At 61.0% G+C, this 55,579-nt stretch carries 54 protein-coding genes and 6 tRNA genes (2 of these 60 only partly in view); 12 read left to right on the top strand and 48 right to left on the bottom strand.

The window, feature by feature from the left end; genetic code table 11:
- From fdhE to ACQ4WL_RS01885, 5 genes are all read right to left on the bottom strand, one after another.
- On the bottom strand, window positions 1-962 hold the 5' portion of the coding sequence (gene fdhE, locus ACQ4WL_RS01905; protein ID WP_436507692.1) for a formate dehydrogenase accessory protein FdhE. 94 nt of this gene lie to the left of the window's left edge; the window shows 962 of its 1,056 coding nt (coding positions 1-962); its start codon is at window positions 960-962; the stop codon falls past the left edge of the window.
- A 161-nt stretch (window positions 963-1,123) separates the two neighbouring features.
- Window positions 1,124-1,795, bottom strand: a complete 672-nt coding sequence (locus ACQ4WL_RS01900) for a formate dehydrogenase subunit gamma (protein WP_436507691.1) — start codon at window positions 1,793-1,795, stop codon at window positions 1,124-1,126.
- Complete coding sequence (fdxH, locus tag ACQ4WL_RS01895) at window positions 1,785-2,705, bottom strand: formate dehydrogenase subunit beta (RefSeq protein ID WP_436507689.1); 921 nt, start codon at window positions 2,703-2,705, stop codon at window positions 1,785-1,787. The genes ACQ4WL_RS01900 and fdxH overlap by 11 nt, the downstream gene beginning before the upstream one ends.
- A gap of 13 nt (window positions 2,706-2,718) precedes the next feature.
- Window positions 2,719-5,790 carry a formate dehydrogenase-N subunit alpha gene (gene fdnG, locus ACQ4WL_RS01890; RefSeq protein ID WP_436507688.1) on the bottom strand — a complete coding sequence of 1,024 codons (3,072 nt, stop codon included), beginning with the start codon at window positions 5,788-5,790 and terminating at the stop codon, window positions 2,719-2,721.
- Window positions 5,791-6,075: 285 nt separating this feature from the next.
- Window positions 6,076-8,220 carry a TonB-dependent receptor gene (locus ACQ4WL_RS01885; protein WP_436507687.1) on the bottom strand — a complete coding sequence of 715 codons (2,145 nt, stop codon included), beginning with the start codon at window positions 8,218-8,220 and terminating at the stop codon, window positions 6,076-6,078.
- 380 nt (window positions 8,221-8,600) lie between these two features.
- Between ACQ4WL_RS01885 and ACQ4WL_RS01880 the strand changes: the two genes are divergently transcribed.
- Window positions 8,601-10,316 (top strand): methyl-accepting chemotaxis protein, encoded by a 1,716-nt coding sequence (locus ACQ4WL_RS01880; protein WP_436507686.1) that lies wholly within the window; start codon window positions 8,601-8,603, stop codon window positions 10,314-10,316.
- A gap of 54 nt (window positions 10,317-10,370) precedes the next feature.
- On the opposite strand, the gene ACQ4WL_RS01875 is transcribed toward ACQ4WL_RS01880, so the two are convergent.
- From ACQ4WL_RS01875 to lepA, 17 genes are all read right to left on the bottom strand, one after another.
- Complete coding sequence (locus tag ACQ4WL_RS01875) at window positions 10,371-10,823, bottom strand: hypothetical protein (RefSeq protein WP_436507685.1); 453 nt, start codon at window positions 10,821-10,823, stop codon at window positions 10,371-10,373.
- A 70-nt stretch (window positions 10,824-10,893) separates the two neighbouring features.
- The gene (locus ACQ4WL_RS01870) at window positions 10,894-12,381 is read right to left on the bottom strand and encodes a SulP family inorganic anion transporter (RefSeq protein ID WP_436507684.1); all 1,488 of its coding nucleotides are present in this window, start codon (window positions 12,379-12,381) and stop codon (window positions 10,894-10,896) included.
- A 247-nt stretch (window positions 12,382-12,628) separates the two neighbouring features.
- A tRNA-Cys gene (locus ACQ4WL_RS01865) sits at window positions 12,629-12,702 on the bottom strand.
- A gap of 43 nt (window positions 12,703-12,745) precedes the next feature.
- Window positions 12,746-12,821 (bottom strand) — tRNA-Gly (locus ACQ4WL_RS01860).
- Window positions 12,822-12,904: 83 nt separating this feature from the next.
- Window positions 12,905-12,980: transfer RNA gene (locus ACQ4WL_RS01855), tRNA-Gly, on the bottom strand.
- A 56-nt stretch (window positions 12,981-13,036) separates the two neighbouring features.
- Window positions 13,037-13,112 (bottom strand) — tRNA-Gly (locus tag ACQ4WL_RS01850).
- Window positions 13,113-13,183: 71 nt separating this feature from the next.
- A tRNA-Gly gene (locus ACQ4WL_RS01845) sits at window positions 13,184-13,259 on the bottom strand.
- 92 nt (window positions 13,260-13,351) lie between these two features.
- Window positions 13,352-13,427 (bottom strand) — tRNA-Gly (locus ACQ4WL_RS01840).
- A 195-nt stretch (window positions 13,428-13,622) separates the two neighbouring features.
- Entirely contained in the window at window positions 13,623-14,207 is a 585-nt protein-coding gene (gene pgsA / locus ACQ4WL_RS01835; RefSeq protein ID WP_436507683.1) for a CDP-diacylglycerol--glycerol-3-phosphate 3-phosphatidyltransferase, read from the bottom strand.
- A 116-nt stretch (window positions 14,208-14,323) separates the two neighbouring features.
- Window positions 14,324-16,204: an excinuclease ABC subunit UvrC gene (gene uvrC, locus ACQ4WL_RS01830; RefSeq protein ID WP_436507682.1), complete on the bottom strand. Its 1,881-nt coding sequence runs from the start codon at window positions 16,202-16,204 to the stop codon at window positions 14,324-14,326.
- 7 nt (window positions 16,205-16,211) lie between these two features.
- Window positions 16,212-16,613 carry a holo-ACP synthase gene (gene acpS, locus ACQ4WL_RS01825; RefSeq protein WP_096236426.1) on the bottom strand — a complete coding sequence of 134 codons (402 nt, stop codon included), beginning with the start codon at window positions 16,611-16,613 and terminating at the stop codon, window positions 16,212-16,214.
- 14 nt (window positions 16,614-16,627) lie between these two features.
- Complete coding sequence (gene pdxJ, locus ACQ4WL_RS01820) at window positions 16,628-17,389, bottom strand: pyridoxine 5'-phosphate synthase (RefSeq protein WP_436507680.1); 762 nt, start codon at window positions 17,387-17,389, stop codon at window positions 16,628-16,630.
- A 40-nt stretch (window positions 17,390-17,429) separates the two neighbouring features.
- Window positions 17,430-18,281: a DNA repair protein RecO gene (gene recO / locus ACQ4WL_RS01815; RefSeq protein ID WP_436507679.1), complete on the bottom strand. Its 852-nt coding sequence runs from the start codon at window positions 18,279-18,281 to the stop codon at window positions 17,430-17,432.
- A gap of 28 nt (window positions 18,282-18,309) precedes the next feature.
- Window positions 18,310-19,212: a GTPase Era gene (gene era, locus ACQ4WL_RS01810; protein WP_034749612.1), complete on the bottom strand. Its 903-nt coding sequence runs from the start codon at window positions 19,210-19,212 to the stop codon at window positions 18,310-18,312.
- Between the two features lies 1 nt (window position 19,213).
- On the bottom strand, window positions 19,214-20,029 hold the full coding sequence (rnc, locus tag ACQ4WL_RS01805; protein ID WP_034749615.1) for a ribonuclease III: 816 nt from the start codon (window positions 20,027-20,029) through the stop codon (window positions 19,214-19,216).
- Between the two features lie 92 nt (window positions 20,030-20,121).
- Window positions 20,122-21,039 carry a signal peptidase I gene (gene lepB / locus ACQ4WL_RS01800; protein ID WP_436507677.1) on the bottom strand — a complete coding sequence of 306 codons (918 nt, stop codon included), beginning with the start codon at window positions 21,037-21,039 and terminating at the stop codon, window positions 20,122-20,124.
- A 3-nt stretch (window positions 21,040-21,042) separates the two neighbouring features.
- Complete coding sequence (lepA, locus tag ACQ4WL_RS01795) at window positions 21,043-22,833, bottom strand: translation elongation factor 4 (protein ID WP_436507676.1); 1,791 nt, start codon at window positions 22,831-22,833, stop codon at window positions 21,043-21,045.
- 93 nt (window positions 22,834-22,926) lie between these two features.
- Here lepA and ACQ4WL_RS01790 point away from each other — a divergent pair, with 93 nt between their 5' ends.
- Window positions 22,927-23,148: a hypothetical protein gene (locus tag ACQ4WL_RS01790; protein WP_436507675.1), complete on the top strand. Its 222-nt coding sequence runs from the start codon at window positions 22,927-22,929 to the stop codon at window positions 23,146-23,148.
- Window position 23,149: 1 nt separating this feature from the next.
- On the opposite strand, the gene ACQ4WL_RS01785 is transcribed toward ACQ4WL_RS01790, so the two are convergent.
- From ACQ4WL_RS01785 to ACQ4WL_RS01725, 13 genes are all read right to left on the bottom strand, one after another.
- Window positions 23,150-23,395 carry a glutaredoxin family protein gene (locus ACQ4WL_RS01785; RefSeq protein WP_436507673.1) on the bottom strand — a complete coding sequence of 82 codons (246 nt, stop codon included), beginning with the start codon at window positions 23,393-23,395 and terminating at the stop codon, window positions 23,150-23,152.
- 53 nt (window positions 23,396-23,448) lie between these two features.
- Complete coding sequence (locus ACQ4WL_RS01780) at window positions 23,449-24,945, bottom strand: DegQ family serine endoprotease (RefSeq protein ID WP_436507672.1); 1,497 nt, start codon at window positions 24,943-24,945, stop codon at window positions 23,449-23,451.
- 238 nt (window positions 24,946-25,183) lie between these two features.
- Window positions 25,184-25,507 carry an RseA family anti-sigma factor gene (locus ACQ4WL_RS01775; protein WP_436507671.1) on the bottom strand — a complete coding sequence of 108 codons (324 nt, stop codon included), beginning with the start codon at window positions 25,505-25,507 and terminating at the stop codon, window positions 25,184-25,186.
- A gap of 72 nt (window positions 25,508-25,579) precedes the next feature.
- Window positions 25,580-26,203 carry an RNA polymerase sigma factor RpoE gene (gene rpoE / locus ACQ4WL_RS01770; protein WP_436507670.1) on the bottom strand — a complete coding sequence of 208 codons (624 nt, stop codon included), beginning with the start codon at window positions 26,201-26,203 and terminating at the stop codon, window positions 25,580-25,582.
- 66 nt (window positions 26,204-26,269) lie between these two features.
- Window positions 26,270-26,782: a hypothetical protein gene (locus ACQ4WL_RS01765; protein ID WP_436507668.1), complete on the bottom strand. Its 513-nt coding sequence runs from the start codon at window positions 26,780-26,782 to the stop codon at window positions 26,270-26,272.
- A gap of 130 nt (window positions 26,783-26,912) precedes the next feature.
- Window positions 26,913-28,163 carry a beta-ketoacyl-ACP synthase II gene (gene fabF / locus ACQ4WL_RS01760; RefSeq protein ID WP_436507666.1) on the bottom strand — a complete coding sequence of 417 codons (1,251 nt, stop codon included), beginning with the start codon at window positions 28,161-28,163 and terminating at the stop codon, window positions 26,913-26,915.
- Window positions 28,164-28,192: 29 nt separating this feature from the next.
- Window positions 28,193-28,432 (bottom strand): acyl carrier protein, encoded by a 240-nt coding sequence (gene acpP / locus ACQ4WL_RS01755; RefSeq protein WP_008449912.1) that lies wholly within the window; start codon window positions 28,430-28,432, stop codon window positions 28,193-28,195.
- Window positions 28,433-28,610: 178 nt separating this feature from the next.
- Window positions 28,611-29,354: a 3-oxoacyl-ACP reductase FabG gene (fabG, locus tag ACQ4WL_RS01750; protein ID WP_436507665.1), complete on the bottom strand. Its 744-nt coding sequence runs from the start codon at window positions 29,352-29,354 to the stop codon at window positions 28,611-28,613.
- A gap of 49 nt (window positions 29,355-29,403) precedes the next feature.
- Window positions 29,404-30,345, bottom strand: coding sequence for an ACP S-malonyltransferase (fabD, locus tag ACQ4WL_RS01745; RefSeq protein ID WP_436507664.1), 942 nt, complete (start codon window positions 30,343-30,345; stop codon window positions 29,404-29,406).
- A 93-nt stretch (window positions 30,346-30,438) separates the two neighbouring features.
- Window positions 30,439-31,437, bottom strand: a complete 999-nt coding sequence (locus ACQ4WL_RS01740) for a beta-ketoacyl-ACP synthase III (protein WP_436507663.1) — start codon at window positions 31,435-31,437, stop codon at window positions 30,439-30,441.
- A gap of 15 nt (window positions 31,438-31,452) precedes the next feature.
- Window positions 31,453-32,520 carry a phosphate acyltransferase PlsX gene (gene plsX, locus ACQ4WL_RS01735; RefSeq protein WP_436507661.1) on the bottom strand — a complete coding sequence of 356 codons (1,068 nt, stop codon included), beginning with the start codon at window positions 32,518-32,520 and terminating at the stop codon, window positions 31,453-31,455.
- 210 nt (window positions 32,521-32,730) lie between these two features.
- Window positions 32,731-32,913 (bottom strand): 50S ribosomal protein L32, encoded by a 183-nt coding sequence (gene rpmF, locus ACQ4WL_RS01730; protein WP_010399517.1) that lies wholly within the window; start codon window positions 32,911-32,913, stop codon window positions 32,731-32,733.
- Window positions 32,914-33,224: 311 nt separating this feature from the next.
- Window positions 33,225-33,722 (bottom strand): YceD family protein, encoded by a 498-nt coding sequence (locus ACQ4WL_RS01725; RefSeq protein WP_436508340.1) that lies wholly within the window; start codon window positions 33,720-33,722, stop codon window positions 33,225-33,227.
- A 246-nt stretch (window positions 33,723-33,968) separates the two neighbouring features.
- Here ACQ4WL_RS01725 and ACQ4WL_RS01720 point away from each other — a divergent pair, with 246 nt between their 5' ends.
- Together ACQ4WL_RS01720 and ACQ4WL_RS01715 are read left to right on the top strand one after the other, a co-directional pair.
- A complete protein-coding gene (locus ACQ4WL_RS01720) occupies window positions 33,969-34,577 on the top strand; it encodes a Maf-like protein (protein ID WP_436508339.1) in 609 nt (202 codons plus the stop codon).
- 91 nt (window positions 34,578-34,668) lie between these two features.
- Complete coding sequence (locus ACQ4WL_RS01715) at window positions 34,669-35,418, top strand: SAM-dependent methyltransferase (protein ID WP_436507660.1); 750 nt, start codon at window positions 34,669-34,671, stop codon at window positions 35,416-35,418.
- Window positions 35,419-35,599: 181 nt separating this feature from the next.
- Here the strand turns inward: ACQ4WL_RS01715 and ACQ4WL_RS01710 are convergent, their stop codons facing one another.
- Window positions 35,600-36,517 carry a 23S rRNA (adenine(2030)-N(6))-methyltransferase RlmJ gene (locus ACQ4WL_RS01710; RefSeq protein WP_436507659.1) on the bottom strand — a complete coding sequence of 306 codons (918 nt, stop codon included), beginning with the start codon at window positions 36,515-36,517 and terminating at the stop codon, window positions 35,600-35,602.
- Between ACQ4WL_RS01710 and ACQ4WL_RS01705 the strand changes: the two genes are divergently transcribed.
- Together ACQ4WL_RS01705 and ACQ4WL_RS01700 are read left to right on the top strand one after the other, a co-directional pair.
- Window positions 36,437-36,724 (top strand): hypothetical protein, encoded by a 288-nt coding sequence (locus ACQ4WL_RS01705; protein WP_436508360.1) that lies wholly within the window; start codon window positions 36,437-36,439, stop codon window positions 36,722-36,724. The genes ACQ4WL_RS01710 and ACQ4WL_RS01705 overlap by 81 nt on opposite strands.
- A gap of 69 nt (window positions 36,725-36,793) precedes the next feature.
- Entirely contained in the window at window positions 36,794-37,222 is a 429-nt protein-coding gene (locus ACQ4WL_RS01700) for a thioredoxin family protein (RefSeq protein ID WP_436507657.1), read from the top strand.
- A gap of 6 nt (window positions 37,223-37,228) precedes the next feature.
- Here the strand turns inward: ACQ4WL_RS01700 and ACQ4WL_RS01695 are convergent, their stop codons facing one another.
- Together ACQ4WL_RS01695 and ACQ4WL_RS01690 are read right to left on the bottom strand one after the other, a co-directional pair.
- On the bottom strand, window positions 37,229-39,502 hold the full coding sequence (locus tag ACQ4WL_RS01695; RefSeq protein ID WP_436507656.1) for a xanthine dehydrogenase family protein molybdopterin-binding subunit: 2,274 nt from the start codon (window positions 39,500-39,502) through the stop codon (window positions 37,229-37,231).
- Between the two features lie 10 nt (window positions 39,503-39,512).
- The gene (locus ACQ4WL_RS01690) at window positions 39,513-42,638 is read right to left on the bottom strand and encodes an EAL domain-containing protein (protein WP_436507655.1); all 3,126 of its coding nucleotides are present in this window, start codon (window positions 42,636-42,638) and stop codon (window positions 39,513-39,515) included.
- 261 nt (window positions 42,639-42,899) lie between these two features.
- Here ACQ4WL_RS01690 and ACQ4WL_RS01685 point away from each other — a divergent pair, with 261 nt between their 5' ends.
- Complete coding sequence (locus ACQ4WL_RS01685) at window positions 42,900-43,406, top strand: DUF1993 domain-containing protein (protein WP_436507653.1); 507 nt, start codon at window positions 42,900-42,902, stop codon at window positions 43,404-43,406.
- A gap of 105 nt (window positions 43,407-43,511) precedes the next feature.
- Here ACQ4WL_RS01685 and ACQ4WL_RS01680 read toward each other — a convergent pair whose 3' ends face one another.
- Window positions 43,512-43,706, bottom strand: coding sequence for a DUF1289 domain-containing protein (locus ACQ4WL_RS01680; protein WP_133990271.1), 195 nt, complete (start codon window positions 43,704-43,706; stop codon window positions 43,512-43,514).
- Window positions 43,706-44,278 carry a DUF1415 domain-containing protein gene (locus ACQ4WL_RS01675; protein WP_436508338.1) on the bottom strand — a complete coding sequence of 191 codons (573 nt, stop codon included), beginning with the start codon at window positions 44,276-44,278 and terminating at the stop codon, window positions 43,706-43,708. Before ACQ4WL_RS01675 ends, ACQ4WL_RS01680 begins: the two co-directional genes overlap by 1 nt.
- A gap of 349 nt (window positions 44,279-44,627) precedes the next feature.
- Between ACQ4WL_RS01675 and ACQ4WL_RS01670 the strand changes: the two genes are divergently transcribed.
- The 4 genes from ACQ4WL_RS01670 to ACQ4WL_RS01655 all read left to right on the top strand — a co-directional run bounded on the left by ACQ4WL_RS01670 (window position 44,628) and on the right by ACQ4WL_RS01655 (window position 48,860).
- Complete coding sequence (locus ACQ4WL_RS01670) at window positions 44,628-46,043, top strand: transglycosylase SLT domain-containing protein (RefSeq protein ID WP_436507652.1); 1,416 nt, start codon at window positions 44,628-44,630, stop codon at window positions 46,041-46,043.
- A 103-nt stretch (window positions 46,044-46,146) separates the two neighbouring features.
- Window positions 46,147-46,935 carry an enoyl-ACP reductase FabI gene (gene fabI / locus ACQ4WL_RS01665; protein WP_436507650.1) on the top strand — a complete coding sequence of 263 codons (789 nt, stop codon included), beginning with the start codon at window positions 46,147-46,149 and terminating at the stop codon, window positions 46,933-46,935.
- A 7-nt stretch (window positions 46,936-46,942) separates the two neighbouring features.
- Window positions 46,943-47,071 carry a hypothetical protein gene (locus tag ACQ4WL_RS01660; protein WP_436507649.1) on the top strand — a complete coding sequence of 43 codons (129 nt, stop codon included), beginning with the start codon at window positions 46,943-46,945 and terminating at the stop codon, window positions 47,069-47,071.
- 382 nt (window positions 47,072-47,453) lie between these two features.
- Window positions 47,454-48,860, top strand: coding sequence for a DEAD/DEAH box helicase (locus tag ACQ4WL_RS01655; RefSeq protein ID WP_436507647.1), 1,407 nt, complete (start codon window positions 47,454-47,456; stop codon window positions 48,858-48,860).
- Between the two features lie 88 nt (window positions 48,861-48,948).
- Here ACQ4WL_RS01655 and ACQ4WL_RS01650 read toward each other — a convergent pair whose 3' ends face one another.
- The 4 genes from ACQ4WL_RS01650 to ACQ4WL_RS01635 form a co-directional block, all read right to left on the bottom strand.
- On the bottom strand, window positions 48,949-49,407 hold the full coding sequence (locus ACQ4WL_RS01650) for an acyl-CoA thioesterase (RefSeq protein WP_096238581.1): 459 nt from the start codon (window positions 49,405-49,407) through the stop codon (window positions 48,949-48,951).
- Window positions 49,408-49,486: 79 nt separating this feature from the next.
- Window positions 49,487-49,855 carry a hypothetical protein gene (locus ACQ4WL_RS01645; protein WP_426070501.1) on the bottom strand — a complete coding sequence of 123 codons (369 nt, stop codon included), beginning with the start codon at window positions 49,853-49,855 and terminating at the stop codon, window positions 49,487-49,489.
- 129 nt (window positions 49,856-49,984) lie between these two features.
- Window positions 49,985-50,122 carry a hypothetical protein gene (locus ACQ4WL_RS01640; RefSeq protein WP_170840448.1) on the bottom strand — a complete coding sequence of 46 codons (138 nt, stop codon included), beginning with the start codon at window positions 50,120-50,122 and terminating at the stop codon, window positions 49,985-49,987.
- A 248-nt stretch (window positions 50,123-50,370) separates the two neighbouring features.
- The gene (locus ACQ4WL_RS01635) at window positions 50,371-50,544 is read right to left on the bottom strand and encodes a hypothetical protein (protein WP_168208427.1); all 174 of its coding nucleotides are present in this window, start codon (window positions 50,542-50,544) and stop codon (window positions 50,371-50,373) included.
- 248 nt (window positions 50,545-50,792) lie between these two features.
- Between ACQ4WL_RS01635 and pepA the strand changes: the two genes are divergently transcribed.
- Window positions 50,793-51,626, top strand: coding sequence for a flocculation-associated PEP-CTERM protein PepA (gene pepA / locus ACQ4WL_RS01630; RefSeq protein ID WP_436507646.1), 834 nt, complete (start codon window positions 50,793-50,795; stop codon window positions 51,624-51,626).
- Window positions 51,627-51,704: 78 nt separating this feature from the next.
- Here the strand turns inward: pepA and ACQ4WL_RS01625 are convergent, their stop codons facing one another.
- The 4 genes from ACQ4WL_RS01625 to ACQ4WL_RS01610 all read right to left on the bottom strand — a co-directional run.
- Window positions 51,705-52,814, bottom strand: a complete 1,110-nt coding sequence (locus tag ACQ4WL_RS01625; protein WP_436507645.1) for a nitroreductase family protein — start codon at window positions 52,812-52,814, stop codon at window positions 51,705-51,707.
- Window positions 52,815-53,684 carry a ThiF family adenylyltransferase gene (locus ACQ4WL_RS01620; protein ID WP_436507643.1) on the bottom strand — a complete coding sequence of 290 codons (870 nt, stop codon included), beginning with the start codon at window positions 53,682-53,684 and terminating at the stop codon, window positions 52,815-52,817.
- Between the two features lie 82 nt (window positions 53,685-53,766).
- Window positions 53,767-55,365 (bottom strand): methyl-accepting chemotaxis protein, encoded by a 1,599-nt coding sequence (locus ACQ4WL_RS01615; protein ID WP_436507641.1) that lies wholly within the window; start codon window positions 55,363-55,365, stop codon window positions 53,767-53,769.
- A gap of 145 nt (window positions 55,366-55,510) precedes the next feature.
- Window positions 55,511-55,579: the 3' portion of a hypothetical protein gene (locus tag ACQ4WL_RS01610; RefSeq protein WP_131686228.1), read on the bottom strand. The gene runs 132 nt beyond the window's last position; the window shows 69 of its 201 coding nt (coding positions 133-201); its start codon lies off the right edge, out of view — the gene reads right to left on this strand; the stop codon is at window positions 55,511-55,513.

Genomic DNA, 55,579 nt, shown 5'->3' with positions numbered 1-55,579 from the left:
TCGAGCATCAGGCTGGCCAGGTCGTCGGCCAGCGGCTCGACGTTGTAATCGTGTTCCTGGTTGAAGACTTTGCGATAAGTATGGCAATCGTCGCAGGTTTCCGCGCGCGCCACTTTCTTAGGATCGTTCGCCTTGTTCGGCAATTTGTCGTCCTTGGCCGCCACGGGGTCGAACGGCATGGCATCGGCCGCGTCCAGGCCCTGGTAGGCGATCTTGCCATTCTGTTCGCAGGTCGAGCACTTCACACGCACCATATGCCATTCGCTTTCGCAAATGCCGCAGTGCAGGTAGCGGTACCCCTGCGACTGGCCGCCGATGCGGATCACGCTGGCGACGGGGTGCGAACCGCAGACGGGGCACAGGGTGCCCGTTTCCAGGTCCGGCACGCGCGCGGCGCGCAGTTCGCTGGCCGACACCGACCACAGGATTTGCAGCGTGGCCGCAACGAACGGCGCGTGCATGGGATTGAGGTTGTCACCGTTTTCATCGAGCACGCAATCGGCGCAGGCGTCCAGCGCCGGCGCGTCGAGCGCGCGTAACTGGGCCAGCACCTGGGTCAGGCCGCCCGATAATGCCGGCTGGCTTGCCGCCGTGGCCGCCAATTCATCGAGCAGGCTGGCAAAGATGTCGCGCCAAACGGGCGGACGGGCGCCATTAACGGGCAGCACCGGCATGCGGTGCTGCATCGCACGGCGCAGCGCGTCGGGGTCGGCGGCAGGCACGGCGCCGGGCGCCAGTTTTTCCACCACGGCGGCCTGCGCGTCGGCCAGCGCGGCCATCAGCACCAGGTAACCCTGCATGCCCGCGTCGACGGGGATGCCCTTGATCTTGCCTTGCGCGAGTTCGCGCAAGCGCAAGGCGCGCGCCGTAAACAGGCTGGCGGGCTGCGGCAGCAGCAGGCGCGGAATCGCGTTATGGTCCAGGCCTTCGATTTCGCCTGGCTGAAGAATGCGTTGTACCAATGGAGTTTTCCCATCAAAAAAAGCACAGCACGGCCAGCGGGTGTGGCCATGCTGTCAAAGTATTCTAAACGATACAGTCATCGCAAGCCGCAAAAGGAAACAGGGGTCAGACCCGGCGGGTCTGACCCCAGCATTTAGTGCGAAGGTAAGTCGAAAATAAATTACCTCTTTGTATTGCGAATAACAGCCTCAAACCACTTCGGATGGTGCTTGCGCGCCCAGCCGTAGGTGACGGTGCCGCGCACCATGGCGCCGACCGAGCCCTTGACCCAGATGGCCGCATAGATATGCACGATGATGGCGCAGATAATGGCAAAAGCGCAACCGGCATGCAGCAAGGCGGCAAAGCGCACCACGTCGATCGGGAAGTAGAACGCGAAATACGCGCGCCAGATCACGATGCCCGACAGCAGCAAGCCGATCATGCTGGCCAACAACACGAAGAACAGGATCTTCTGGCCGGCATTGTATTTGCCGACCTTCGGCAGCTTTTCTTCGCGGTTGTGGAGCACGTCGTCCATCTGTTTCAGCCACTGCTTGTCGCCGTCTTCGAACTTGTTGTGGTGCCAGAAGCGCACCACCAGGATCGCGAACGAGACAAACATTACCAGGCCGGCAAATGGATGCAGGATGCGCGTCCATTGCCCGCCGCCGAACAGGCTGGCCAGCCACGCCATCGACGGATGGAACATGGCCAGGCCGGACAGGGCCAGCATGACGAAGGTGATCGCCGTGATCCAGTGATTCGTGCGCTCGTTCGGGTCGTAGCGTTCGATCAAGGGATTGCCATCCTTGTCGCGCAGCTTGCCATCGTGATGTTCACTATGCTTCATGCTGTTCCTCCCGGATGCGCTTGGCCTCTTCCAGCGCTTCGTGCTCTTCGTCCTTGCTCACTTCGTTCGGACCGACACGCGTGTAATGGAAGAAGCCTGCCAGTGCCGTGGCAGCCATGCCGGCTACTGCCAGCGGCTTGGACCAGCCCTTCCAGAAGCCCACCATCGGGCTGATGCGCGGGCGTTCCGGCAAGTTCGAATACAGCTTCGGCTTGTCGGCATGGTGCAGCACGTACATCACGTGCGTACCGCCCACGCCCAGCGGATCGTACAGGCCCGCGTTCTCGAAACCGCGCGACTTCAGGTCGACGATGCGCTCTTGCGCATGCACCTTCATGTCTTCCTTGGTACCGAAGAGGATGGCGCCCGTCGGGCAGGTTTTCACGCAGGCAGGTTCCTGGCCCACGGCCACGCGGTCCGAGCACAGCGTGCACTTGTAGGCGCGGTCGTCCTTTTTCGAAATGCGGGGCACGTCGAAAGGACAGCCAGCCACGCAGTAGCCGCAACCGATGCAGTTTTCCTGGTGGAAATCGACGATGCCGTTCGTGTATTGCACGATGGCGCCCGGCGCCGGACAGGCTTTCAAACAGCCCGGGTCCTCGCAGTGCATGCAGCCATCCTTGCGGATCAGCCACTCGAGGTTGCCGTCGTTGTCCTCGTGTTCGGCAAAACGCATCACCGTCCACGATTGCGGCGTCAAGTCCGTCGGATTGTCATAGGTGCCATGGTTTTCGCCGACTTCGTCGCGCAAGTCGTTCCATTCCATGCACGCCGTCTGGCAAGCCTTGCAGCCGATGCATTTCGACACATCGATCAGCTTGGCGACGGTGCCGGTCACGGGGCTGCGCGCTTGCGGCGGCGTCACCGTGGTCGCCGACAGGCGCCGGATATCTAAGGATTGCAGTGCCATTATTGAGCTCCCATCATGCTTTTTCCACCTTCACGAGGAAGGACTTGAATTCCGGCGTTTGCGAATTCGCATCCCCCACGCCCGGCGTCAGGGTATTGATCAGATACCCCGGCTTGGCCACGCCCGTAAAGCCCCAGTGCAGCGGCAGGCCCACGGTATGCACCTGCTTGCCCTCGATCATCAACGCCTTGATGCGCTTGGTGACCACGGCCTTGGCGATGATGTGACCCCGCTTGGAACTGACGCGCACTTCACCGCCGGCCACGACGCCGATGCTCTTGGCCAGCTCTTCGCCGATTTCAACGAATTGCTGCGGCTGGATGATGGCGTTCAGGCGTGCATGCTTGGTCCAGTAATGGAAATGCTCGGTCAGGCGGTAGCTGGTCGCCACATGCGGATATTCCTCGTGCGTGCCGAACATTTTCCGGTCATCGGCGAACACGCGCGCGGCCGGATTGCTGGTCGCCTGCGGGTTTTTCGGATGCATGGGGTTGTAGCCCAGCGGATTTTCGAACGGCTCGTAATGCTCGGGGAACGGTCCTTCGGCCATGGCGCCACGCGCAAAAAAGCGCGCCACGCCCTCGCCCAGCATGATGAACGGACCCATGCCGTTTTCCGGCGGTTCGTCGACCTTGAAGTCGGGAATGTCGGCCCCGCTCCAGTTTGTGCCATTCCATTCGATCAGCTTGCGCGTCGGATCGAAAGGCTTGCCCTTCAAGTCGCACGAGGCGCGGTTGTACAGCACGCGGCGGTTCGCCGGCCACGCCCAGGCCCAGCCCAGAGTCTGACCGATGCCCGTCGGGTCGCTATTGTCACGCCTTCCCATCTGGTTGCCCGCCTGCGTCCAGCTGCCGGCGAAGATCCAGCAACCGCTGGTGGTGGTGCCATCGTCGCGCAATTGCGCAAACGAGGCCAGCTGCTCACCCTTCTTCACCAGCAGCTTGGTCGGATCCTTCAGATCGTACAAGTCAACCAGCGCACGGCCGTTGAATTCGCGGGCGATTTCTTCCGGCTGCGGGTTATGCGGCTGCGCATAGTTCCACGTCAGGTTGAGAATCGGATCGGGGAACTTGCCGCCCTCTTTCTGGTACATGCTACGCATGCGCAAGAACAGGCCCGACATGATCTCCAAGTCGCTGCGCGCCTGGCCCGGCGGTTCGGCCGCCTGCCAGTGCCACTGCAGCACGCGCGATGAGCTGACCAGCGAACCGCGCTCTTCGGCGAAGCAGCTGGTCGGCAAGCGGAACACTTCCGTCATGATCTTGGTGGGATCGACTTCGTGGTATTGGCCATGCGGCTTCCAGAATTCGCCCGTTTCCACGGCCAGCGGGTCCATGATGACGAGGAACTTCAGCTTCGACAGCGCTTCCGTGACCTTCTGCTTGTTCGGCGCTGACGCCAGCACATTGAAGCCCTGGCAGATATAGCCCGTCATCTTGCCTTGGTGCATGTTCTCGATGGCTTGCATCAAGTCGTACGGCTTGTCGAGTTTCGGCAGGTAGTCGAACGCGTAATTATTCTCGGCCGTGGCGAAATCACCCCACCACGTCTTCATGAAGCTGACGTGGAATTTGCGGTAATTGCTCCAGTAGCTGAGCTGGTTCGGCCGCAGCGGCTTGGTGGCGCGCGCGGCGATATAGCCGTCGAAATCCTGCTCGGCTTCGTTCGGCAAGGTCATGTAACCTGGCAACAGGTTCGACATCAGGCCCAGGTCGGTCAAGCCCTGGATGTTCGAGTGGCCGCGCAAGGCGTTCATGCCGCCGCCCGCGATACCCATGTTACCCAGCAACAGCTGCACCATGGCGCCCGTGCGGATGGTTTGCGCGCCCGTCGAGTGGTGCGTCCAGCCCAGTGCGTACAAGATGGTACCGGCGCGTCCCGGCACGGCGGTCGAAGCCAATGCTTCCGCCACCTTGTGGAACTTGTCGGCCGACACGCCGCACGTACGCTCGACCATCTCGGTCGTGTAGCGTGAGTAGTGCTTCTTCATCATCTGGTAGACGCAGCGCGGGTGCTCCAGGGTCGGGTCGACCTTGGCATAACCGTCGTCGCCGATCTCGTAATCCCAGGTGGCCTTGTTGGTGTACTTGCCTTTTTCCTTGTCGAAACCCGAAAACAGGCCGTCTTCGAACGCATAGTCTTCGCGCACGATGAAGGGCATGTCCGTGTAGTTGCGCACGTACTCATGCTGGATCTTGTCGTTCGTCAGCAGATAATTGATGATCGCGCCGAGAAAGACGATATCCGTGCCGGTACGCGTGGCGCAGTAGTAATCTGCCACGGATGCGGTACGGGTAAAACGCGGATCGACAACGATCAGCTTGGCCTTGTTATGCGCCTTCGCTTCCGTGACCCATTTGAATCCGCAAGGATGTGCTTCTGCTGCATTGCCGCCCATGACCAAAATCACATCGGCATTCTTGATATCGACCCAATGATTCGTCATCGCGCCACGGCCAAACGTCGGGGCAAGACCTGCCACCGTCGGTCCGTGTCATACACGCGCCTGATTATCAAAGGTCAGCATCCCCATGCTGCGCACTGTCTTGTGGGTCAAATACCCCACCTCGTTGCTACCGGCGGACGCGGCCAGCATGCCGGTGGAGAGCCAGCGGTTGACGGTCTTGCCGTCGGCATTCTTTTCGATCAGGTTGGCATCGCGGTCATCCTTCATCAGGCGCGCGATCTTGTCGAGCGCCACATCCCAGGAGATCGGTTGCCATTGCGTGCCGCCCGGTGCCCGGTATTCGGGCACTTTCAGGCGGTTCGGGCTGTGGATGAAGTCGACCAGACTGGCGCCCTTCGGGCACAAGGTGCCGCGGTTCACCGGGTGATCGGCATCGCCTTCCACGTGGATGATGCTGGAGACGGCATTTTTTGCGCCGTCGCCCAGTCCATACAGCAGGACGCCACATCCTACCGAACAGTAAGGACAGGTATTGCGTGTCTCGGTCGTGCGAGACAGCTTGTATTGCCGCACTTCCGCCATCGCCTGGCCCGGTGCGAAACCGAGCAGGGCGAGGCTGGAACCAGCAATGGTCGCGCCAGTTACCCGAAGGAACTGGCGCCTGGACATCTGAACCATATTCAGGCCTCTATGATGTGAGTAAATAAAAAGTCATACAACGTCATGATGGTGTCATATCACCAAGATATAAGCACCATGCCTGTGCCGTATGACAGCATTTTACCCCTCAATCCCCATCAAGGCTCAGTCCGTCGGAGAAAGCTTCCTTTAGTCAACGTTATTTGATCGGTACCGAACAGTTCCTCTAAACAATGTCAGCCTGCCCGACGCAGCTCCCCCCCCCCATGAAAAAACCCGCTCGCGAGCGGGTTTGTATGGAAGCGGCCGAACTTACTGGCTAACTTACAGGCTGTAGCGCAAAGTCAGCGCCACGTTGCGCGGCGCGCCCGGCAAGCTCAGGTTCGGGCTGGAACCGTGGCCGGAAACGATGTAGCGCGTATCGCCGATATTGTTGACGTTCAGCTGCACTTCATAGCGGCCCGTGCGGTATGCGGCCATGGCGTCGGCCGTCACGTAGCCGGGCAAGACCACCGTGTTGCCGGAATTGGCAAAACGGCTGCCGACGGCATTCGCGCCTCCGCCCACCGTGAAGCCGTGACCCAGGTCTTTCGTCAGCCACAGGTTGGCCGTGTTGCGCGCGGTCAGGGTGGCGCGCTTGCCTTTGACCGGCACTTCTCTGGCGATGATGCCGCCCGGCACATTGACGCTCTTGTCGACGGCGATGGAATCGGTGATCGTGGCGTCCAGCCAAGCATAGCCGGCCATCATTTTCCAGCCATCGTGCAAGTCAGCATTGAAGGTCAGCTCCAGGCCATCCGTGCGCTGCGTGCCGACGGGCACGATGCGGTTCGTGATGGGGTCGCTGGTCTTGATATTGTCGCGTTCCAGGCGGAACAGCGACACGGTGGCATTCGCGCGGCCGCCCCACAGATCGTACTTGGCGCCCACTTCCGTGTTGCGCGTGGTTTCCGGCGCCAGGTCGGCATTGTTGGCGGCCAGCGCGAAATTCTCGCCGCTGGGCTGGAAGGAACGGCTCCACGAGGCGTAGTACGATTGCGCCGCGCCCGGTTGCCAGACGAGGCCGGCGCGGGGGCTGTAGGCCGAATCCGTGCGCGACAGGTCTGCCGTCGTCACACCAAGCGCATTGGCCAGGCGCGACTGCTGCTTATAGCGGTCGTAGCGCAAGCCGGCCAGCGCCTTCCACTCGTCGCTGAAAGCGATGGCATCCTGCACGTAGGCGGCGGCCGTGTCGTAGGTACCGAAAGTATCGCTGCGCGCGCCCAGCTTGCTGCGGTTGACCTGCGGCAGGACAGGGTTAAAGATCGACACGTTCGGCGCTACCAAGATAGCAGCCCAGCTGTTGGCATCCTTGTTTTGCTTGCCGAACTCGGCGCCATACAACACTTCGTGGCGCAGGCTGCCCGTGACCAGCTTTTGCGTCAATTCCGTCTGGTTGAACCAGCCGCTCTCGTCACGGTTCAGCTTGGCGTGCGCCAGGTTCATCGTGCCCTTGACTTCATTGACGTTGCCGGAAATATTCGTGTTGTTGCGGTCCAGGTGATAGTCGTAATAGCGGAAGGCATTGCGCAGCGACAAGGACTCGCTGAACTTGTGCGTCAGGGTGGCCGCCGTGGAGACCACGCGCGACTGGCTGAAATCGGCATCGCGGGCATAGGCGGCACCGTAGTAAGTGCTCGCATCGACAACCACCGGGCGGCCATGCCAGGACGGGATGCCGAAGTCCGTCAGGCGGCGGTCTTCCAGGTAGTCGCCCTGCAGCAGCAGCTTGGTGGCGCCAGAGAGGCGGATGGCCACCGATGGCGCCAGCGCCGTGCGGTTGATGAATTGCTGCTCGCGGTAGCTGTCCGACAATTCGCGCGCGCCCGTGACGCGCCAGTCCACCGTCTCGCCCACTCTGCCCACGTCGACTTCGCCGCGGCGCCCTGCCGTGTTGGTCAGGCTCAGCGCCACGTCCGCGATATCCACGCCCGGCTTCCTGGTAATGCGGTTGACCAGACCACCCGAGGAACCGCGGCCGTACAGCACGGCGGCCGGCCCCTTGATCACTTCCAGTCGCTCTACATTCGACAGGTCGCGGAAATACAGCGCGTCATCGCGGAAGCCGTCGACGAATTGGTCGCCGATGGCCGTGAAGCCGCGGATGAACACCTGGTCGCGCTGGCCATCGCCCGTGGACAAGCCCACGCCGGGGATGTTCTTCATGATGTCCTGGATCGACATGGCGTTCTGGTCGCGAATGACGGCGGCCGGCACCACGTTGATCGTCTGCGGCACGTCGCGCAGGGCCATTTCCGTCTTGGTGCCGCTGGCGGAGGTGGCGGCAACATAGCCATCCTTGTCCTTCGATGCCGTCACGGTGACGGCAGGCAAGCTTTCCTGGGCCAAAGCCGCCAGTGGCATGGCGCCCAAGGTCAAGGCGCCCAGTACGGCGATGGTGATCGGTTTACATCCTGGCTTGTGCTGCATACAATTCCCTGGTCGATGTTGTAATACGAATGATTATCATTAGTATTTTATCAGCCAGCAATGAAAAACGTAAGGCGAAATGTAAGTGATAGTACTTACACACACGCAACTTGATGTAAAAAAGCAACAGGAAATTAATATCAATAAGCAATTAAAATTGCCTTGAAAAACTATTTCTGTGCGTCAATGCTATACTTGCGCTTGCTGGTTAGCGGCAACCACGCCGCCACACCCCATGCTTTACCTCCATCGCCACGCTCAGCGTGGCGCGCCGCACAGCCATCACGCGGCACCCGAAGACCCCGATCCCCTGCGCCTTGCGGCGCCTGTCCGCCCCTGCTGGCGGCGGCGATCATGACTATTAAATTGTTAGGAACTACATGAAAAACCTGAACATCGGCAGCCGCCTTGGCGTCGGCTTTGCTGTCGTATTGCTGTTGCTTGCCACCTTGACCATCACCGCCCTCGTGCGCATGCAAACGGCTAGCGATCTGACCTACCGTCTCATCAATACCAGCATCAAGAACCAGCGCATGGTGGCCGAGTGGTCGAAAATCATTGAACTCAACAGCGTGCGCGGCGTCGCCTCATTCGAGATCCCCGATCCTGTCGTGCGCGCCAAGATCGAGGAAGACCTGAAGGTCGATGCGGCCCGCTCCAGCAAACTGCAGGACGACATCGCCGCGTCCTTGCGCGACCCGGCCGTGATCGAACAGTTCAAGGTCGTGCGCAAGGTGCGCACCGACTACGTGACGACGCGCACACGCGCCTTCAAGATGAAGGCCGACGGCGACGTGGCGGGCGCCAAGCAAGTGTTCGACAAGGAAGTCACGCCGATCACCACGGCTTACCTGGCCGAAGTGAAGCGCTTTGCCAGCATGCAGATCAAGGCGGCCGACGGCGTCGGCGCCAGCATCATCGAAGCCTACAGCGGCACCCGCATCTTCCTGATCACCATGGGCGTGCTGGCCGTGCTGATGGGCATCGGTTTCGCGTGGTGGATCACGCGCTCGATCACCGGCCCTATTCGCGCCGCCGTGAAAGTGGCGGAAACCGTGGCAGCTGGCGACCTGAGCAGCGTCATCACGGCGCAAGGCCGCGATGAAACGGGCCAGCTGATGCATGCCCTGAAAACCATGAACGATAGCCTCGTCGGCATCGTGGGACAAGTGCGCAGCGGCACCGACACCATCGCCACGGCGTCTGCGGAAATCGCCGCCGGCAACCAGGACCTGTCGTCGCGCACGGAACAGCAAGCCAGTTCGCTGGAAGAAACCGCCTCGTCGATGGAAGAACTGACCTCGACCGTGAAGCAGAATGCCGACAACGCGCGCCAGGCGAATAAACTGGCCGGCGACGCGGCCGGCATCGCCAGCCGCGGCGGCGCCGTGGTGGCCGAAGTGGTGGCCACCATGGGCGAGATCAATACCTCATCGAAGAAAATCGTCGACATTATTTCTGTCATCGACGGCATCGCCTTCCAGACCAACATCCTGGCCCTGAACGCGGCCGTGGAAGCAGCACGCGCCGGCGAACAGGGCCGCGGCTTCGCCGTGGTGGCAACAGAGGTGCGCAACCTGGCGCAGCGCTCGGCAGCAGCGGCCAAGGAAATCAAGGGTTTGATCGACGACTCCGTACAAAAGGTCGACGTGGGCACGGACCTGGTCGACAAGGCCGGCAAGACGATGGAAGAAATCGTGCAAAGCATAGCCTTCGTCACGTCCATCATGAGCGAGATCAGCAACGCCAGCGAAGAGCAGAGTGCCGGCATCGAGCAAGTCAACCAGGCCATTTCCGAAATGGACCAGGTGACGCAGCAAAATGCAGCCCTGGTGGAAGAAGCCTCGGCCGCGGCCGAAGCGATGCAGGAACAGGCGAGCGAACTGGCGCAAGTGGTCAGCGTCTTCCGCCTGGACGCGAATGCAGCGGCGACCGACCGTTTCAGCGCCAAGGCAGCGCAGCGCAGCGCGCCGGCAGCTCCAGCAACCCGGGCCGCGCCTGCCCGCAAGGCCTCCATCCCTGCCCTGCGTCTGCCCGTGACGCGCAAGAGCAGCAAGGCAGCAAGCCCTGCCGAAGGCGAGTGGGAAGAGTTTTAAGGTGTGAAGTTCAATGCGTGGCAGTGGCTGCCACGCATGCCCAACGGCCAGGCATCAGCACAGCCTGGCTTGCGTATCTTCAATCAGTTTCGCCAGCTCGCGCGGCACTGCCTGTGCCAGGAAATCGAGCGCCAATTGTTCCGGATCGATGGCCGCGTCCAACGGCAAGCCCTGCTCGAAGCCGCCCACCATGATGCGGCAAAAATGTGGCGATTCCGCCCGCGTTTCCACATACCAGCAACCCGCATGGCCCTGCACGAAGTATTCGCCGATAAAGTAGCCGAGCATGGTTTTTACCCACTGCCAGCTCTCGTCACGAATGACGATGGTGCGCATGGCAGCATCGATGTACGGCAGGTATTCAGCCGCGTTCGTCAACACTTCGTGCGCCGGCTGGATGCCCAGGCGCTCGACAAAATTCACCAGCGAGGCGCCCAGCGCGTCATAGTAGGCATCAAAAGCCGTTTGGCTTTGTTGCAATAATTGTTCTTGTTCGTTCGACAGCATTCACACTCCACAGACATTCAACAATCCCGTCCATTTTCAAGAAATTGCGCGGGTCAGACTATCCATCATTTTACGCCACGCTCACGTCCACCCCGGCCCGCTGCAGCAAGGCCTCATTGCGGGCGGACAGATGCGTCACCTGCAGGTGCTTGCCGGCCTTGTCATAGCGCTCATACAGGGATTCGATGGCGGCGATGGCCGAGTGATCGGCCATGTGCAGGTGGCGGCAGTCGAGGATGACGCGGGCCGGGTCCGACGCCAACTGGAACAGCTCCTGGAAATGCGTGGTGGAAGCAAAAAACAGGGTGCCGTGCGGCAAGTAGACGCGCATGCCAGGGCTGCTGTCATCGATGTCGGCACGCATTTCGCGCGCATGCTGCCAGGCAAAATTCAAGGCGGCAATGACGATGCCGCACAGCACAGCCATCGCCAGGTCCGTCAACACCGTGATGACCGTCACGGCAACGATCACCAGCGCATCCTGCAACGGCACCTTGCCCAGCACGCGCAAGGAACCCCAGGCAAACGTTTGCTGCGCCACGACGAACATCACACCCACCAGGGCAGCCAGCGGAATGCGCTCGATCAGCGGCGACAGGAACAGGATGAACAGCAGAATCATCACGCCGGCCGTCACGCCCGACAGGCGCGAACGGCCGCCCGAACTCAGGTTGATCATGGTCTGACCGATCATGGCGCAGCCGCCCATGCCGCCAAACAGGCCCGACACGACATTCGAGGCACCGAGGGCGATACATTCGCGGTTCGGCTGGCCCCGCGTTTCCGTCATCTCATCGGTGAGATTGAAAGTGAGCAAGGTTTCCAGCAAGCCCACCATGGCCATCAGCGCCGCATACGGAAAAATGATGTGCAAGGTCGCCATATCCAGCGGCACGGTGGGCCAATGCAGGGCCGGCAAGCCGCCGGCGATATGCGCGAGGTCGCCCAGGGTGCGCGTGGGCAAGTGCAAGACATGGCTGAGCACGCCCACGCCGAGGATGGCCACCAGCGCGGGCGGCACGGCCTTCGTGATGCGCGGCAGCATGTAGACGATGGCCATGGTCAGCGCCACCAGCGCCCCCATCACGAGCAAGGGCGTGCCTTGCAGCCAGGTTTCGCCCTGCGGCGTGGCCTGGCGGAAGTGTTCCAACTGGGCCATGGCAATGACGATGGCCAGGCCATTCACAAAGCCCAGCATCACCGGGTAGGGCACCATGCGGATCAATTTCCCAAGGCGCAAGATGCCGAACAGCGCCATCAAAATACCTCCGAGCACCACGGTGGCCAGCAGATATTGCACGCCATGCTGGGCCACCAGCGCCACGATGACGACGGCCATGGACCCGGCCGCGCCGGAAATCATGCCGGGGCGCCCGCCAAAGATGGCCGTGAATGCGCAAATGATGAAGGCGCCATACAGGCCCATCAAGGGATTCAACTGCGCCACCAGGGCAAAGGCGATGCATTCGGGTACCAGGGCAAACGAGGTGGTCAGGCCCGCCAGGACGTTTTTTTGCAGGTTCGAGAACCACTCATCCCGAAAAGTTGTGTTGATCATTGATTCGAATCCAGGGTCGGAACAGAGAAGTGCGCGCCCGACGCAGAATCACCAGGCGCAGCCATGCCAGCGGGCGTCAGAAAAAAGCCGTGCCGAAGTTTAGCGGAGAGGAAATCGTCAGTGACTACATGGGGTTGGCGGATAGGGGAAGAATCATCAGCGCGGCGCAGCTGAGCGTGCGGGCATTATACAAGAAGCGGCACAGACAAAAAAATAGCCCACTCGAAAGTGGGCTATTTTTTTCATCTGGAGGCGAGGACGGGAATCGAACCCGTCTAAACGGCTTTGCAGGCCGCTGCATAACCTCTTTGCTACCTCGCCAGAGGAACTGCTTGGATGGGCCTTCCGGCACACCTTGAAAAACTGGAGCGGGAGAAGAGTCTCGAACTCTCGACCTCAACCTTGGCAAGGTTGCGCTCTACCAACTGAGCTACTCCCGCATTGGAGCTTGGTTACAGCCTAATCACGCTTGCTACTGCAGCGGATAAAAAAAGGAAGCCAGCTTAGCTTCCCTTTAGAATTCTGGAGCGGGAGAAGAGTCTCGAACTCTCGACCTCAACCTTGGCAAGGTTGCGCTCTACCAACTGAGCTACTCCCGCATTGGAGCTTCTATTTTCTGCTACTGCCATCTTGCTGTACTGCCTCCAGCTTTCACTGGAGCGGGAGAAGAGTCTCGAACTCTCGACCTCAACCTTGGCAAGGTTGCGCTCTACCAACTGAGCTACTCCCGCATACGAACCGCTATTTTACTGCTTTTTACTACCGTTTACCAGTGCTGCTTTACTGCTGATCCAGTATTCACTGGAGCGGGAGAAGAGTCTCGAACTCTCGACCTCAACCTTGGCAAGGTTGCGCTCTACCAACTGAGCTACTCCCGCAGTGGACAACATTGTATCAGAAGCTCTACTACATCGCCAGTACTACTTTTTACTGCATTCGCTGTTTTTACCTATGACACGCTCCAGAAAACTGGAGCGGGAGAAGAGTCTCGAACTCTCGACCTCAACCTTGGCAAGGTTGCGCTCTACCAACTGAGCTACTCCCGCGTCATCAACAACAGGCCAGCATTATAGAGGGATTACAGGGGCTGTCAACGGGCAATATCTGGTGTTTTGCAAAATATTTGGGGTCAGACCCTTTGGGTCAGACCCCGGTCTTTGCTCAAGGGTTGTATGGGGCGCCGAAATAGTTCAACCCAAGGGCAGAAATGCCGGGGTCGGACCCGAAGGGTACGACCCCTTTCAATGCAGGTTGCCTGCTTTTTCCTTAATGAGCGGCCATGCCAGGCGCAAATAATAGAACATCGACCACACCGTCAGCACGCAAGCGATCCACAGCAGCTTTTCGCCCCACACGTGGGTGTCGATCGCGCCGAAGATCACGTCGTGGTACAGCAGCAAGGGAATGGCCGTCATTTGCGCGGCCGTCTTGATCTTGCCGATCGAACTGACGGCCACCGATTTCGATGCGCCGATCTGCGCCATCCATTCGCGCAATGCGGAAATGGTGATTTCGCGGCCGATGATGATGAAGGCCAGCACGGCATTGACACGGTCCAGTTGCACCAGCACCAGCAAGGCGCCCGCCACCATCAGTTTGTCGGCGACCGGATCGAGGAAGGCGCCAAAGGCCGAGGTCTGGTTCCAGCGTCGCGCGAGAAAACCATCGAACCAGTCGGTCACGGCGGCAACAATGAAGACCAGGGTGGCAACCAGGTTCTGATCGCCATGCAGAAGCATCGACGGCGGCAAATAAAATACGCCTACGACGAGTGGAATCAGGGCCACGCGCAGCCAGGTCAAAAAGATGGGAATATTAAAAGGCATAAGGAAGCAATCGGCCGACGGGTAAATTGAACATGAAGAAAGCGCCACTAGTCTACATGGCCCGGTGGTATTAGCCTAGTCCGGTTGCCGCAGCACCGGTCCAGGCCATCCAGTCATTAGTGCAACTGCTTGTAAATCTCTTCCGCAAGTTGCGTGGAAATCCCCTCCACCGACATCAAATCCTCGACGCTGGCGTCGACTACGCCGCGCAAGCCGCCAAAGCGCGACAGCAGCTTCTGGCGGCGCTTGGCGCCGATCCCTTCTATCTCTTCCAGGCGCGAGGTCTGGCGCGTCTTGGCGCGCTTGGCGCGCATGCCCGTGATGGCGAAGCGGTGCGCCTCGTCGCGGATTTGCGCGATCAGCATCAGCGCCGCCGATTCCTTGCCCAATTCCTGCGCCGCGCGGCCATCGACGAACAGCAGGGTTTCCAGGCCCACCTTGCGCCCCTCCCCCTTGGCTACGCCGACGATCAGGCTGATATCGAGTCCCAGCTCGGCGAACACCTGACGCGCCATTTCGATCTGCCCCTTGCCGCCGTCGATCAGCACCACGTCGGGCATCACGCCATCGCCATTGGCGACTTTTTCGTAACGGCGCATCAGCACCTGGCGCATGGCCGCATAATCGTCGCCGGGAGTGATGTCGTTGATGTTGTAGCGCCGGTATTCGCCATTCTGCATGGCGTGGTGGTGGAACACCACGCACGAGGCCTGCGTCGCCTCGCCCTGCGTGTGGCTGATGTCGAAACACTCCACGCGCAGGCCGTCGAGGTCTTCCGTTTCCAGGCGCAGCGCTTCGGCCAGCGCACGCGTGCGCGACTGCTGCGAACCTTGCTCCGACAGCAGGCGCGCCAGCGAAATCTCGGCGCCCTTTTGCGCCATCTCCAGCCATTGGCGGCGCTGCCCCTGCGGCTGGAAGATCAGGTTGATGCGGTGGCCGCACTGCTCCATCAGGGCCACCATCAGGGCCGGCTGGTCGAATTCGATATTCAGGATCAGGGTGCCGGGGATGAATTTTTCCGTGTAGTGCTGGGCCAGGAAAGCGGCCAGCACTTCCACCTCGATGGGCTCTTCGGCAATCGCCGCCGCATCGCTGAGCTGGCTGGGGAAATAGGCGCGGTCGCCCAGGTGGCGCCCGCCGCGCACCATGGCCAGGTTGACGCAGGCGCGCCCGCCCTGCACCAGCACGGCGAGGATGTCGACATCGGCGTCGCCCGTCGTTTCCATGCTTTGCTGGTGCAGCACGCGCGACAGCGAAGCGATCTGGTTGCGCACCACCACCGCCTGCTCGAATTTCAGTTCGGCGGCAAACGCATGCATCTTCTTTTCCAGGTCGGCCATGACTTCGCTCTGGCGCCCGCGCAGGAAGCGCGCCGCGTTCTCCACGTCGTTTTTATAGTCTTCCTTGCTGATCAGGTCCACGCAGGGTGCGCTGCAACGGCCGATCTGGTGCAGCAGGCAGGGCCGCGTGCGGTTGGCATACACGCTATCCTCGCAGGTGCGGATCAAAAACACCTTTTGCAGGATCTGCATCGATTCCTTGACGGCCCAGGAACTGGGGAATGGCCCGAAATACTGGTTTTTCTTGTCCACCGCGCCCCGGTAATACACCATGCGCGGCGCCTCGCCGTGCGTAATCTTCAGGTAGGGGTAGGACTTGTCGTCGCGAAACAGGATGTTGTAGCGCGGCTGCAGCGCCTTGATCAAGTTGTTTTCCAGGATCAGCGCTTCCGCCTCGCTGTGCGTGACGGTCGTTTCCAGGCGCGCGATGCGCTCGACCATCATGGCGATGCGGGGGCTGGCCAGGTTCTTCTGGAAATAACTGGAAACGCGCTTTTTCAAGTCGCGCGCCTTGCCGACATACAACACCTTGTCGGCGGCGTCGAAATAGCGGTACACGCCGGGCAAATTCGGCAGCTTGGCGACGGTGGCCAGCACCTGCGCGCGCGGGTCGGGCGGCGTTTCCGCCAAGGAAGATTCTGGGCTTGCTTCGGTCATTGCTGGCTCATTCTTGCGCTGCTTGCTCCACGATCACGAATGCGACCGCATATTCTTCTTCATCGCTGATCGTCACTTGCGCGCTCAGCCGGTTTGCCGCCATGAAGTCCGCCAGCACGCCGCTGCAGACGATCATCGGCTTGCCGCTGGGGTGATTCAGCATCTGCGCGGCGGGCCAGGTCATCGGCATGCGCAAGCCCAGGCCGATGGCCTTGGAAAATGCCTCTTTTGCCGCAAAGCGGGTGGCCAGGAAGCGCACGCCGCGCACGGCGTTTTTCGCACTGCGGGCGCGGAATTTCTCCATCTCTTGCGGCCCCAGTATCTTTTGCGCGAAACGCTCGCCATGGCGCGCCAGCGCCGCCTCGATACGGGGGATCTTGCAGATATCGGTACCGATGCCGTAGATCATGCTGCGCTCCCTTGTCAGGCCCTGTGGCCCAGGCGTGTGGCCACCATGATGGCCTTCATTTCGCGCACGGCGTTTTCCCAGCCGACAAACACGGCGTGCGCGACGATGGCGTGGCCGATGTTCAGCTCAGTAATATCGGGAATGGCGGCAATCGCTTGCACATTGGTGTAATGCAGGCCGTGGCCCGCATTGACCTTCAAGCCGCGGCCCACGCCGAACAGTACGCTCGCCTTGATGCGCTCCAGCTCCGCCAACTGCTCGGCGCCTGCCGTATCGGCATAGCGGCCCGTATGCAGCTCGATCACGGGCGCGCCCAGCTCGGCAGCGGCGGCGATCTGTTGCTCGTCCGCATCGATGAACAGGCTCACGCGGATGCCCTCGCCTTGCAATTGTTTCACCGCGGCCTGCACTTCCTTGAAGTAGCGCACCACGTCCAGCCCCCCTTCGGTGGTCACTTCCGTGCGTTTTTCCGGCACCAGGCACACATCTGCCGGGCGGATGCGGCAGGCGAAGTCGAGCATCTCCTGGGTCACGGCCGCTTCCAGATTCATGCGCGTTAGCAACTGCGGCGCGATGGCGATCACGTCCGCATCCTTGATGTGGCGGCGGTCTTCGCGCAAATGCAGGGTGATGGCGTCGGCGCCCGCCTGCTCGGCCAGCAAGGCCGCGCGGACCGGGTCCGGGTAGGCGGTGCCGCGCGCATTGCGCAAGGTGGCCACGTGGTCGATATTGACGCCCAGGTCGATGACGGGGCCGGAAGGCTGCAAAAAGCTCATAGTTGGTATCCGTAAAGTGCTGTCGTGCGGCAAACCGCCGCTACAGCTGCATTAAATCGATCAGTATCTGGCGCGTGTTCAAGGTGGCGCCCCCCAGTTGATGGGCCAGCAAAAAGCGCATCAGCAGCTTGCTTTGCGCCTGCGTGGCGACGTCAAGATAATCTTCGCGCTCCATGTCGAGCAGGGTCTTGCCCGTGATCTTCGGCCAGGCATCGCTGGCGCGCGCCGGGCGCGGTCCCCGTTCCGGGTCGACCACATAGACCTGGCCCGCATCGACGGCCTGGCGCGTGCCCGTGCAGCGCGTCAGGTCGGCCGCCACGCCCGTTTCCTTGAGCAGGGCGCGCTCGAACTTGCGCAGCACGATGGGTGGCGGCTCATTGTGCGCCAGCTGATTCAAGGTAGCAACGTAGTGGTCGAACAGGACGGGATGCGGATCGTCGCGCGCCAGCAATTTGACCAGCAATTCGTTCAGATAAAAGCCGCACAGCAGCGCCGTCTTTTCCAGCGGCAACATGCCGCCCACCCATTCGGCGCCCGTCAAAATGCGCAGTTCGGATTTACCCGTCCAGCCCGCTTGCAGCGGCTGGAAGGTCTGCAGCACGCCGCGCAACTGCGAATGGGGCCGCTTGGCGCCCTTGGCGACGAGCGCAATGCGGCCGTATTCGCGCGTAAACACGTCGACGATGAGGCTGGTTTCTTTATGCGGGTAGCTGTGCAGCACGAAGGCTGGCTGGCCCGTGATGCGGCCGTCGCGCGCGGGTGGACGGCTGCGCCGGGGCGCTGTGGGCGTGGCAGATGCGGGAGTTGCGGCCGGCGGCGCGATGGCCACCGGCGCGGGGACAGCAGGTGAGGCTGGCGCGATGTCAGGCTGCGCTGGCGTGGTGGTGCTCATGCGTGTAGCGTCGCCCCCGGGTTGCGGATTACTCGTAGCCGTAGGCGCGCAAGCCCGCCTCGTTATCGGCCCAGCCCGATTTGACCTTGACCCAGATTTCCAGGTACACGGGGCCGCCGAACAATTTTTCCATATCCAGGCGGGCCTGGGTCGAGACTTCCTTCAGGCGCGCGCCCTTATTGCCGATAATCATGGATTTATGGGTATCGCGCTCGACCAGGATGGCGGCGAACACGCGGCGCAAATCGCCTTCCTGCTCGAATTTTTCGATCAGCACGGTGCTCGTGTACGGCAATTCATCACCAACAAAACGGAAGAGTTTTTCGCGCACGATTTCCGAGGCGAGGAATTTCTCGCTGCGGTCCGTGATGTCGTCCGGGCCAAAGATGGGCTGGTTTTCCGGCAAGAAACGCTTGATCTCATTCTGCAAGCCTTCCAGCTGGAAGTGCAGCTTCGCCGAGACGGGCACGATGGCGGCGAAGTCGCGCATGGCGGCGATCTTTTGCGCAAACGGCAGCAGCACGGCCTTGTCCTTGACGCGGTCGGATTTGTTGATGACGAGGATGCATGGCACTTCCTTCGGCAGCAAATCCATCACTTGCTGGTCGGCCGGGCCGAACGTGCCCGCCTCGATCACGTACAGGATGACATCCGAGGAAATCAGCGTGTTCGTCACGGTCTTGTTGAGCGTCTTGTTCAGCGCGTTCGAATGGCGCGTCTGGAAGCCGGGCGTGTCGACGTAGATGAATTGCGCGTCCGGCACCGTCTGGATGCCTGTGATGCGGTGGCGCGTGGTTTGTGCCTTGCGCGAAGTGATGCTGACCTTCGCGCCGATCAGCACGTTCATCAGGGTCGATTTACCCACGTTGGGGCGGCCCACGATGGCGATATAGCCACAGCGGAAGTTGTCGGGCATTTTGGTGGCTGTCATGCTAGTGTCGATTCTGTTTAGTGTGAGCGGCGATCGCCGGGGCTGCAGGAGCTTGCGCGTCGTCGCTCTGGATGGTGGCAATACCGGCCAGCTTGAGCTGGGCGGCGCGCGGTTTGGGCTTGCGGCTGGCGGCTGGCGACTTCAACAGCGCCTGCTCGGCCACGTCCAACGCCAGTTTGGCGGCGGCTTGCTCACCGGCGCGGCGGCTTCCGCCTCGGCCGTAGACCTGGATATTCAATTTCGGCACCAGGCATTCGATCTCGAATTCCTGGCTGTGGGCGGCGCCGTGGGTAGCCACCACGTTGTATTGTGGCAGCGAAATTTTCTTGCTTTGCAAAAACTCCTGCAGCAGGGTCTTGGCATCCTTGCCCAGGGTTTGCGGATCGACCGAGTCGAGGATGGGAATGTAGAAGGCGCGGATCACCGTGCTGGCCGCGTCAAAGCCCGTATCGAGGAAAATCGCGCCCAGCAGAGCTTCCAGGGTATCGGCGAGGATGGACGGACGGCGGAAACCGCCCGACTTCAGTTCGCCTTCGCCCAGGCGCAAAAATTGCGACAGTTCCAGCTTTTGCGCGATTTCATACAGCGACTGCTGTTTCACCAGGTTGGCGCGCAAGCGCGACAGGTCGCCCTCGTCGATGGACTTGAAGCGTTCGTACAGGATGGAGGCGACCACGCAGTTGAGAATGGAGTCGCCGAGGAATTCCAGCCGCTCATTATGCAAACTGCTGTGGCTACGATGCGTCAAGGCTTGCTGCAACAGGCCAGCATCCTGGAACGTATAGCCTAAACGGGTTTGCAATAGCTGAAGATTCATTGTTGTTTCTGTATCATCTGAGTAATTCGGCTGGCCGCCGCACGGGGAATCGGCGCGGCAGCCATGGTCGGTCCATTACAGACCAGGCCGGCTTAGTGTATGCCGCCCACGCGTTTCGGATTGCTGAAGTTCATCCACACCAGGAAGGCCTTGCCGACGATGTTCTCGTTCGGCACGAAGCCCCAGTAGCGGCTGTCCGCGCTATTGTCGCGGTTGTCGCCCATCATGAAGTAATTGCCTTGTGGCACCACACACGTAAAACCGTCTTCGTTGTAGTTGCACGCATCCTTGTGCGGGAAATCCTTCACTTCGCGCAAGTTCAACGTTGGAGCAGGCTCGTCGTTGAGGATGCGGTGGCTCACGCCCGTCAGGTTTTCTTCCAGCTGCTTGTGATAAACAGTGCTTTCGTCATCCAGGTAATCGTCCAGCGGGGTGTAGGCCACTTCCTTGCCGTTGACCGTCAAGCGCTTGTTTTCATAGTTGATTTTATCACCGGGCACGCCGATCACCCGCTTGATATAGTCTTGCGACATATCTTTCGGGTACTTGAACACCATCACGTCGCCACGCTGCGGATCGTTGACTTCGATGATGCGCTTGTTGACGATCGGCAAACGGATGCCATAAGTGAACTTGTTAACCAGGATCAGATCGCCCACCAGCAAGGTCGGCACCATCGAGCTCGACGGGATCTTGAATGGCTCGTACAGGAACGAACGCAGGCAGAACACCAGGGCAATGACAGGGAAGAAGCTGCCCGAATACTCGACCCAGGTAGGCTGGCGCAACAGAGCCGCCTCGATGGTCGCGCGGCTGCCGCCCGCATCGGACTTGATGCCCTCGGCGGCCAGCTTGGACTGGCGCGCGTCGAAGTCGGCCAGCGCGCGGTCTGCCGCCTTGCGGCGCTGCTTGGACAGGTAAAACACATCCAGACACCAGACCAGGCCCGTCAACACCATCAGCACGAACAGGATTAAAGCGAAATTTCCTAAAATCACTTGCAGGTTCATTGATCAACCATCCACTTGTAAAATTGCCAGGAATGCTTCTTGCGGGATCTCCACGGAACCCACTTGCTTCATGCGTTTCTTACCTGCTTTTTGTTTTTCCAGCAATTTTTTCTTGCGGCTGATGTCGCCGCCATAGCACTTGGCCAGCACGTTCTTGCGCAAGGCTTTGACGTTCTCGCGCGAAATGATGTTCGCGCCGATGGTGGCCTGGATGGCCACGTCAAACATCTGGCGCGGGATCAGTTCGCGCATCTTGGCAGCCACCTGGCGACCACGGTACTGGCTGTTCGAACGGTGGACGATGATGGCCAGCGCATCGACTTTTTCGCTGTTGATCAGCATGTCGACCTTGACCACGTCGGCCGCTCGGTATTCCTTGAACTCGTAATCCATCGAGGCATAGCCGCGCGACGTCGATTTCAGGCGGTCGAAGAAGTCCAGCACGATCTCGGCCATCGGCATTTCATACACGAGCTTGACCTGGCGGCCGTGGTAGCTCATGTCCATCTGGATGCCGCGCTTGCCGATACACAGGGTGATCACGGAACCCACGTATTCCTGCGGCATGTACAGATTGACCGTGACGATAGGCTCGCGCACTTCCTCGATGCGCGACGGGTCGGGCATCTTCGATGGATTGTCGACGTTGATCATGGTGCCGTCGCGCTGGATCACTTCATACACCACGGTGGGCGCCGTGGTGATCAGGTCCATGTCGAACTCACGCTCGAGGCGTTCCTGCACGATTTCCATGTGCAGCAAGCCCAGGAAGCCGCAGCGGAAGCCGAAGCCCAGCGCCTGCGACACTTCCGGCTCGTACATCAGAGCCGCGTCGTTCAATTTCAGCTTTTCCAGCGAGTCGCGCAGCGCGTCGTACTGGTTCGCCTCGACGGGGAACAGGCCGGCGAACACTTGCGGCTGCACTTCCTTGAAGCCAGGCAATGGCGCGGCGGCAGGACGGCTGACCAGGGTGACGGTATCGCCCACCTTGGCGGCCTTGAGTTCCTTGATGCCGGCGATGATGAAGCCCACCTGGCCTGCCGACAATTGCGGCAAGGATTGCGAACGGGGCGAGAATACGCCGAGGTCTTCCACCAGCTGCACCGAATCGGTGGCCATCAGGCGGATCTTGTCTTTCGGTTTCAGGGTACCGTTGACCACGCGCACCAGCATGACCACGCCCACATAGGCGTCATACCAGGAGTCGACGATCAGCGCCTGCAGCGGCGCATCGGGGTCGCCCTTCGGGGGCGGCACCTTGACGATCAGTTGCTCGAGCACGTCCAGCACGCCGAAGCCCGTCTTGGCCGAACAATGCACGGCGTCGGCCGCGTCGATGCCGATCACGTCTTCGATTTCGGCAATGGCGTTCGGTGGGTCCGCGTTCGGCAAGTCGATCTTGTTCAGGACGGGCACCACTTCCACGCCCAGGTCCAGCGCCGTGTAGCAGTTGGCGACCGTTTGCGCTTCCACGCCTTGCGACGCGTCAACCACCAGCAGCGCGCCTTCGCACGCCGACAGCGAGCGCGACACTTCATAGCTGAAGTCGACGTGACCTGGGGTGTCGATCAGGTTCAGATTGTAGATCTGGCCATCGCGCGCCTTGTAGTGCAAGGCCGCCGTTTGCGCCTTGATGGTAATGCCGCGCTCGCGCTCCAGATCCATCGAATCGAGCACCTGCGCCTCCATCTCGCGGTCGGACAAGCCGCCGCACAATTGAATGATGCGGTCAGCCAGGGTCGATTTACCGTGGTCAATATGGGCGATGATGGAGAAGTTGCGTATGTTGTTCATTAACTAATATATGTGCGAGTGACGACACTGCTTTAACAGGAATCAGGGGGGTCATGTCCGGGCCAAACAGGGCCAAAACCGGGCGCCCCACTCATGATGAAAAAAGCGCTCCGAGCAGGACATCTGCATGCCCAGGCGAGCGCTTTTGAAGCGACAGAAGCTGCTGCCTCGGACAGTAGCTTTTTCGACCTCCCCATTTTACCGGATTTCAGAGCGGAAAGCCCGTCTTTCAGAGGTCAGCACCGGGGCAAGGCGACATTTTCAGCTGTTTCCGGCACCAGAATGGTGCAATGCAGTGTCAATGTTGATATTTAAGCTACACCAGACAGCGCCTTACTGCAGCCTCGTCAAGAAAATAATGACATAGCTCGGGTTGGGCCAGATCGCCAAACAACACCGGTACCAGCTCGTCGAAGCGCGCCAGCAGCGAGGCATCAGGCGAGGCATCGATATCGATCACGTCCACTGTGAACGGCTTTTCAGGCGGCTGCAGCAAGAGCAAGGCGTCGAGCATGTCCTGGCATAAATGGCAGTAGCTGCGGGAATAGAGAGTGAAATGCATGGCGGGCAGGATACCGCATCCCGGCTGCGGCCGGAATGCGGATGATCACATAGTTACTTCGCCGATGGACGCAGCGAAACGAATTGTGCCGTGTCGCCACGGCGCACCAGCACGGCCGACGACTTCTTCGGATCGAGCTTGGCCACCAGGGCATTGAATTGCTTGGCATCTTTCACGGCAACGTTGTTCAATTGCAAGATCACATCGCCAGGCTGCAGGCCGGCCAGGGCCGCCACGCCATCCGCATCGTCGACCAGCACGCCGGCGTCGATCTTCATTTCCTGTTTCTTCGCGGCCGGCACGTCGCTGACCTTCAGGCCCAGTGCGTTGACGGCTTGCGCCTCCGGCTCCTTGGCACCCTTCTTCGCCGTTTTCTCGCCTTCCAGCTCGACGACGGTGACAGCAATATCCTGCTGCGCACCCTTGCGCCAGACGGTCATCGTGGACTTGCCGTTGACGGCGGCGCCGCCTACCAGGCGCGGCAGGTCGGACGAACGCTCGATCTGGGCGCCGTTGAATTTCAGGATAATGTCGCCCGGCTTGATGCCCGCCTTGTCGGCCGGACCGCCCGGCTCCACCATCGACACTTGCGCGCCCTTGGCATTCGGCAAGCCCAGCGATTCCGCCACGTCCTTGCTCACTTCGCCGATCTGCACGCCGATGCGCCCGCGCACCACTTTACCCGTCTTTTTCAGTTGCTCACCCACGCGCATGGCTTCATCGATGGGCACGGCAAACGAAATGCCATTGTAGGCGCCGGACAAGGTGGCAATCTGCGAATTGATGCCGATCACTTCGCCGCGCATATTGATCAGCGGACCGCCCGAGTTGCCAGGGTTCACGGCCACGTCGCTCTGGATCAGGGGCAGGTAGTCGCCCGTGTCACGGGATTTGGCGGAAATGATGCCTGCCGTCACCGTGTTTTCCAGGTTGAATGGCGAGCCGATGGCGATGACCCACTCACCCACGCGTATCTTGTTCGAGTCGCCAATGGTCAGGCGCGGCAGGTTGCCGCCCTCGATTTTCAGCAGGGCCACGTCGGTGCGCGCATCGGCACCGATCACCTTGGCCTTGAATTCGCGCTTGTCCGTCAGGGTTACGTACACCTCGTCCGCGCCATCGACCACGTGGGCATTGCTCAGTACATAGCCATCGTTTGAAATGATGAAGCCGGAACCGACACCGCGCTGCACTTCCTGCTCCTGCGGCACGCCGCGGCGGCCGCCGCGCGGCGCCTGCTGGCGCGGCGTGGGCATGGCGCCACCAAAGAAGCGGCGCAGGAATTCCTGCATTTCCTGCTCATCCTGACCACCCGCACCGGGCGTATTCATCTTCAGGCGCTCAGTGGTGCGGATATTCACCACGGCCGGGCCGACGGCGTCGACCAGGTCCGAGAAATCAGGCAACTTCACTGCCGGCACGGCGGCGTGCGCTTGTGGCGCCAGGCCCAACATGGTCGGGGCGAAAAAGACGCCAGCCGCACCGAACAATAAGGCGGAAAGCGTCTTCACTGAAAACGACTTGCTGGCGGCACACATGTTTTTTTTCATAGAAAGGATCTTTTCGAGTATATAAACGGATCAAAACGCGGATCAGGCGATTGCCTGCGCGCATGATTGGCCGTCATGACGGAATCCCAGGGGCAAACCCACCTGACAGCGCGCATGGCAAACAATGCAACAATATATCGCAAAAGCAAGATATTGCCTGCGCACAGTGTCAATCGTACCGAAGGCCAGTGTCAAGAGGGCGACGGGAACGTTAAGCCTGGCATAAGATGGCGCAGCGCTAGCGGTGCGCCAGCGGCCCTGCCTCCAGTGGCTCGGCGGCGCCCGGCGGCACGATGGCAGCGGACAGTGGCAGATGGACAGCCGGCTCTTCAGGCGCCGCCTCGGCGGCCAGGTGGCTGGCCAGGCGCGCGTCGAATTCGACGCTCAGGGCATGGCCGCAGTGCTCCGAGCGCAGCACGTCGCCGATCAGGCGATAGGCATCCCAGGCTTGCCGCCCCGATGGCGTATCGAGGGCCGCAAAAGCCAGTTCGAGTTCGCTCGCCGCCAGCTCGCCATCGGCCAGGGCGGAAATCGTCTCGTGCAATCGTGTATGCGTATCCATGATGGGTCCTGCCATTTCAAGAGGATAGTTGCGGAAACCGGACACAGCCATACCAGCCTCATATTCCCCAGATTACCAGCGCTTGTCAATCGGCATGTCCAACAACGGTTTCAATTTCTCCGCAATCACTTCGCGCGCGCGAAAAATACGGCTGCGCACGGTACCGATGGGGCACGCCATGATCTCCGATATTTCTTCATAGCTGAGGCCCTCGATCTCGCGCAGCACGATGGCCGTGCGCAACTCGATGGGTAGCACCTCCATGGCCGCATTGACGGTAGCCGCAATCTGCTTGCTGGCCAGCACTGATTCGGGCGTATTGTTATCGCGCAATTTAGTGCCATCCTCGAAGGACTCCGCCTGCTCGGCGTCGGCATCGCTGGATGTGGCGGCACGCCGCCCCTGCGTGACGAGATAATTCTTGGCCGTATTGATGCCGATGCGATACAGCCAGGTATAAAAAGCGGCATCGCCGCGAAAATGGCGCAGCGCCCGGTATGCCTTGATAAAGGTTTCCTGCACCACATCTTCGGCCTCCGTCGGGTCATGTACAAGGCGTGACACCAGGCGCATCAAGCGGCGCTGATATTTTGATACCAGCACATCGAATGCCCGTTTGTCGCCAGCCTGCACCCGCTCGACCAGTAACTGATCATACTCGCGCTCTGTCCTCACGCCCAATGTCCCTGTAGTCATGCAGCGTGGGCGCCTGTATGGATATAGAGTTGGCCCGCTGCAAGAAGTTCAGTGTTCGCCCCACTTTTATTCCGCCGCACTGCGCGCCGCGATGGCCCGGCACGCCACGGCCAGCGGGCGGAAGGCGACGCAGCTGCTGCCACGCTGCACCAGCACCTGCGTGCGCCGCCCCGCAGCGTCGGCCAGGCACAGCACCAGCAGCGACGGCCACAGGGTCGAGCCCGGCAACAGGCGCAGCACAGACGGTACCAAGACTCCCGAGCCGGACGGCGCTCCGCCATGCTCCAGATATACCGCCAGCAGCAACTGCCCGACCGGCGAAATATCAAGCGTCTGCAGTTTTCTGCGCCTGCGCAGCAAAGCCAGCAAAAACACGCCGCCAGCCACACTCGGCAGTGCACCGGCCCAGCCCAGCGCATAGCCGCCCACCAGCTGGCCGAGGCCAGGGCCGGACAGGGCCGCAACGCGCCACGCGCCACTCAAGGGCCAGGCGGCCAGCACCGCGCACAGCCCCAGCACCGCTTGCAGCAGGCGCAAACAGACAGGCGTGCCAATGACAGCCGCTACCGCGATCGACATATTGCCAACTCAAAGGGAAAAACATCAGGCGCGCCGGCACCATGCCGGGCAAATTCAGGCACCAACGAACGTTGGCGCTGAATCAGCGCTCACTACGGTTTGACCGTAGCGAGCGCTTGAAAGTTCCTGCTTATTTCGCTTTACCGAAAATCAGCGTGCCATTCGTTCCGCCGAAGCCGAACGAATTCTTCACTGCATAATCGATCTTCATATCCCGCGCCGTGTTGGCACAGAAATCGAGATCGCAAGCGGGATCCTGGTTGAAGATGTTGATGGTCGGTGGCGACACCTGATGGTGCAATGCCAAGACCGTAAACACCGCTTCCAGACCGCCCGCGCCGCCCAGCAAATGGCCCGTCATCGACTTCGTCGAGTTGACGACAATATGCTTGGCATGCTCGCCGAAGGTGCGTTTGATACCCATCACTTCCGCCACGTCGCCTTGCGGTGTCGACGTGCCATGCGCGTTCAGGTACTGAATCTGATCCGGGTTCAAGCCTGCGTTGTTGAGCGCCGCGATCACCGATTTGCTGCCGCCGCTACCATCTTCCAGCGGCGAGGTCATGTGATAAGCATCTGCGCTCATCCCGAAACCATGCACTTCGGCATAGATCTTGGCACCACGGGCCACCGCGTGCTCGTACTCCTCCAGCACCATGACACCAGCGCCCTCGCCCAGCACGAAGCCGTCGCGGTCGGTATCCCACGGACGCGATGCCGTTGCCGGATCGTCGTTGCGGGTCGACAAGGCACGCGCCGAGGCAAAACCGCCCAGGCCCAGCGGCGACACGGTCGATTCAGCACCGCCGGCAATCATGACGTCGGCATCGCCGTACTCGATCATGCGCGCGGCAGCGCCGATGCTGTGCAAACCGGTGGTACACGCCGTCACGATCGCCAGGTTCGGACCCTTCAGACCATATTTGATCGAAAGATTGCCAGAAATCATGTTAATGATCGAGGCAGGCACGAAAAATGGCGAGATACGGCGCGGACCGCGCTTTTCGTACTCGGATTTGGTTTCCTCGATCAGCGGCAAGCCACCGATACCGGATCCGATGATCACGCCGATGCGCTCGGCGTTTTCCTCGGTCACTTCCAGACCGGAGTCCTGCATCGCCTGGATGCCTGCAGCCATGCCGTAATGGATAAAGGTATCCATGTGGCGGGCTTCCTTACCGGAGATGTACTCTTCGATATTGAAACCTTTGACTTCACCGGCAAAATGCGTGGTGAAGGGCAACGCATCAAACTTGGTAATCGTGGCAATGCCGGATTTACCTTCGGTAATTGCGCTCCACGCCTCGGCAATAGTATTGCCGACAGGTGAAACACAGCCCAGGCCGGTTACAACAACACGACGGTTTTTAGAACGGCTCAAGCGATTCTCCTGAAGTCGGTCAGACAGGCTTAGGCCTTGACGTGTGCGGTGGCGTAGTCGATCGCCTGTTGCACGGTGGTGATTTTTTCAGCTTGTTCGTCAGGGATTTCCATTTCGAATTCGTCTTCCAGGGCCATGACCAGTTCCACGGTGTCCAGGGAATCGGCGCCGAGATCGTCGACGAAGGAGGATTCGATTTTGATGTCTGCTTCTGCAACGCCCAGTTGCTCAGCGACGATTTTCTTAACGCGTTGTTCGATATCCGACATGTTATGGCTCCAAAGTGTGTGTTACGGAAAGTGCGCGCATTTTATCAGGTTTGCGCGTCCGAATACTAATTTCGGTGTCTGCTGCTAATTCGACCGAAGCTGCTGCTAAAAGATGCGATTATAGACAAAAACGACCGTTGAATCATGCCACAAACGCCCGCCCCGTCCATCTTTCACATCAATTCATGTACATCCCGCCGTTCACGTGCAGGGTCGTGCCCGTGATATACGCCGCTTGCGGCGAGGCCAGAAAGGCCACTGCCGCTGCCACGTCTTCCGGTTTGCCCAGGCGCGACAGGGGAATTTGCGTCAACAGGGCCGCGTGCTGCTCTTCGCTCAAGGCCTTGGTCATGTCGGTATCGATGAAGCCGGGGGCGATGCAGTTCACGGTAATGTTGCGGCTGCCGATTTCGCGCGCCAGGGCGCGGCTCATGCCTTCCACGCCGGCCTTGGCCGCCGCGTAATTCATTTGCCCCGGATTGCCCGACGAAGCCACCACCGACGTAATATTGATGATACGCCCAGCCTTGGCTTTCATCATGCCGCGCAACACCGCGCGCGACAGGCGGCCGACGGCCGACAGGTTGGTGGAAATGACGCTGTCCCACTCTTCATCCTTCATGCGCATGGCCAGCTGGTCTTGCGTGATGCCCGCATTGTTGACCAGGATCGACAGGCTGCCGTAAGTTTTCTGTACTTCATCGACAACGGCTGCGCAACGCTCAGCATCGGTCACGTTCAGGACCAGGCCCTTGCCCGCCACGCCTGCGGCGGCCAGGTAATCGGTGATGGCTTGCGCGCCGCTTTCCGAGGTGGCGGTGCCAACCACGGTGGCGCCCTGCTTGCCCAGTTCGGTGGCGATGGCGCGGCCGATGCCGCGCGAGGCGCCCGTGACCAGCACGACTTGATTTGCTAAATTCATGTGTATCCTTAAAAGCAAGCGCGGCAGGCAGGCTGCCGCGATCTGATGTTTATTTGAGCTGCGTCAAAATGCGTTCCAGCGAGGCCTGGTCGACGATGGCGTCGCCCACCAGCACCGGATCGATGCGCTTGGCCAGGCCCATCAGGACCTTGCCTGGACCGCATTCGATCACTTGCGTGATGCCATCAAGAGCGACCTTCTGCATGGTTTCCACCCACCGCACGGGGCTGGCAGCCTGGCGCACCAGCGCATCCTTGATGCCGGCGACATCGTTGACGATGGCCACGTCGACGTTGTTGATCAGGGCGATTTGCGGTGCCGAGAAGCTCAAGCCGGCCATGTAGTCGCGCAAACGGTCCGAAGCCGGCTTCAGCAGCGACGAGTGGAATGGCGCGGAGACGGGCAGCTTCATGGCGCGCTTGGCGCCCTTGGCCTTGGCCAGTTCGCAGGCGCGCTCGACCGCAGCCGTATGGCCGGCGATGACCACTTGCGCAGGCGCATTGAAATTGACAGGTTCAACCACCAGGGCCGGGTTTTCCGCCACGGCTTCCGCACAGGCGGCGCGCACGTCGTCATCCGACAGGCCCAGCACGACGGCCATCGTGCCCTGCCCCACGGGCACGGCTTCCTGCATGGCTTGCGCGCGGAAACGCACGAGCGGCACGGCATCCTTGAAGGAGATGACGCCGGCGGCGACCAGCGCCGAGTATTCACCGAGGCTATGGCCGGCCACGACGTTCGGCACGGGGCCGCCCGCTGCCAGCCAGGCGCGGTAGAAGGCCACGGCCGCCGTCAACATCACGGGTTGCGTGTTGGTTGTCAGGTCCAGTTCTTCCTTGGGACCTTCGGCGATCAGCTTGCCCAGGTCGAATTGCAGAGCGTCCGACGCTTCGGCCACGGTCTGGGCGACCACGGGGTTGCCGGCGAAACCGTCGAGCATCGCAATCGCTTGCGAGCCTTGGCCTGGGAAAACAAATGCAAATTGTGTCATGGTGACTCCGTTTTTTACTATTTACTCAGAGAACCAAAGGCAACTGCTGGGGTACGACCCGACGGGTCGGACCCCAAAGTCAGCCTTCGGCCATCACATTCTTGCGAGCACGGCGCCCCAGGTAAAGCCGCCGCCCACGCCTTCCATCATGACGTTGTCGCCCTTCTTGACGCGGCCGTCGCGCACGGCGATGTCGAGCGCCAGCGGGATCGAGGCCGCCGAGGTGTTGCCATGCTGGTCGACGGTGACAACCATCTTTGCCAAAGGCAAGCCGAGTTTCTTGGCCGTGCTGTTCATGATGCGGATATTCGCCTGGTGCGGGATCAGCCAGTCGATCTGGTCCGCCGTCATGCTGGCGTGCGCCAAAGCTTCATGCGCGACTTTTTCCAGCACGGACACGGCCAGCTTGAACACGGCCGGGCCATCCATGTACAGGAAGGCACTGCCGGCCAGCGCGCCGCCAGCCACGCTGCCGGGCACGCTAAGGATGTTCGAGTGGCGGCCATCCGCATGCAGCTTGGTGGCCAGGATGCCCGGTTCGGTGGACGCCGTCATGACGATGGCGCCGGCGCCGTCACCGAACAGCACGCAGGTGCCGCGGTCATCGAAATTGAGGATGCGCGAAAACACTTCCGCGCCGATCACCAGCACATTCTTGTGCATGCCAGATTGAATAAAACTATCGGCCGTGGCGACTGCATATACGAAGCCGCTGCAGACGGCTTGCACGTCGACGGCGGCGCAGTTATTCGTGATGCCCAGCTTGCTCTGCACGATGCAGGCCGTGCTGGGGAAGCTGCCGAAGAAATCGGGCGTCGAGCTGGCGACGATGATCAGGTCCAGGTCGTTGCCGTTCAGGCCCGCCATTTCCAGGGCTTTTTTGGCCGCTTCCACGCCCAGGTCCGAGGAGTTTTGCGACGGCGCCGCGTAATGGCGCGCCGAAATGCCGCTGCGCGAGACGATCCATTCATCCGAGGTCTCGATGCCCTTGGCGGCGAGCTGCTCGGTCAAGTCCTGGTTGGTGACGCGCTTCTCCGGCAAGTAGCTGCCGGTGCCGATAATTTTGCTGTAAGTTTTGCTAAAAACAGTCATGCAAGTACCCGTCCACTAAATGGTAGAGCTTGTTGAAGTAGGTTCGTCCGGTACTGGCGTGCGCGGCATCAGCTCGGCGATCAGGCTGGCCAGGTGTGCTTGCACGTCATTTTTTGCCGCATCGAAGGCGCGGCGCAAGGCCCATTCAAACGAATAGGCATCGGCGCTGCCATGGCTCTTGAAGACGAGGCCACGCAAGCCCAGCAGGCTGGCGCCGTTGTAACGCGATGGATTCAAACGGTTGCCGATGGCTTTCAGGGCCCCGCGGGCGATCAGCGCGCCCAGCATGGTCAACGGGTTGCGCTTGAATTCGGTAGTGAGCACGTCTTTCATGAGGCGCGCCAGGCCTTCGATGGCTTTCAGCGTGACATTGCCGACAAAACCGTCGCAGACGACGATATCGGTCGTGCCCTTGAAAATATCGTTGCCTTCCACGTTGCCGTAGAAGTTCAGCGCGCCACGCTCGTGGTCGGCCTGCAACAGCTTCGAAGTAAGTTTCACCACTTCATTGCCCTTGATATCTTCCGTGCCCACATTCAGCAAGCCGATCGTCGGGCGTGCTATGCCTTCCATGGCGGACACCAGCACGGAACCCATGATGGCGAACTGGTGCAAGTGATGCGGTTCGCAATCGACGTTGGCGCCCAGATCCAGCATGTAGGTGGGGCCGTTCTTTTGATTCGGCAAGATGCTGCAGATGGCCGGGCGGTCGACGCCTGACATGGTTTTCAATACATAGCGCGACACGGCCATCAGGGCTGCCGTATTGCCGGCGGAAACGGAGGCTTGCGCCGCGCCGCTCTTGACCTGTTCGATGGCCACGCGCATGGAGGAATCCTTCTTGCGGCGCAGGGCCACTTCCAGGGGATCGTCCATGGTAACTTGTTCGGAGGCATGCAATACCGACAGGCGCGGGTGCGTGTCAGCTTTATGTTTCTTCAGTTCTGCACGGATCACGTCTTCCAATCCAACTAGGATCAGTTCGGCTTCAGGCTCATGTTTTACGAAGGAAATTGCTGCGGGGATAGTGACTGAGGGACCATGATCTCCGCCCATGCAGTCGATAGAAATTTTGATTGTCATTTGTGTTGATTCAATACCGCTGCGGGCGTGCGGCAAGATGTGAATCGGACTGGAGCATATGCAGGGCGCAGCATGTCATGCACAGACCTGGACAGCGTGATTCAAAATGACGGGTATGCAAGATGAATTGCAGCCGATAAAAAAGAAGAAGCGGCGCCACGCCGAATAACCACGCAACACCGCTTTCATCTTACCCAACAAAAACGTCGATTACTCGTCGTTTTTGGTCTTCAACACTTTGCGGCCACGATAGAAGCCGTTAGGGCTGATATGGTGACGCAGATGTGTTTCGCCGGTAACTGGCTCGACGCTCAATTGCGGCGCGACCAGGAAGTCGTGCGAACGGTGCATGCCGCGCTTGGAAGGGGTTTTCTTGTTCTGTTGAACTGCCATGATGACTCCTAATACATAAGTTCTAAAATTTTAGCACAATCGATAGGCAAATACATGCGAATCGAGTATCCCAGCGGCAAAGACTACCCGAAAATAGCCCGGACCGACATCGTTTATTACACTACATTTCACTACACTTGCCATACTCGACTACCACACGCGTTTGACACGTCTTTTACAGGAAGCATCAAAAACCTACTGCGCTTCCCGCTATAGCCTTTGCGTTGCTCAGCGTACCTTCGTACGCCTGCGCTACTCAAGACGATATCAGGCCGCTCGCTACGGTTTTTTAAAGCTTCCTTTTTACTACTTTATTCTGGCTTCAAGTCTTTCAGTGCCGCGAACGGCGACTTCTTTTCAGTCTTGAGAGCATCGAGCTGCGCCGTATCGGGGCAGACGTCGTGTTTGGGTACCTGCGGCAGGGCCAGCAAGGCTTCATCTTCGATCAGGGCCGCGGCATCCATGCTGCGACTGCCGACGATCACATCGATCGTTTCATCGTTGACGATTTCTTCGATCTCGTCCGCGTGCTCGTCATCCTTGCCCAGCATCAGAGTGGTCGTCGAATCAATTACGTAAGCATACGGAGTCAGGCAGCGCTGGCAAACCAGCTGAACGGTGCCGTTGACCGACAAGGTCAGTTGTGGGTAGCCCAGCTTGCTGGTGCCGCCGACGATCTTCCAGGCGATCTCGCCGGAAGCATCTGCACAATCCTTGGTCAACCGGGTCATTTCAGCGACAGGAGTTACACCCTCGCGGCTCCCGCTGATACGACAAAAATCAAAGGCGTCGATCACAAAAGCATTCATTGGTAGAAAATTTCCCCGGAAAACCTGCGATAATAACAGGGTTTTCAGCACCGAGTCAAAGCCTTAGCATCTTTTTGACGACTTGATTGCCGTATTCGTGACAAACTCAATGACAAACTCAGTTATAAACTCATCAACACCGTCATGCCGCATGGGGCCTCAGTTATGGGCTCTGCGCCCTGGAATTTGCGTGAAATTCCCCTGACATCGACCAGCGCGGCCATGCCGGCCGCCATCCACTACCGAATGATACCAACTTCCGCCCCATTGCGCTTGATTCTTGCATCGAGTTCGACCTACCGCAAGGAACTGCTGCAACGCCTGCGCCTGCCTTTCGAAGTCGCCGTGCCCGATCTCGACGAAAGCCCCCTGCCAGGCGAAAGTCCCAGCGCCACGGCCCTGCGCCTGGCCCAGGCCAAGGCGCAGGCCGTGCTCGACCGCCATCCTGGCAGCCTCGTCATCGGCTCCGACCAGGTCGCCACCCTGGATGGCGCGCAGATCGGCAAGCCGGGCAACCACATCAACGCCCTGCTGCAACTGCAAACCATGCGCGGGCGCCAGACCGTGTTCCATACGGCCCTGTGCCTGCTCGACGGGCGCCACTCGCCCGCCGTGGCGCAAGTGGAAGATATCCAGACCCTCGTCACCGTGCGCGACTTGCCCGATGCCGAGCTGGACGCCTACCTGCGCATCGAGCAGCCCTACGATTGCGCCGGCAGCGCCAAGAACGAAGGCCTGGGCATCGCCCTGCTCGAACGCATCGACAGCGTTGACCCCACCGCCCTCACCGGCTTGCCGCTGATCGCCCTGACGGGCATGCTGCGCAAGGCGGGCGTGACGTTTTTTAAAATTTAAAATACCCCTAACGGCAACATCTGGGGTCAGACCCGACGGGTCTGACCCCGGCAGTTTGACGTTGGGGTACTAACATGACTGACTAAAACCCATGACCGGCACCCTGTACCTGATCCCCAACCACCTCGGCCTGTCCGACAGCCCGGCCGACCCGCTGGCCCACATCATTCCCGAGCAGGTGCGCCAAATCACCTCGCAGCTCGATTATTTCGTCGCGGAAAACGCCAAGACGGCGCGCGCCTTCCTGAAATTGATCGGCAACCAGCACCCGCTGGCCAAGCCGCTGCAGGAAATCACCATTTCCGAACTGAACGTGAATACCCCGGCGCAAGCGCTGGCCGGCTTGCTGGCGCCCTTGCTGGCGGGACGCGATGCGGGCCTCGTCTCGGAGGCGGGCGTGCCCGCCGTAGCCGACCCCGGCGCCGACCTGGTGCGCCTGGCGCATCAGCACGGCATTAAAGTACGCCCGCTGGTGGGCCCGTCGTCGATCCTGCTGGCCGTAATGGCCAGCGGCTTGAACGGCCAGAGTTTCGCCTTCAACGGCTACCTGCCCACCGACGCGGCCCTGCGCGCCAAGCGCATCAAGGAACTGGAAGTACGTTCGCGCACTGAAAAGCAGACCCAGCTGTTCATCGAAACGCCGTACCGCAACGCCGCCATGCTCGAAGCGCTGGTGGCGCACTGCGCACCTTCCACGTTGATCTGCGTCGCCACCGACCTGAGCCTGGACACGGAAAGCGTGCAAACGTGGAATGGCGGGCAGTGGAAGAAACAATTGACCGCCGGCAAGGCACCCGACTTCCACAAGAAGCCGACAGTGTTCTTGTTGCTGGGACAGTAAACGACAAACGCCACGGACATATTTGCCGTGGCGTTTACTTTGCTCAACTACGATAGTTACAACACCTGACAAAACCGTAGCGAGCGGAAGGGAGAGGTGGCTAAGAAGCGCAACCGTACTCTAGTACGGTGAGCATCGCAGGCCGCCTATACCGACGCGCAGTAGGTTTGGCCAGGTGTCCTCAGACTCGGCGTGTACCCGTATTCTTCTGACCGCCCTTGCCCGTTTCCAGCACAAACTTCGCGCCATCGTCGCGGCCCAGCACCTTGACCAGGTAAGGCATGACTTCGCGCAACATCGGCTCCAGCGTGTACGGCGGGTTCAAGATGAACATGCCGCTGCTGTGCAAGCCGAAGCCGTCCGGCGACGGCGTATTCACCGTCAGCGTCACGTGCAGCCAGTCCGAGCTGGGCAATTGCTTGAGCTTGTCGGCAAACTGGCGCGATTCCATGCGCTGCAGCACCGGGTACCAGACGGCATAGATGCCCGAAGGGAAGCGCACGAGGGCGTCGGCCAGGGTGTCCTTGACCTTGCGGTAATCCATCTTGTCTTCATACGGCGGGTCGATCAGCACCAGCGCGCGGCGCGATGGCGGCGGCAGCAGGGCTTTCAGGCTCTGGAAGCCGTCAGCCTTGGTGATAAGCACACGCTTGCCGCGCACGCTCGGACGCTCGCCCTGCGCCAGCGCATGCGCCTCGACCTTGCGGAAGTTGTCAGCCAGAATCTTGGCATCGGCAGGATGCAGCTCGAACAGGCGCAGACGGTCTTGCTCGCGGCTGACCTTGTCGGCGCAGTACGGCGACCCCGGGTAGTAGCGCATCTTGCCGCTCGGATTCATTTCCTTGATCAGCTTCATGTACTCGGCCAGCGAGGCCGGCAAGTCCGTGCGGTCCCACAGGGGCCCGATACCCGTTTCGTACTCGGCATTTTTCGCGGCATAACCACCGTCGAGCGCATACACGCCCGCGCCGGAGTGGGTATCGATATAACTATAGGCGGTATCTTTTTGATTCAGATATTGCAACAACTGAATCTGCACATAATGCTTCAACACATCGGCGTGATTACCCGCGTGAAAGGCGTGGCGGTAACTCAACATAAGCTGGCTAATTCCATAATAAAAATAAACAAAGGCGGGAGCGCTGACACCGGGCAGGGCATGAAAACAGACTGGAGGGGTCAGGCTGCGGGGCCAGGAAACAGCATGGACCAGCGTAATCAGCGCGCAATTATCAGCATTATCCACCAGAAAGGTGAATTACATCAAAAAACACAGCTAAACAAGCTCATGCATTATCAGGACTGAGGGGACTGGGCGCGGTAGAATACGCGCATCGGGCGCCCCGCGCCCATCCGCCTACTAATATATACAGCCATGCACAGCCTGACCCTCACGACCGATAACCGCGCCGACGTCGCGGCAACCCTGGCCGGCCCGCGCTGGACGGTGGCCTGCCTGTGCGCGCTGTGGTGCGGCACCTGTGGCAGCTACCGCGCCACGTTCGAGGAATTGGCAGCGCGCCATCCGGATACCGTGTTCGTCTGGATCGACATCGAAGACCAGGCCGAGGTGGTGGGCGACCTCGACATCGACAACTTCCCCACCCTGCTGATCCAGCGCGAGGACAATGTGGCCTTCTTCGGCACGGTGCTGCCCGACGGCGGCCTGGCGCACCGCATGGTGCAGGCGCAGCAGGCGCTCAGCGGGGACGAACTGGCGGCGCTGGCCGGCAGCACGCAGGAACGGCGCGACTGGCAGCGCGACTGCAATTTGCGTCAATTACTGGCCGCCACCCTGGCCTGAGCCACCTCAGGCCAGGCGCAACGGCAGGCTGCGCAGCCGCTTTCCCGTCAAACTGAACACGGCGTTGGCCACGGCCGGCGCGATGGGCGGCGTACCCGGCTCGCCCACGCCCTCGGGATGCTCGGCGCTGGCGATGATGATGGTTTCCACCTCGGGCGTTTGCCCCATGCGCAGCACGGGATAGTCGTGGAAATTGCTCTGCTCCACTTTGCCCTCCTTGAAGGTAATCTCGCCGCCCAGCGCCGCCGACAGGCCAAACAGCACAGCCGACTCCATCTGCTGAGCGATGATGTTCGGATTGACGGCAATGCCGCAATCGATGGCGCACACCACGCGCTGCACGCGGATCTCGCCATTTTCCACGGACACTTGCGCCACTTGCGCCACGATGCTGCCGAACGACTGGTGCAAGGCCACGCCATGCGCATGGCCGGGCGGAGGAGTGCCCGCCTTGGCCACTGCCGCATCGAGCACGGCCAGATGACGCGGATGCCTGAGCAGCATGGCGCGGCGGAAGGCGATGCTGTCCTGCCCCGCCGCGTGGGCCAGTTCATCGATAAAACTTTCCTTGAAGAATGCGTTGTGCGAATGCCCCACGGAGCGCCAATAGCCGATGGGAACGGCACTGTCGGCGATCACGTGGGCGATGCGCTGGTTGGCGATTTCATACGGCATGTCGAATTCGCCTTCGGCCGTGGTCTTGTCCGGCCCCGCGCCGGGCAAGCCGAAATTGCGCTGCAGAAACTGGTGCGTGATGGAGCCGCTGACGGATTTGTTGTCCCAGGAAGCGATACGGCCGTGTTCGTCGAGGCGGGCCGTAAAGCGCGCCAGCGCGGCGGGACGGTACATATCGTGCTTTGTGTCCTGCTCGCGCGTCCACACCAGCTGCACCGGTGCGCCATCGCACTGCAGCGCGATGGCCACGGCTTGCGCCACCATGTCCACTTCCAGGCGGCGGCCAAAACCGCCACCGAGCAGCAACACCTCGATCATCACATCCTTCGCATCGACGCCGGCCACCTTCGCCGCCACATCGACGGCGATGCCAGGCGCCTGCGTCGAGACCCACAGCATCACCTTGCCGTCTTTGACTTGCGCGGTGCAGTTGACGGGTTCCATGGCGGCGTGCGCCAGGAACGGCGCGCGGTACTCGGCGGTAACCTGCCGCAAACCCTGCGCGACCTTGCCCTCCACCTCGCCGCTGGCGTGGTACGCATGGCCCGTTTCGCTATCTAACAGGCGGGCAAACTCCGCGTAGACGCCAGCGCTGGACAAATTCGCCTGCGGGCCGGCCTTCCACTGCGTCGGCAAGGCGGCGGCCGCCTGTTTCGCGCGCCACCAGGCGTCGGCCACCACGGCGGCGCACGAGACGCTGCGCTGCGCCAGGTGCGGCGTCAGGTCCAGCACTTTTTTGACGCCGGGCATGGCCAGGATGGGTGCCGCGTCGAACGCGGCCAAGGTGTCGCCCAGGCGCGGCGGCAGATGCAGGGCCGCGTACAGCATGCCGGGCGGGCGCGCGTCGATACCGAAGCGCGCGCTGCCATTCACTTTCGACGGCGTGTCGCGGCGCGGCGCCGGCTGGCCGATCAGCTTGAAATCCTGGGGCAGTTTCAGCACGGGCGTGCCCGGAGCGATGGCGGCGGCGAGCTGCGCCAGGCTGGCGTAGCTGGCGCGCCGGCCATCGGGGTGCAGCACTTCACCATCCTGCGTGCGGCATTGCGCGGCCGGCACTTGCCACTGCGCGGCGGCGGCGGCCACCAGCATGGCGCGCGCCGAGGCACCCGCCTCGCGCATGGGGCCCCAGCCATCCTTCACGCTGGACGAACCGCCCGTGACGATCACGCCCAGTTCGCGCGCCGCCTTGGCCACCGTCCATTGCGCCAGCGCTTTGACGCGGCCCTGGTCGTCCGGGTGGAACGGCAGGCTATCCTTGAGCATGGCCACATTGCCGAAGATCTTGTCCATGGGCGCCTGGATCAGCTTGACGCTGCTCAAAGGCACGTCGAGTTCCTCGGCCACCAGCATGGGCAAGGCCGTGTGCACGCCCTGCCCCATCTCGCTGCGCGGCATGGCCAGGATCACGCTGCCATCGGCTTGAATAGCCAGCCAGCCATTCAGCGCCACGGCGCCATCCTGAAGCGGCAGCGGCGCGCTGCCCTGCAGGCGCTGGCGCGGCGGCAGCACGCCCCAGCCCAGCACCAGGGCGCCCACGCCGGCCACGCCGAGACCCAGGCCGCCGAGCAGGAAACGGCGGCGCGACGGGGAGGATTGTGCGGCCATGGGCTGTCCTTTATAGTGGTGAGTGATCGATCCAGCGCTCCAGCATATCCTGTGCCGGCACCGGGCGGCTATAAAAATAACCTTGCGCCAGCTTGCAGCCATGGCGCAGCAGGAAGGCAGCCTGCTCTTGCGTCTCCACGCCTTCGGCAATCACCGACAAGTGCATGCTCTTGCCCAGCTGGATGATGGCAATCGCAATCGCTTCGTCGTTCACGTCCGTCGAGATATCCTTGATGAAGGAGCGGTCGATCTTCAGCGTTTGCACGGGCAGCTGTTTCAGATACGCGAGCGAAGAATAGCCTGTGCCGAAGTCATCGATGGCCAGTCCCACGCCGATGGCATGCAAATCGTTGATGAAACCGAGCGCGTCGCCCGTGTTCATGATCACCGATTCCGTCACTTCCAGCTGCAGGCGCTGCGGCTCGAGGCCCGTTTCCTTCAGGATGGCGGCCACCATGCCGGCGATGCTGCCCCGCTCGAACTGTTTCACCGACAGGTTGACGGCCATTTTCGGCACGTGCAAGCCCTGCGCCTGCCAGCGCATCATCTGGCGACAGGCTTCGTCGAGCACCCATTTGCCCAGCTGGTTGATAAAACCGCTGTCCTCGGCCAGCGGGATGAAACGCACCGGCGGCACCAGGCCCAATTCCGGGTGGTTCCAGCGCACCAGCGCCTCGACGCCGACCAGGCGGCCCGTGTCGATTTCCACCTGCGGCTGATAATTGAGGAACATCTCGTTTTTCTCGATCGAGCGGCGCAAAAAGGTTTCCAGGCGCAGGCGCTCGACGCCCTCGCCCGTCATCGACGGCGCATAGAAGCGATAGCCATTGCGCCCGCGCGCCTTGGCCTGGTACATGGCCACGTCGGCATTGCGAATCAGCATATTCAAGTCCAGCGCATCGTCCGGATACAGGCTGATGCCCACGCTGCAGGTGACGAACAATTCGTGGCCGGCCACCGTGAACGGCTGGTCAAACATGGTCATCAGCTTTTCCGCCACCTGCGTGGCGCCGTATTCGCCATCGACGCGCTCGAGCAGCACGATGAACTCGTCGCCGCCCAGGCGCGCCAGCGTGTCGCCTTCGCGCAAGCGGGACGCCAGCTGGCCGGCCACCTTTTGCAGCAATTCGTCGCCCACATGGTGGCCCAGGGTGTCGTTGACGTTCTTGAAACGGTCCAGGTCGATGAACAGCACGGCCAGTTGCTCCTGCTCGCGCGCGGCGCGCAGCAGGGCGTGCTGCAGGCGGTCGTGGAACAGCAGGCGATTCGGCAGCGCCGTCAGCGGGTCGTGGTGCGCCAAGTGGTCGAGCTTTTCCTGCGACTCCTTGATCAAGGTGATATCGCTGAACACGCCCACGTAGTGCGTGGTGTCGGCGCGCGCGTCGCGCACGGCGCTGATGGTCAGCCACTCCAGGTAAATTTCACCGTTCTTGCGCTGGTGCCAGACTTCGCCGCGCCAGAAACCGCTGGCCTTCAGCTCGTCCCACATGGCCTCGTAAAACGCCGCGTCGTGGCGCGCCGAGCGGTTCAGCGAAGAGTGCTGGCCAACCGCCTCCGCTTCCGTATAGCCGGTGATCTGCGTGAAGGCGGGATTGACGGTGACAATGATGCCGCTGGCATCGACCACCATCACGCCGTCGGCGATGTATTCAAGCACGGTGGCCGACAGGCGCAGCTTCTCTTCCGCTTCCTTGCGCGCCGTGATGTCCGCATACACCCAGATGCTGCCTTCGTTGGGGCGCAGCGGATCGAGCGCGCAGCCGCTGACCAGCGCCCAGAACAGGCTGCCGTCGCGGCGCCGGTACTGGCGCTCCTCGCTGAAATCGCCGCCCATGGCCAGCGCCGGGTACTGGCGCTCGCCCGCCTCTTCGAACTCATACGAGCCCGTAAACACGATGGCGGTCGAATTGCCCGTCATCTCGGCATGCCCATAGCCGAACAGCTCCTCGCAGCGGCGATTGACAGACACGATGCGGCGGTGGCGCACGAACATCACGCCGAACATCACATTGTCGAGGATGGCGCTTTGCTCCGTCAGCAACGCTTCGATGCGCATCTCGTGGTGCTTGCGCTGGCTGATGTCGGCAATGATGCCGTCGACCCAGATGACGCCCTGCTCGCCCGCCTGCGGCTGGCCATTCTCGGCCACCCAGCGCTCGATGCCGAAAGCGTCGATGATGCGGTATTCCAGCGCATACGGCCGTACCTCGGCCACCGCCTGGCGCACGGCGCGGCGATGCTCCAGGCGGCCTTCCGGGCAGATCAGGTCGGCCCAGGCGTGCGTGCTGCCGCGCATGAACTGGCGCGCCGAATAGCCGGAAATGTCTTCGATGGCATCGCTGACGAAATCGATGGGGCCGTCGGGCCGGTAGCGGAAGACGGCGCCCGGCACCTGCGTGACGATGGTACGGAAACGCTCTTCGCGCTGGCCCACATCCTCGAACAGCTGGCGAATGGCCGCGCGCATTTGCTCGAGCTGGGCCGTCAGGCGCCCCAGTTCGTCATTGCTATGCGAGGCCAGCGGCGTGTCAAAATCACCGTGCGACAGGCGGTCGGAAAAGCGCGTCAGGCGGCGCAGAGGTTTCAACAGGCGGCGGTTCAGGAACAGCACGATCAGCGCCATCGACACGGCCAGCTGCGCGCCCAGCACGAAAATATAGGACATCTGCTTTTCGCGCAGGTCCTGCTGGCTGCGCGCATCGTCCATCTCGACGACGATGTGGCCGATGCGTTCGCCGCGCACGAGGATATCGCGCTCGGCGCGGTACAGATTGCCCACGGGCCGCTGCGGCGCCTGCAGGCTGATGAATTCCGTATCGCCCTGCCCCAGCACCTTCACCAGCAGCACGGCGCGGTCGCGCATCACCGACTCGACCAGCGAATGGGCCGATTCCGCATTCATGTTCCACAGCGATTCCTGCATGCCCAGCGCCAGGATGTCGGCATTGCGCTGCAAGGCTTCGTTCAGGCTGGTGCGCGCCGACTGGCGTTCATGCACGCCGACCAGCAGATAGCTGCCGAAAATGGCGGGCACGACCAGGCCGCCAAACACCACCAGCAGCAAGGCGCCATAGATCGACGAGCCGTACAGCACGCGCAGGCTGGCGCGCAGGCGCTGGTAAGGTGAATTAAACATGCGGCAAGAGGGCGACAGGGATCAGGCAGGCGATCATGGAACTTTACAGAGGAATCCAGGTGATAAGGCGGGAAAAAACTTTTTCAGCAGCAATTATGCATGGAAGAAGCGGGGAAAGTCACCAATAAACACGTGCCAACGGCGACGTCATGCCAACTAGACAGGGTTGAAAAACCACACGCGGACCGGTGCGCCGGGACAGCGCCAGCAGAAAAACGCGCAGCTTGCTATCATCGCGCCACTTTACCTAGAGGAACCACCATGACCTTCTCCATCTACTCCGCTTCCATCCCCGTCTTCAAACAGATCCTGGGCAGCCTGGCCGCCATCCTGGACAAGGCGGAAACGCACGCGCAAGACAAGAAAATCGACCCGAACGCCCTGCTGCAATTCCGTTTGTTCCCGGACATGCTGCCCTTCGTGCGCCAGATCCAGATCGCCACCGACTTCGCCAAGGGCTGTAGCGCGCGCCTGGCCGGCGTGGCCGTGCCACCGTATGAAGACAGCGAACAGAGCTTTGCAGAGCTGAAAGCGCGCATCGTGAAAACCATCGCCTTCCTGGAAAGCCTGCCGCAAGCGGATATCGACGGCAGCGAAACGCGCGCCATCACCACCGGCAGCGGCGAAAAGACCAAGCACTTCACGGGCCAGACGTATCTGTTCCACTACGCGCTGCCACACTTCTTCTTCCACGCGACGACGGCCTACGACATCCTGCGCCATAACGGTATCGAAGTCGGTAAAAAAGATTTTATCGGCAGCTATTAATAGTTGACGCTGAAAGATCTGGGGTCAGACCCTCGCGCACGCTAGCGCTGAGCTCTGCGTTAGCGTCCTTGGGGGTCTGACCCCGACAGTTGCCGTTGGGTCAAATTACGTATTCCGGCGCGGATACCCTTGAGATAGAATCCGCACCCATACCACTTCCTTCTCTTCATCCGTCATCGACACCCAGTGGGCCACTTCCACCACGCTGCGGCCACAGCCGCGGCAGATTTCATCGAACGTCGTCGAGCAGACGGCCACGCAGGGCGTGTCTGGACGCGGCGGCAGTTCCTTGTCACCCATCAGGATACCTTCGGCAAGCCAAGCTTTTCCCAGCCTTCGACACCCAGCGCTTCCAGGGTGGCGATATTCTTGTCAAAGATTTCCGACGCTTCCGGGAATGCCTCGACGGCGCGCGCTATGCTGTCTTCGCGCAGCAGGTGCAGGGTCGGATAGGGCGAGCGGTTGGTGTAGTTGCTGATGTCGTCTTCGAACGTCTCGGCAAACTGATAGTTCGGGTGGAAGCTGGCCACTTGCAGTTCGCCGGCCAGATGCATGTCTTCCACGGCCGCATCGGCCACATCGAGAAACTCGTTATAGTCGAGGAAATCGTTCAGGGTGTACGGATGGATCAGCAAGGTCGTGTCGATCTGCTCGGGGTCCGTGTCGGCCAGGGTTTGCAGCTCGTCCATCAGCATCGCCAGCAACTCTTCCGGATTGCTCGATTCGCACACCACGTAGCGGATCTGCTTCTTGACGTGTACGGCCTTGGCGAACGGGCACAGGTTCAGGCCAATCACGGCCTTTTCCAGCCAGGCAACGGTATTGGCGATGATGACGGCGTTGTCGTCGTCGTGACGCGGCGGGGTGTTCATATGCATGACTCTCTATCGATATGGCGACCGGCAGCCAAATGGCCGGCCAAAGCCAAATTGTACGCACTCTTTGCGCAGTCTCATACTGAACGGCTGCCAAGCTTGCGCCAGCCTCATCGCCATGTATGCTATAACAGCGGCCGAATCACGCATTGGGCAAATTAAATTTGCAATAATGACAGCATTTTCGCATGGAAAATCAGCCGCTTCCCGCTTACGGTTACTTATTGCCGCTTATTTCCTGTCATCATGCTGACATAATTCTTGACTCCGGCATGGGGATATACGTACACTCGCAGCTTGATCATGGGTCTGTCCGATGTTTCTCCGACGACAACAATGGAACACTATGCACGAAAACTCCTTTAAATCTACCGTCCTGGCGGCGTTGGCCCTGGCGCTTGCGCCCGCCCTCAGCCAGGCGTACGAAGCCGGTGTTGAGAGCGATAACGCACCAGTCGCCACCGCCACCGCACCGGCCCTGATCCCGATGACCGCCCAGGTCACGGCGAAGCTCCCCACCCTCGACAACCGCCTGCAAAAGACCGACCGTCTGCTGAAAAACCTCAGCGAGAACTCCGATCCGCTGCGCGAAGCCGACGTCTGGGGCCGCATCCGCAGCGGCTATGCGATTCCCGACATCAACAACCAACTGGTGGCCAACCACGTCAACTGGTACGCCACCCGCCCCGACTACATCGCCCGCACGACGGCACGCGCCTCGCGCTACATCTTCCACGTGGTGCAGGAACTGGAAAAGCGCGGCATGCCGACGGAACTGGCCTTGCTGCCGTTCATCGAGTCCGCCTTCAACCCGCAAGCGTTCTCCAGCGCCAATGCCGCCGGCATGTGGCAATTCGTGCCCGCCACGGGGCGCGATTTCAACCTCAAGCAAAACATGTTCAAGGACGAGCGCCGCGGCGTGCTGACCTCGACCGATGCGGCCCTGACGTATCTGCAGCGCCTGTATGACATGTTTGGCGACTGGCAACTGGCGCTGGCCGCCTACAACTGGGGCGAAGGCTCGGTGCAGCGCGCCATCAAGAAAAACCAGGCGATGGGCAAGCCGACCGATTTCGAAAGCCTGGCCGACCTGATGCCTGCCGAAACGCGCAACTACGTGCCGAAACTGCAAGCGGTGAAAAACATCATCGCCAATCCGGCCCAGTTCGGCCTGACCCTGCCCGTGGTCGACAACCAGCCCTATTTCACGGCCATCGACAAGACCAGCGACATCGACATCACCGTTGCCGCCCAGCTGGCCGAACTGTCGATGGATGAATTCAAGGCCTTGAATCCGCAATTTAACCGCCCCGTCATCATCGGCGGCGAAAAGACCAAGATTCTGTTACCGCAGGAAAACGCCGCCAAGTTCACCACCAACCTGGCGCAATGGGGTCATGCCTTGTCGAGCTGGACCACGCACAAGATCACCAATGCGCGCGAACGCATCGAAACCCTGGCGTCGAAATTCGGCACCACGGCCGACGTGCTGCGTCAGGCCAACAACATTCCCCAGCGCACCAGCCTGCGCGCCGGCTCCACCATCCTGGTACCGAAAACCTCGGCCACGATGAACAAGGATATCACCCAGGAAATCGCCGACAGCGCCACCATGCTGCTGGAAGCGGACCGGCCGGAACGGGCCGCCAAAGCATTGCGCCGCGTCGCCAAGGGCGGCAAGGTGCAAGCTGCGCCAATTTCTCTGGTGAAACCGCGCATCCAGCGCGGCGGCAGCAATAGCCGGGCAAAAGCGCGCCACTGATCGCCAGAGCTGTATAGACGCACCTCACCGGCCGCCACAGCTTTGCTGTCGCGGCCGGTTGCACATCCGTCCACCCCGTCCACCACCCCAGACAGGAGTCGTCATGGCTTTCTTGCAAGGCAAAAAAATCCTCATCACGGGCTTGCTGTCGAACCGCTCCATCGCCTATGGCATCGCCAAGGCTTGCCACCGCGAAGGCGCCACCCTCGCCTTCACCTACGTGGGTGAGCGCTTCAAGGAGCGCATCACGGAGTTTGCAGCCGAATTCGGCAGCGAACTGGTATTTGACTGCGACGTTTCCAGCGATGAACAGATCAGCGCCGTCTTCAGCGACCTGGCGCGCTACTGGGAACACCTCGACGGCCTCGTGCACGCCATCGGCTTTGCGCCGCGCGAGGCGATCGCCGGCGACTTCCTCGACGGCTTGTCGCGCGACAGCTTCCGCATCGCGCACGATATTTCCGCCTACAGTTTTCCCGCCATGACCAAGGCCGCCCTGCCCCTGCTGCATCCGGGCGCCTCCGTATTGACCCTGACCTACCTGGGCGCCATGCGCGCAGTGCCCTACTACAACACCATGGGCCTGGCCAAGGCCTCGCTGGAAGCGTCCGTGCGTTACCTGGCCGAGTCGCTGGGCCCGCGCGGCATCCGCGCCAACGGCATCTCGGCCGGCCCCATCAAGACTTTGGCCGCCACCGGCATCAAGGATTTCAGTAAACTCCTGGGCTTTGTGGCCGAGCACGCCCCGCTGCGCCGCAACGTCACCATCGAGGAAGTGGGCAACACGGCCGCCTTTTTGCTGTCCGACCTGGCCTCGGGCATCACAGGCGAAATTACCTACGTCGATGGCGGCTTTTCGCAAGTGATGGCGGTCAATCCCGAAGTGGAGTGATGCGGTGATGGCCGAGGCCTCGCCCGACTTCGCGGGCCTGGTCGAACTGGCGCAGGCAACCCGGCAAATCAATCTGGCCAGGGAAACGCAACAGGCGCCGCCACTGTCCGCCGACATCGTGGCCATGCTCAATTAAACGAAGGAAAACTACGTACTCCTACTGATTTCACATAGGAAACATGTTCAAAACGTGGTAGGACTGTCGTTTCTTCCCATTTAGACCGTGCAAAACGGCGGCAAATACGGTATAGTGTCGTTGTGCGCTGCAATATGTTCGCTTGAAGCGATGGCAACACCGCAGTAACATGCAATTACAAACTTAGCAGCTTCGCAAGCCTTAGCGCATCCACAGGATGCCGCTTATAAAGCCCTCCCGCCTTGTGTGTCGCACCTGACACCGTCCCGGCGCAAAGCTTTTGTGCCGAAATTTCTTTCTAGTTGAGTCATTTCGTTTTGGTTGGCGTTGCTATTTTGCGTTCTGCTTTTTGCAAGAACGCTGATTTTTACGAAAGAAAAGAATGACATTTGAATCCTTAGGCCTGCATCCGTCCATCATCGCCGCTCTGACCGAATCGGGCTACACCGCGCCAACCGCGGTACAGTTGCAAGCGATTCCAGCCGCGATCGAAGGCCGTGACCTGCTGGTCTCGTCGCAGACCGGTTCGGGCAAGACCGCAGCTTTCATGCTGCCGTCGCTGCACAAACTGGCCAGCGCCGAACAAAGCGCCGCCGGCAAGACACCAAACCAGGAAATGCAAGCATCGCGCGCCCGCGGCGAGCGTCCGCGCTTCAAGGCTGCCCAGCCAAAAATGCTGGTGCTGACGCCAACGCGCGAACTGGCACTGCAAGTGACCACCAACACCGACAAGTACAGCACCGGCATCCGCCGCATCAAGGCTGTGTCGATCCTGGGCGGCATGCCTTACCCTAAACAGATGCAATTGCTGGCCAAGAATCCTGAGATTCTGGTCGCCACCCCTGGCCGTCTGATCGACCACATGGACTCGGGCAAGATCGACTTCTCGCAACTGGAAATCCTGGTGCTGGACGAAGCCGACCGCATGCTGGACATGGGTTTCATCGACGACATCGAAAAGATCGTGGACGCGACGCCAGAAGGCCGTCAAACCATGCTGTTCTCGGCAACCCTGGACGGCGTCGTTGGCAACATGGCGCGCCGCATCACGAAAAACCCGCTGGTCATCCAGATCGCCGGTTCGTCGAACAAGCATGAAAACATCACCCAGCGCGTCCACTTCGTCGACGATCTGTCGCACAAGAATCGCCTGCTGGACCACCTGCTGCGCGACGAAACGCTGGACCAGGCTGTTGTGTTCACCGCCACCAAGCGTGACGCCGACACCATCGCCGACCGTCTGAACATCGCCGGTTTCTCGGCCGCCGCCTTGCACGGCGACATGCATCAGGGCGCGCGTAACCGCACCCTGGACGGCATGCGCCGCGGCCAGGTCAAAGTGCTGGTCGCCACCGACGTTGCCGCCCGCGGTATCGACGTGCCTACCATCACCCACGTGTTCAACTACGATCTGCCGAAGTTCCCGGAAGACTACGTCCACCGCATCGGCCGTACCGGCCGCGCTGGCCGCAATGGCCTGGCCATCTCGCTGGTGAACCACGCTGAAGGCATGAACGTCAAGCGCATCGAACGCTTCACCAAGCAATTGATCCCGGTCAATGTCATCGAAGGTTTCGAGCCTAAGAAAACGGCGTCGGCACCACGTTCGAGCGCCCGTCCAGGCGGCTGGAAACCAGGCGACAACCGTGGCGGCGCGAAGCCAGCACAACGCACGTTCAGCAAGCCGGGCGCACCACGCAAAGATGGCGCGCCGAGCACCGGCGGCGGCTACAAGGGTTCCAACCCGCGCAGCACCGACGGCGCACGCCGCAGCTACGGCGACCGTTAATCACGGCGCCATGCCGCCAGCAGGCGGCAGGCAATAAAAAAACGGCTACCAGATCGCTCTGGTGGCCGTTTTTTATTGCCAACTGCTTTTACTTCTTGGACACCTTCTGGCGCGACAGCTTGCGCAGCTTGGCTTGCTCGAAGCGCACCTGCTGCTCCGGCGTCTCCAGCACCAGCGGCGGCACGGCCACCGGCTTGCGGTTGGCGTCCACGGCCACCATCGTGAAATAGCAACTGTTGGCGTGGCGCACCAGGCGCTGCTGAATGTTTTCCGTCACCACGCGGATGCCCACTTCCATCGAGGTAGTGCCCGTGTAATTGATCGAGGCGAGGAACGTCACCAGCTCACCGACGTGAATAGGCTGCAAGAACATCACCTGGTCCACGGACAGGGTCACCACATAGCTGCCCGAGTAGCGGCTGGCACAGGCGTAGGCGACGCTATCGAGATATTTCAGGATGGTGCCACCGTGCACGTTGCCGGAAAAGTTGGCCATATCGGGCGTCATCAGGACCGTCATCGTCAGTTCGTGGGCCGACCAGTTCATCGCGCTGTCCAAAGTGTTCTCCAAAGGGAAATAAAAGTGAGGGGGATGTGAAAACCGGCCCCAGGGGCCGGTGTAGACCTTACAGGCCCAGGGTGTCGATGTCGGCCAGCGAGTCGCGGCCCTTGTCGGAAATATCGTGTCCCTCGCCTTCGGCGCGCGCCACGATGTGGGCTTTCTTGCCCAGGAAATACGCCACTTCCGTGTCCAGCTTGGTCAGCGGATCGGCGGCGACGGCGCGCAACCCCATGATGCAGCGGCGCAGGAACAGCAGCTGTTGGGCTTTCTCGGTGATGGACAAACGGCCATCGCGTGCATAGCTGAGCAGCTTCAGACCGGACAGGCGCTTGGCATTGCGGGCTACGCAAGCACTGGGGCGCTCGGTCTTGATGCCGCGTGCAACTTGCTCCAGCGCGTCATATTCATCGGTTGTTAATTTCTCGTTCTTCATTACTTTTCCATAAAAGGCCAGGTGTTCGGCCCCCATGGTACGCGCCCCGCTGCGCATCGGCAACAGGCAACGTGATTCAGTCGCCTTCCGCCCCACGGACGGCGTGCTGAAAATGCGCGTGGATCGCGCTTATTTGTAGCTGCGCAGCAGCAACCACGCCAGGCCGCAACCGGCCACGGCGCCAGCCAGGGCCAGCGCTGCGAGGTTTTTACTGGTAATCACAGGGCGCCGGCCCAGGTAGATTTTGTTATGCAAGGAATTGCCCATGATGGTCTCCTGTACAAGAATTTTTATGATGTCTCATTATAAGAACAGAATCGTGACGGCCGCATGACACACAGCAGTTAGCGATTGATTTGTATCCACTCGGCAACGTTTATTGGCATTTTTGTTGTTTAATTGGCGTGGCAATCCCGCCGCCCGCGCAATTCCTTTCCGACCAGAAATAAACAGCGCACGGCAGTGGCATCACCGCTCAGGTGCACTCAGGTGCGCTCAGGCGTGCAACGACTTGGTTAGCCCATCCTGACGGGCGGCGGCGGTGGCGTCGGTTCCTCGACGGGCACGGGCTCCGTGTGCGGCGGCTTTTCCGGCGGCGGCGTCAGCGGATCGCCTTCGGGCGGCGGCGGGATATCCGGTTCAGGCGTGCTGTGCGCACGCAGCGGGGCATGACGGGATGGTAGTTGCATGGTGACCTCCTTTGCCCCACTGTAGCCGATGACGGGAAAAACTGGCGCCCGCGAGCCGCGCCATAGGCCGGGTAAAACGTCGATTTTTTTTACACAAGCACGAAAAACGCCATCCCTGTTTTTATAAGCTGTTGAATTCAAATACAAATATTACATGGTACGAATTCTGCTTCAAGGGTGTATGAGGTTATCTGAGGCAGCCGCCACAGTGACCTGGTCCGATCAACCCTCACGCTGAAGGAAATGCCATGAAACCGCTGTCCTCATTCCTGCGTTTCGCTATCTCCGCGGCCGCCATCGGCGCCGCGCTGATCAGTGCTCCCGCACTCGCTGGTCCCTTGTTTACCGTCGATGAAGGTTCCGTCCCCGGCACCGCAGCCAATCTGGTGGTGGCCGACCGCATCAGCTTTGAATATCACGCGCGCGTCGAACAAACCATCGTTGGCGGTTTGGGTGGCGGCAACGATCCCTTCACTCAAACAGGCTTTCTGACCAAGGCCGCTTTCGGCAGTCCCACCGGCGGCAGCGTTCCATCGCAACTGAACGCCCTCAATGGCTATGGCATATATGGCCTGTTTACCATCACCGGCCAGTCCGATACTCTGGCTGGCGGGATCCACGCTACCTTTCAAACCCTGACCATGACCTTGTACATCGACCCCAACCAGGACACGTCACTGTCGGTCAGTAACGTCGCAGGCTCGCCGGTGAATGTGGGTGGTGTCGCGGGCGATGACTTTGCGATCGTGACATACACGATCGATGTGGGCGAAGCACACATTTTCGCCGGCCTGGCCCAGGGCGACTTCAAGGCCTTGCTTAACGCCACATTGACGCCGCAAGGACAGTTGTTTTTCGTCAATCCCAACCCGTTTTTCCCGCTGGAGTCCCTCAGCGGGAATACGAACAGCTTCATCGGCGGCAGCCTGACCGACAGTTTCATCGCGATGGCCGACGGTGGCGGCCTGGAATTATTCCAGGCAGCTGTACCTGAACCAGGCACCATCGCCCTGCTCGGTATCGGCCTGTTTGGCCTGGGCATGACTGCGCGCCGCCAGCAAGGCGGGCAACGCCAGGCTTGACATGCGATCATCCAGTCTAAGAGCCGCTGATGTCCTCAGCGGCTTTTTTCGCTGCGACAACAGGGAAGCCCATGCCGTTCACGCAAGCGTCTTCCCGTTGACCGGCGCCACCAGCAAGTCTTGCAACGGCCGGCGCAAGGAGCGCGCCTGGGCCGCCGGGCCGGCGCCGATGCGGCCAAGGAACACGGCCCGATCAAACGCCACCGCACCCAGCACGGCCTGGCATTGCACCGCCAGTTCCTGCGCCAGCTCCAGCATGCCGTCGGTGCGCGAAAAGGCCCGCCGTTCGCGCACATAACGGGCGAAGATCAGCGGCGTCAGTTCCGGCTGTAACTGCAAGCCCAGCTGCGTGGCCGTCAGCCAGAAGCGCTGCATGGCCCTGCCCGCCGCCACGTAGTCATCGATGTGACGCGGCGGCGCCTCGGCCAGCAGCACGAAATGCGCAGCGCAATACAGGCCGGGCAGCAAGTCCATCTGCAGCCGGGGTGCGACGGTGCCAGCCAGCCAGGTATTGAAAAAATCCACGCGGCGCCAGCTGTGCATGACCCAGCGCATCAGCCGCGCCGTCATCGGGTCGACACCGAGCGCCTGCTCCGGGATGCGGTCGGCGCTGAAGCGCGCGCCCCATTCGATGACGTCGCGGTGCACCTTGTGCGCTTCGGGCATGGTCAGGCGCAGCTTCGCATTGTCGAACATCAGGCGCGCACAGGCCAGGCGCATGCGCCAGCCTTCGAACCACTGCACGCTGTAGCCGGGCGGCAAGCTGGCCGCCAGCGCCGCCTTTTCGCTGGCGCGCAGGCGGCGCGTGCTGAGCCGGCGCCGCTGCACGCTGCGCTGCGCGAGAAAGGCCGCCAGCGGGTCGGAAAGCATGCCGGGGCTGTCGACAAAGCGCACATCAAACGTGGGCAAGGTGTCGGGCAAGCCGCCGTGCCGGCGCGCTTCCATGCGCAAGCCATGGCTGCTGGCTGCCAGTGCCATGCTTTCGAGCAAGGCACCGAGCGACAGCTGGCTGGGATGGCCGTCGAGGTCGTACACGCAATGGCTGCGCGTATCGAAGCCATGCACGACGACGTGCCGCGGGTCCACGACTTCAAAACGCCACGGCTGCGTGTTGTCGCCGCTGGGCGCCCAGCGCGCCTGCTCGAGGATATTTTCCAGTACGGGATCGATCTGCAGTGCTTGCGCCATTTATGCCCCCTGCGCGGCGCGGCGCCGCTTGATGATGGCCATCGTCAGGCGCTGCAGCGGATGACGGTTGCCGCCCGGACGCCAGGTATGCACGAGCTTGTTGCGATAGGCGTCGAAATGCATACCGTGCGGCGCCGCCATCACCTTGCCGCGTTTCAAGAGTATTTTCAGTGCCTCGGTGGCGGCCGCGCCCGCGCACAGCTGGCAGCCCATGATGGTCGACGGCCCGCGCCGCTCCTTCAGATTGATGGCGGACGGGTCGACCAGATAGGGGCCGTGCAAGCCGGCCGGCGCCAGGCCGACGAGAAAGCGCAGGGCCTTCTCTTCTTCCGGCAAGTCGCCCCAGCCAAAATACGCTTCGAACGTCATGCCGCCAGGCATGAAACTGAGCACGGCCGTGCCCATGCCCAGTGGCGCGGCCGTGATGGCGGGGATGCCCAGGCGCGCGCAGCTGGCGAAGGTGGCCTGGCGCGCAGGAAAGGCAAAGAAATCCAGGCCGTCCACATACAGGTCGACACCGGCAAAAAACTCCGCCAGGTTACTGTCGTGTATGCCGTCAGGAAATTGTTTAATCTCAAGTTCGGGATTGATATCCCGCGCCATCTGCGCCAGGACGGCCACCTTGGGCTGGCCCAGGGTGGACATCATGGCGCCGGCCTGGCGATTGAAGTTGGCGATATCGAAGGTATCGAAATCGGCGATGTGAAAAGCGCCGATGCCCAGCCGCGCCAGGGTCAGCAGATGCACGCCGCCCACGCCGCCCATACCGGCAATGGCTACGCGCTTGCCGCGCAAGCTGTCCTGCTCCGCCTGCGTGACCCAGCCCAGGTTGCGGGCAAACGCCGCCTGATAGGAAAAACCGTCTGTCATGCTGACCTCTTCTGTGCATCCCCTAAGGACCAAGAATGGTTTGACAGACGGTCGGGCGATAAGTTCCCGCTATGACGACAACTTAGCGCGCCAGACGGCGCTGCACTGCCGGTGCCAGTGCCGGTGCCGCGCGCGCGGGCGCCGCCGCGTGCCGCGCCACTGCGCCCACCTTGAACACGCTGACGATCTGCGCCAGTCCGGCTGCCTGTTCGTTCATGGCCTGCGCCGCCGCCGAAGCCTGCTCGACCAGGGCCGAGTTTTGCTGCGTCATGTTATCCATCTCGACGATGGCCTGGTTGATCTGCTCGATGCCGGCGCTCTGCTCGGCGCTGGCCGAGGAAATCTCGGCCACGATATCGGTCACATGCTGCACGCTGGAAACCACTTTCTCCATCGTCTCGCCCGCCAGAGCCACCAGTTTTTCACCTGCGCCCACTTGCTCGGCGGAACTGTCGATCAATTGCTTGATCTCCTTGGCGGCAGCAGCCGAGCGTTGCGCCAGGTTGCGTACTTCACTGGCGACGACGGCAAAGCCGCGGCCCTGCTCGCCTGCTCGCGCCGCTTCCACGGCGGCGTTCAAGGCCAGGATATTCGTCTGGAAGGCGATACCGTCGATGACGGCGATGATGTCGCCGATTTTTTTCGACGAGGCATTGATGGCACCCATGGTGTCGACCACCTGGCTCACCACGCCGCCCGCCTGTGTCGCCACTTGCGAGGCAGAAATGGCCAGCTGGTTGGCCTGACGCGCATTGTCCGCGTTCTGGCGCACGGTCGAAGTCATTTCTTCCATGGTCGAGGCCGTTTCTTCCAATGATCCCGCCTGCTGCTCCGTGCGCGCCGACAAGTCATGGTTGCCGGAAGCGATTTCACCCGACGCCGTGGAAATGGCATCGGCATCGTTGCGCACCTGGCTCACCAGATGCGCCAGGTTGTCGCGCATGGCCTTGATCGCCATCAACAGGCTGGATGTATCGCCGGGGCGGGTGTCGATCTGCGTGGTCAGGTCGCCCTTGGCGATTTGCGCGACGATGGCCGCTGCATAGTCGGGTTCGCCACCCAGCTGGCCCAGGATGCGGCGCAGCATCAAGGCCGCCAGGGCACCCACCACCAGCATCAGCGCGCCGCCAATGGCCAGCAGCACGCCGGCCTGGGCCCAGAACTTGTGGTTGATGTCATCGATGTAGGTGCCGGTGCCGATCAGCCAGTCCCACGGCGCAAATTTCACCACCGCATACATCTTCGCCACCGGCTCCTTCACGCCGGGACGCGAGCCATCGGCCTGCACCAGGCCAATGCGGCTGTTGGCCAGGGCTGCCCGGTAGCGGTCGCCCGACTGCTTCATGTTCTTTTGCGGCACACCGATGCGCGACGCATTCGGGTGCACGTACAGCAAATCGGTGCTGAAATCGCGCACAAAGTAATACATCTCGTCCTTGACGAAGCTGCCGATGGCCAGCTTGGCCTGCTGCTGGGCTTGCTCACGCGTGAGCTTGCCCGACTGTTCCAGCGCATACGCATTTTCCACCGAGGCATTGGCCAATTCCACCAGCACCGTCAATTGCTCGACACGCTCGGCCATCATGGTCTGGCGCAGGGAATACAAAGAAAATGAAGCGATGAGGACGATGCCCAGCAAGGTGCTGAAACACAGGAGGAGAATGCGCGAACGAAGAGTCATGGGAGCCTGGGTAAAGAATAAAATGTGAAATTATAAACAATTTCCATATGGAAATCTTTTCAGAAAAGCAAAGCGGGCGGCGCTACCAGGCTGATGCCCGGCAGGCACCGCCCGCATATTTCTTGCTGAAGTCTTGCTGAAAGGGTCAGGCCAAGGCTTCCTTGGCCGCCTCTTCCGGCGTCAAGCCGTCGTAGAACTGGTCGGTAAACCACTC

Source organism: Janthinobacterium kochi, assembly GCF_051380715.1.
In the GTDB taxonomy this organism is placed as follows: Bacteria; Pseudomonadota; Gammaproteobacteria; order Burkholderiales; family Burkholderiaceae_D; genus Janthinobacterium.
This window is presented reverse-complemented; position numbering and strand designations above follow the sequence as displayed.

Excerpts from the sequence above, each read along its gene's own strand:
- ACQ4WL_RS01625 (WP_436507645.1), bottom strand. The coding sequence starts at position 52,814 with ATGGCGCAAGCACTGCAGATCGATCCCGTACTGGAAAATATCCTCGAG.
- ACQ4WL_RS01780 (WP_436507672.1), bottom strand. The coding sequence starts at position 24,945 with ATGAAAAAAAACATGTGTGCCGCCAGCAAGTCGTTTTCAGTGAAGACG.
- pepA (WP_436507646.1), top strand. The coding sequence starts at position 50,793 with ATGAAACCGCTGTCCTCATTCCTGCGTTTCGCTATCTCCGCGGCCGCC.
- lepB (WP_436507677.1), bottom strand. The coding sequence starts at position 21,039 with ATGAACCTGCAAGTGATTTTAGGAAATTTCGCTTTAATCCTGTTCGTG.
- fabI (WP_436507650.1), top strand. The coding sequence starts at position 46,147 with ATGGCTTTCTTGCAAGGCAAAAAAATCCTCATCACGGGCTTGCTGTCG.
- ACQ4WL_RS01885 (WP_436507687.1), bottom strand. The coding sequence starts at position 8,220 with ATGCAGCACAAGCCAGGATGTAAACCGATCACCATCGCCGTACTGGGC.
- ACQ4WL_RS01620 (WP_436507643.1), bottom strand. The coding sequence starts at position 53,684 with ATGACAGACGGTTTTTCCTATCAGGCGGCGTTTGCCCGCAACCTGGGC.
- fabG (WP_436507665.1), bottom strand. The coding sequence starts at position 29,354 with ATGAATTTAGCAAATCAAGTCGTGCTGGTCACGGGCGCCTCGCGCGGC.
- ACQ4WL_RS01710 (WP_436507659.1), bottom strand. The coding sequence starts at position 36,517 with ATGTTGAGTTACCGCCACGCCTTTCACGCGGGTAATCACGCCGATGTG.
- ACQ4WL_RS01775 (WP_436507671.1), bottom strand. The coding sequence starts at position 25,507 with ATGGATACGCATACACGATTGCACGAGACGATTTCCGCCCTGGCCGAT.
- ACQ4WL_RS01900 (WP_436507691.1), bottom strand. The coding sequence starts at position 1,795 with ATGAAGCATAGTGAACATCACGATGGCAAGCTGCGCGACAAGGATGGC.
- ACQ4WL_RS01875 (WP_436507685.1), bottom strand. The coding sequence starts at position 10,823 with ATGCTGTCGAACGAACAAGAACAATTATTGCAACAAAGCCAAACGGCT.
- pgsA (WP_436507683.1), bottom strand. The coding sequence starts at position 14,207 with ATGCCTTTTAATATTCCCATCTTTTTGACCTGGCTGCGCGTGGCCCTG.
- ACQ4WL_RS01675 (WP_436508338.1), bottom strand. The coding sequence starts at position 44,278 with ATGAACACCCCGCCGCGTCACGACGACGACAACGCCGTCATCATCGCC.
- plsX (WP_436507661.1), bottom strand. The coding sequence starts at position 32,520 with ATGACAATCAAAATTTCTATCGACTGCATGGGCGGAGATCATGGTCCC.
- ACQ4WL_RS01660 (WP_436507649.1), top strand. The coding sequence starts at position 46,943 with ATGGCCGAGGCCTCGCCCGACTTCGCGGGCCTGGTCGAACTGGCGCAG.
- ACQ4WL_RS01725 (WP_436508340.1), bottom strand. The coding sequence starts at position 33,722 with ATGAATGCTTTTGTGATCGACGCCTTTGATTTTTGTCGTATCAGCGGG.
- ACQ4WL_RS01685 (WP_436507653.1), top strand. The coding sequence starts at position 42,900 with ATGACCTTCTCCATCTACTCCGCTTCCATCCCCGTCTTCAAACAGATC.
- ACQ4WL_RS01615 (WP_436507641.1), bottom strand. The coding sequence starts at position 55,365 with ATGACTCTTCGTTCGCGCATTCTCCTCCTGTGTTTCAGCACCTTGCTG.
- rpoE (WP_436507670.1), bottom strand. The coding sequence starts at position 26,203 with ATGACTACAGGGACATTGGGCGTGAGGACAGAGCGCGAGTATGATCAG.
- rnc (WP_034749615.1), bottom strand. The coding sequence starts at position 20,029 with ATGAATCTTCAGCTATTGCAAACCCGTTTAGGCTATACGTTCCAGGAT.
- ACQ4WL_RS01715 (WP_436507660.1), top strand. The coding sequence starts at position 34,669 with ATGACCGGCACCCTGTACCTGATCCCCAACCACCTCGGCCTGTCCGAC.
- ACQ4WL_RS01740 (WP_436507663.1), bottom strand. The coding sequence starts at position 31,437 with ATGACTGTTTTTAGCAAAACTTACAGCAAAATTATCGGCACCGGCAGC.
- ACQ4WL_RS01635 (WP_168208427.1), bottom strand. The coding sequence starts at position 50,544 with ATGCAACTACCATCCCGTCATGCCCCGCTGCGTGCGCACAGCACGCCT.
- ACQ4WL_RS01765 (WP_436507668.1), bottom strand. The coding sequence starts at position 26,782 with ATGTCGATCGCGGTAGCGGCTGTCATTGGCACGCCTGTCTGTTTGCGC.
- ACQ4WL_RS01645 (WP_426070501.1), bottom strand. The coding sequence starts at position 49,855 with ATGAAGAACGAGAAATTAACAACCGATGAATATGACGCGCTGGAGCAA.
- ACQ4WL_RS01655 (WP_436507647.1), top strand. The coding sequence starts at position 47,454 with ATGACATTTGAATCCTTAGGCCTGCATCCGTCCATCATCGCCGCTCTG.
- ACQ4WL_RS01870 (WP_436507684.1), bottom strand. The coding sequence starts at position 12,381 with ATGATCAACACAACTTTTCGGGATGAGTGGTTCTCGAACCTGCAAAAA.
- recO (WP_436507679.1), bottom strand. The coding sequence starts at position 18,281 with ATGAGCACCACCACGCCAGCGCAGCCTGACATCGCGCCAGCCTCACCT.
- fdxH (WP_436507689.1), bottom strand. The coding sequence starts at position 2,705 with ATGGCACTGCAATCCTTAGATATCCGGCGCCTGTCGGCGACCACGGTG.
- ACQ4WL_RS01700 (WP_436507657.1), top strand. The coding sequence starts at position 36,794 with ATGCACAGCCTGACCCTCACGACCGATAACCGCGCCGACGTCGCGGCA.
- uvrC (WP_436507682.1), bottom strand. The coding sequence starts at position 16,204 with ATGACCGAAGCAAGCCCAGAATCTTCCTTGGCGGAAACGCCGCCCGAC.
- acpS (WP_096236426.1), bottom strand. The coding sequence starts at position 16,613 with ATGATCTACGGCATCGGTACCGATATCTGCAAGATCCCCCGTATCGAG.
- ACQ4WL_RS01670 (WP_436507652.1), top strand. The coding sequence starts at position 44,628 with ATGCACGAAAACTCCTTTAAATCTACCGTCCTGGCGGCGTTGGCCCTG.
- ACQ4WL_RS01640 (WP_170840448.1), bottom strand. The coding sequence starts at position 50,122 with ATGGGCAATTCCTTGCATAACAAAATCTACCTGGGCCGGCGCCCTGTG.
- acpP (WP_008449912.1), bottom strand. The coding sequence starts at position 28,432 with ATGTCGGATATCGAACAACGCGTTAAGAAAATCGTCGCTGAGCAACTG.
- ACQ4WL_RS01690 (WP_436507655.1), bottom strand. The coding sequence starts at position 42,638 with ATGTTTAATTCACCTTACCAGCGCCTGCGCGCCAGCCTGCGCGTGCTG.
- era (WP_034749612.1), bottom strand. The coding sequence starts at position 19,212 with ATGACAGCCACCAAAATGCCCGACAACTTCCGCTGTGGCTATATCGCC.
- ACQ4WL_RS01880 (WP_436507686.1), top strand. The coding sequence starts at position 8,601 with ATGAAAAACCTGAACATCGGCAGCCGCCTTGGCGTCGGCTTTGCTGTC.
- ACQ4WL_RS01695 (WP_436507656.1), bottom strand. The coding sequence starts at position 39,502 with ATGGCCGCACAATCCTCCCCGTCGCGCCGCCGTTTCCTGCTCGGCGGC.
- pdxJ (WP_436507680.1), bottom strand. The coding sequence starts at position 17,389 with ATGAGCTTTTTGCAGCCTTCCGGCCCCGTCATCGACCTGGGCGTCAAT.
- rpmF (WP_010399517.1), bottom strand. The coding sequence starts at position 32,913 with ATGGCAGTTCAACAGAACAAGAAAACCCCTTCCAAGCGCGGCATGCAC.
- ACQ4WL_RS01785 (WP_436507673.1), bottom strand. The coding sequence starts at position 23,395 with ATGCATTTCACTCTCTATTCCCGCAGCTACTGCCATTTATGCCAGGAC.
- ACQ4WL_RS01650 (WP_096238581.1), bottom strand. The coding sequence starts at position 49,407 with ATGAACTGGTCGGCCCACGAACTGACGATGACGGTCCTGATGACGCCC.
- fabD (WP_436507664.1), bottom strand. The coding sequence starts at position 30,345 with ATGACACAATTTGCATTTGTTTTCCCAGGCCAAGGCTCGCAAGCGATT.
- lepA (WP_436507676.1), bottom strand. The coding sequence starts at position 22,833 with ATGAACAACATACGCAACTTCTCCATCATCGCCCATATTGACCACGGT.
- ACQ4WL_RS01720 (WP_436508339.1), top strand. The coding sequence starts at position 33,969 with ATGATACCAACTTCCGCCCCATTGCGCTTGATTCTTGCATCGAGTTCG.
- ACQ4WL_RS01680 (WP_133990271.1), bottom strand. The coding sequence starts at position 43,706 with ATGGGTGACAAGGAACTGCCGCCGCGTCCAGACACGCCCTGCGTGGCC.
- ACQ4WL_RS01790 (WP_436507675.1), top strand. The coding sequence starts at position 22,927 with ATGATGAAAAAAGCGCTCCGAGCAGGACATCTGCATGCCCAGGCGAGC.